Genomic DNA, 48,614 nt, shown 5'->3' on the forward strand with positions numbered 1-48,614 from the left:
GGCTGGTGATGGGGGCAATCGTCCTGGGTCTTGCGCTGACCCTTGCCCTTGTCGCCGCGCTCGATCCGCCCGCGCCCCGTGCGTCCGCCCCCGCGATCTCCGGGGCGGACGCACCCCCCGATTATGGCGACACGCTTCGTCGCTGCCGAACCGCCACCGAAGCCGATCCCGAATGCGAGGCGGCCTGGGAAGCGAAGCGGCGCCATTTCTTCCGGACCGAAAAGAGCAAGCCATGAACGACACCGGCGTCATCGATAATTTCCTGTCGGTCTTCTCGACCTATATCGACAGCGGGTTCGGTCTGCTCGGCGGCGAGGTCGGCTTCCTGTCCTCGACGCTGATCGTGATCGACATAACGATCGCGGCGCTCTTCTGGGCATGGGGCACCGACGAGGATGTGCTGCAGCGGCTGGTGAAGAAGACGCTCTATATCGGCGTCTTCGCCTTCATCATCGGCAATTTCCAGGCGCTGGCCACGATATTGCTCGAGAGCTTCGCCGGGCTGGGCCTGAAAGCGGCAGGAAGCGCGATGGCGATCGGCGATTTCATGCGCCCCGGCATGATCGCGTCCACCGGCCTCGATGCCGCCGAGCCCTTGCTCGACGCGACCGCCGATCTTGTCGGCCCGGTGGGGCTCTTCACCAACTTCGTCCAGATCCTGATCCTGCTGATCGCCTGGGTGATCGTCGTGATCGCCTTCTTCATTCTCGCGGTGCAGGTCTTCGTCACGATCCTGGAGTTTAAATTGGTGACGCTCGCGGGCTTCGTCCTGCTGCCCTTCGCCTTCTTCGGACGTACCGCCTTCATGGCCGAGCGCGTCCTCGGCCATATCATCTCCTCGGGCATCAAGCTGCTCGTGCTCGCGGTCATCACCGGCATCGGCACGACCCTCTTCCAGCGCTTCATGGACGCGGGGCTCGGGACCGAACCCGACATCCGCGAGGTGATGGCGATCGCCCTCGGCGCCTTGACCCTGCTCGGTCTCGGCATCTTCGGTCCGAGCGTCGCCAACGGCATCGTGGCGGGCGGCCCGCAGCTCGGCGCAGGCGCCGCCGCAGGCACGACCCTCGCGGCCGGCGCCACGATCGCCGCCGGGGCCGCCGGCGCGACGCTGGCGGCGGGCGCGGCGAGCAGCGCCGTCGGTCGCACCGCGCTCGGCGCCTCGCGCGCGTCCGGCAGCGCTTCGGCATCCTATGCCCGGGGCGCGGCCGGGAAGAGCGGGATGCGGGCGTTCGGTGCGGGGCTCGCCAATGTGGCGCGTGACACGGCGCGCGGCGCGGGTTCGCCGCTCCGCGCCGCGGCTGACCGCCTGCGTCAAAGCTATGCCGCGGGGCAGGCGGGCAAGTCCGTGGCCGGCGCTGCCACCGCGAGCGACGGCGCGGCGTCGCCCCCGACCTGGGCGGCCGCCATGAAGCGACGTCAGGCCGTCACCTCGGGCGCCACCATCGCCTCGCAGACCCTCAAGGCCGGCGACAGCCATGGCGCCGGCTCCGCTCCCGACATCAGCCAGAAGGATTGAACCCATGTTTCGACGCCCGTCCCAACATTATGGCAAGTCCCCGGTCCCGGTTACGCCCTACCAGCGCGCGGCGCAGGTCTGGGACGACCGCATCGGCTCGGCCCGCACCCAGGCGAAAAGCTGGCGCCTCGCCTTCTTCGGCTGTCTCGCGCTTTCGGGCGGACTCGCCTCGGCGCTCGTGTGGCAGTCGCTCCGCGGCACGATCACCCCTTGGGTCGTCGAGGTCGACAAGCTCGGCGAGGCAAGATCGGTGGCGCCCGCCGATGCCGACTTTTCGCCGACCGACCCGCAGATCGCATTCCATCTCGCGCGCTTCATCGAGCATGTCCGCTCGATCCCGGCCGATCCGGTGGTGCTCCGAAAGGACTGGCTCAGCGCCTATGACTTCACCACGCCCAAGGGCGCGCAGGCGCTGAGCGATCACGCCCGCGCGAACGATCCCTTTGCCGAAGTCGGCAAGATGCAGGTCGCCGTCGATGTATCGAGCGTCATCCGCGCATCGCGCGACAGCTTTCGCATCGCCTGGACCGAGCGCCGCTATCAGGATGGCAGCCTGGTCGAGACGTCGCGCTGGTCGGCGATCCTGACCACCTCGATCCAGCCGCCCCGCACTCCCGACGCCCTGCGCCGGAACCCGCTCGGCGTTTTTGTCACCGCTATTTCTTGGTCGAAGGAGCTCAGCCAATGATCCGCCTTACCCTTCTTCTCGGCGCTGCCGCGCTCGCGCTGCCGGCGCAGGCGGCACCCGCCGATCCGCGCACGCAGGTCGGCCGCGCGAACGACGCGGCGCGCGTCCAGCCCGAGCGCGCGACCTTCCTCAACGCCATCCAGAAATATGCCTGGGCCGATGGCGCGCTGTTCCAAGTCTACACCGCCCCCGGACAGGTCACCGACATCGCATTGCAGGAAGGCGAGGAGCTTGTCGGTCCGGGGCCTGTCGCGGCCGGCGACACCGTGCGCTGGGTGATCGGCGATACGGTGAGCGGGACGGGCGCGTCGCGCCGCGTCCATATTTTGGTGAAGCCCACGCGCCCCGACATCATGACGAATCTGGTCATCAACACCAGCCGTCGGACCTATCACATCGAGCTGCGCGCGACCCCCGCCACCTATATGGCGGCGGTCTCCTGGTCCTATCCGCAGGACGAGCTGATCGCGCTTCGCTCCGCCGAGACCGAACAGGCGCGGCTCGCTCCGGTTGCAGGCGGGATCGATTTCGCGGCGTTGAGTTTTGCGTATCGCATCTCCGGCGCGAAGGTCCCCTGGCGGCCGGTGCGCGTTTTCGACGATGGGCGCCAGCTCTTCGTCGAGTTCGGTGCTGCGATCGCAACCGCGGACATGCCCCCGCTGTTCGCGGTCGGCGAGAAAGGCGCGGCGGAGCTGCTCAACTACCGGGTCGACGGCCGTTACATGATCGTCGACCGCCTTTTCGATCGCGCTGAACTCCGGCTGGGGAGCGGGCGCGGCGCCAAGGCCGTGCGGATCGAACGCGAAACGCCGCGCGCGCGAGGCCGGTCGTGACGGCGCCCGAACAGCCGGGCACGGAAGCTGTGCCCGCCGAGGCCGAGGTTGCGCCGATCGCCCCTGCGAGCCCCGATGCGTTCCGCTTGGCGGGTGAGACTCCGCGGGTCATGCGTCTGTCACGGAAAACGCTGGCGGTTATCGGCGGGGCCGGCGGTCTTGCGATTGCGGCATCGCTCATGTGGGCGCTGCGAACGCCGGCCCCGGCCGAGCGTCGGGAGCTCTATGAAGCGAGCAACAATGCGCGGCCCGACGCGGTCCCCGGAGCACCCGCCGATTATGGCGCCGTGCCGAAGCTCGGTCCGCCGCTCCCCGGCGACCTTGGCCGGCCGATCGTTGCGGCGCAGGGGAGCGGCGAAGCCATCCCCGTCCCGCCGATCGGCGCGGAAGGGCGCAATCCTCCCGATCCGCGCGTGGCGGCCGCCGAACAGGCGCGGCAGCGGGCACTGCAGGAGCGCGAGAGCGCCCAGACGAGCCGGCTCTTTCTGGGGGGCGGAACCGCAAGTTCCGCAGCAACAGATATTGTGCCCGCCGAGGCGGCCGCGCCCGAACAGGCGGCGGAGCCTCGCACGGCCAATGAGGGGCGGCGTCAGTTTCTGGCATCGGGTTCGAAACGGCCCCTCGAAAGTGGCGAGCGGCTGATCGCCCCGAGCTCCGCGCTGATCGTCCAGGCCGGGACTGTCATTCCGGCAGCGCTCATCACGGGCATACGCTCGGACCTTCCGGGCCAGATCAGCGCGCAGGTGACGCAGAATATCTATGACAGTCCGACCGGGCGTATCCTGCTCATCCCGCAAGGGTCGCGGTTGATCGGCGAATATGACAGCGAGATCGCGGCGGGACAGAGCCGGGTGCTCCTCGCATGGGATCGCCTCATCTTGCCCGGCGGACGATCGATCCGCCTCGAACGGCAGCCCGGCGCCGACGCCGCAGGCATGTCGGGGCTGGAGGATCGGGTGAACAATCATTGGGGCCGGATGGTCCGCGCCGCGCTCGTCTCGACCCTGCTCGGGGTCGGGAGCGAGCTCAGCGTCGGCGGCGACGACGAACTCGCCCGGGCGCTCCGCTACGGGATGCAGGACAGCACGAGCCAGGCCGGGCGCCGCATCGTCGAGCGCGAACTGGCGGTGCGTCCGACGCTCACCATCCGGCCGGGTTTCGCGCTCCGCGTAGTCGTCACCCGCGACCTTATTCTCGAGCCGCAGGCGGATTGGAGATGAGTCGGCTGCGACTTGGGCCGATCGTCGAGGAGAAGCCGGTCAAGGCTACTGTCGAACTCACGGGCAAGCTTGCGCGCGATCTCGCTGACTATGCCGCGGCACATGCGAAGGAAAATGGCCTGTCGGAGCCGTTGTCGATCGAACGGCTCATACCGCCGATGCTGGAACGGTTCGTCGCGACCGATCGCGGTTTTGCGAAGGCGCGGCGTTAGGCGGTAAAGAGTATTTTGTATGCGCACACAGGGTCGATTATGATCGCCCTGTGGACGAGCATTTTGCTCCTGAGCGGCCGACCCAACCTCCGCGGCCTTGCACAACGAAGCCCGATCCCTCGGGCTTGCGGGTGCCATTCGCTGCATGCGGCGATGGCGTGGTTCGGCACGTCGAACAGATCGTATCGCACCGCGACGGCCCCTTTACCTGCCTTGGATGCAAGGAACGACTGACCCTTCGGCTCCCGAAGAAGATGCGGAAGCATTTCGCGCACCAGTCCGACAGCCGATGCTCAGGCGAGACGGCCCTGCATCTCTACGCCAAGCTGCTGCTGGCTGCTGTCCGGTGGGTCACCCTGCCAAGCCTTGTCCTCCGCGAGGAGCGATTGGAGGAGGTCGTTTTCGAAGGCGGGCAATTCGCGCTCGACGAGGTGAGGCTAGAGACATCGGAGGGCGATTTTCAGCCCGATGCCATGGTGTGGATCGGGTCCGATCGCCGCGCGGTGGAATTCAAGGTGTCGCACGCGGTCGATGAGGAGAAGCAGCAGAAGGTCGCGCGCGCAGGCTGCCCGATGATCGAGATCGATCTTTACGGAGTGCGTTGGCGCCAGCTTGATGGCGCCGAACTCGACCAGCAGATTTTGCACGACGCACCGCGGCACTGGATCCATCATCCGGATCGCGAGCGTTCCGCGCAGCGCCTGTCCGAGCGGGTCACGGCGGAAGCGACGCGCAAGGGCGAGGCGCTCCGATGGCATATCCGGGAGCGACCGCAGAAGCCTCCCGTCGATACCGAATGGGTCGCGGAGATCATGGCCGACCTGCAATATGCCGAACTGGACTATCTGTTCGGGGCCAAGAGCCGGATGGGCCATTGGTTCACGGTAAGGCCGCAGCTTTGGCAGGCGGCGCTCGTGCATGCCCTGATCTACACGCCGAGCATCAAATACTCGGCGGGATCGGACATCCATATCCATGGCGAGTGGCCGAACGAGGCCAATCTCGAGAGCGTGCTGCCGACATGGATGCTGCGCACCGACCTCAGCAATTACAAACCGAACGCGCTGGCAGCGGCCGGCTACTCGCGGGAGAGTTTCGGGTCGCCCAGCCAAGCCGTGACCGAATATCTCTTCAATCTCTTCACCGATCGGCAGGCTGTGGTGTGGGAGCGTGACGAGCAGCGCTTCTATGTCGACCCCGATCTTCATGCCCGCGTTCACAATCGCTACGACCTTGAGCGCACCGTTGCCTGCATCGCCAAGGATGCCGGCCATCCCGATCCCGATGGTTTCAGCCGGCGCTGGATGCGGCGATATAATGTCGACGGCCGAAATCCTTGGAAGGTGGCGGCGGAAGGCGGCGATGATTTTCACGCGCTGGACAAGCGGGTCCGGGCGATCTTCGACATGTCGCGCAGCTATCGCGACCTTCCCATCGTCGACGATCTTTGCGGATTGCCCTTTCAGGAGTGGCGCGACGGTATCCGACAGAAGCGCGAGGCGAAGGAAGCCGCCGAGCGCAAGCGGATCGAAGACGCAAAGGAAAGCCGGCGGCGGAACTTCGCCATTGCCGCGAAAAACGCGCTCAAGGACGAGGCCGAGACCTGGCTCGCATCGACGGTGGTCGATGGAGTGCCGATCACCGAGTGGGCGTGTGGCAGCGACGATCTCTATTGGCGAGCCTTCAGCCATATCGAGCGCGCCGAGGACGTGAGGAAGCGCCGGGTTTTGGCGGCGGAAGCGGCGGAGGAATTTCGCAAGCGGCTCACGACCGCCTCCAACAAGGCCTTCCGCGATCCCGACCGCGCGCACCTTTTTCTCAACAGTGCGCACCCGAAGCTTGCCGGTCGTCGCCCGATCGAAGCTTGTGAGACCGATGCGGATTTGAGAGTCGCTCTGGCGCTTCTCCCGAAAGTGTAGCGGAGCAGGCCGGAAGGAATTCCCGCTCGCGTGTGAAATCGCGATGTTCTAGACTTGTTCTATGGACCAGCCCGACGATTCGGCCGATCAGCTTGCGGCAACACGCGCCATCCTTCCCTCGGAATTCATGCGCCAGCTGAGACCCGACGAGTTTTCCGATAGCGGGTCCGAGCCTGCCTTCATCCTCGAAGCCTATGAGCTGGAGCAGCGCCTCGAGTATGTCACGGCGCGCAACGAGACCCATGATTTCGAGATTTTCTGTCGGAAGCTTTGCGAGCGGATCGTCTGCAAGAATCTGAAGCCTGCGACGGGCCCGGAGGGCGGCGGTGACAGCAAGGCCGACAGTGAGACCTTTGCGGTCTCCGACGAGATTACGACACTTCACTATGTCGGCGAGGCCAACTCTGGAAGCGAGCGCTGGGCGTTTGCTTTCAGCGCGAAGAAGCAGTGGCAGCAGAAGGCGCGATCGGACATCGAGGGGATCGCGGCGACTGGGCGTCCCTATACGAAGGTGTTCGTCGTCACCTCGCGTTATGGCCGCTCCAAAGATGTCGCCAAGATTCAGGATGAGCTGTCAGAGAAATTCGGCTTTCGCGTCGAGATATTCGACCGAAGCTGGATCATCGACCGGGTTCTGACGCACGGAAATCAGGATATCGCTGTCGACTATCTCGGAGTCGGTAAGCGAAACGAGAAGGCGCGTGTCGGGCCAGCCGACTACGCGCGGTCGCAGCAACTCGAAGATCTGGAGAAGGCAATCCAGGACCCTGCCGCTTATGCCGGCATCGAGGCGCAGCGCGTGACCGACGCCCTGCTCGCTGCGACGCTTTCGAAGGAGTTGGAGCGGCCGCCTTTCGAGACCCATGGGCGATTTGATCGGGCGATCCGCATCGCCGATCAACATGGTCTGCTCAGCCAGCAGATCGAAGCACGCTATCAGCGGCTTTGGACGGCCTTCTACTGGTTCGACGAGTTTGACCTCCTGGACCGCGAGTTTGACGCGTTCGCTGAACTCGCGTTTGGCTCGCCCGCGGCGCGACACGCGGAACGCCTTGCAAACCTTCTGCAATGCCTGATTACGGCGGTCGCACAGGGCTATCGTTCAGCCGAACAGGTTCGCCTCTCGGAACGCCGGTCCGCGTTGGTCGCTCGCCTCGAATTTTTTGCGGGTCAGAAGGACCGTCCCAACAATGCGCTCGAAGCGCGCACGACCTCCCTAATGCTCGAGATCACCTCCCTTGCGTTCGATCGACGCGACGAAATCTCCCCCTTTTGGCAGGAAGCCGAAGCTATCCTCGAAGCGGCGTCGGGGCTCGCTGAATATGATGCCGAGCGGCTCGCGCAGCTGATCGAGGAGGTGGGGCCGCTTGCCGGGAACGATCCGGCCTATGGTGAACTGGTCGACAAGCTCGCAGACTTCATGGGCAAGCGGGTCGGCGAAGGCGAGAGTGGACGTATTTTGCTGCGAAGGGCGCGGCGGCTCGACACAAATGCGGACCGTCTTGAGATAATTCGTCTGCTCGGACGGGCCACGCATCAACTCACCAAGCGCGAATATGCGGAAGAGCTCATCGAAGCGAGCTACATGCTCGCGGTCGCCTATCGGGGCACCGGTACGCTCTGGGCTGCGCGTGCCGCGGCGCTGTTTGCTGTCGCATCGATAATTGCAGATTCGGAGCACGATAGCCATCCATCGGTCACCCTCGTTCCCGCGTTGATGCTCCTCATCTGGATAGACATCGAGTTGCGGCTGCTGCCCGAGGCGCTCGACGCGATCCGGATGGTGAATGGTTGCCGAAAGTTGCTGCCGCTCGACGACGCTTCGAAGGTTCGCGTCGACGAGAGGTTGAAGGAATTTGATGGCGTCCTCACTTGCCAGTTTCTCAACAGCTCGGCCGATGACTTCGAGGCGATGGCGGGCCTCCCGACGGTTCTGGAACGCCTTGGTTTGCCTATGTCCTGCGGCGCGCTTCTCTACGCCTTGGGCTATGCGGAGCGCCTGGGTGAACGTCAGCCCGAGGAGGAGCCGGAAGGGGGACTTGAAGGCATGTTCGCGCGCGCGGCCAACCAGCCAGCGGGCGACCTCGGTGGTCGGCCGCTGGTTACCGGCAGCCCGCGACCGCACAGCATCGAGACCCGCGTTATCGGCATGCGCGTCGCGGTGCATCTATCGGGCAGCGACACAGCGCTGCTCGCCGGCCAAACCCTGCTGGCGGTTATCGACACGCTGTTTGCTACGGTTATCGGCCTGCGGATCGGAGCATTCGTCGAGCGCTTTGATATCGATCTCGTGGAAAGCGATGTTGCCACAGCACCGAACGTTGATTTCGATGGCAATAACATGCGCGCCAAACTTCATTGGCCTGCCGGATCGACACCCGCCGATCATCTCGGTGAGAGCGGAACCCATAGCCAATTCCTGCTTCTCTCAACGCTGATGCTCGTCGCGACCTCACTCGCCGACCGGCAAAAAATATCTCTGGAGAAGCTTTTTCGGGAAGAATCACTCCTTGAGCGCGTCAGCGCCGCAGTCGCGAGTTCGAACAGCCGCATCCGGGCGATGAACAGTCCAGCGTCGCGACTGACGGATTGGAACGAGCTATCGCTCGAGCGGTTTCCGCCGAAGGCCGACCGGCCGGTAATTGTAAGGGTGCCAGAGGCTGATCCCGAAGAAGAAACAATCAGCGAGCGATACGCGACTGGCGATCACCGCAGCGTCGAAGTGCGCTCGATCTTGGACATTCCGCAATGGGAGCAGGCCCGCTGGATCGGCGTGATGCTCGGTCTGCAGCATGATCTCCCGATCGTCGGATTGCACTTTGAGGATCGCGAGGCGGGACGCCAAATTTTCGAGCGTTGGCGCGAACGGTTCGGCGCACGAGATGCCAAAGGGGCTATCCACATCGCGATCTTGCGCGAACTACCTGGTCGGCCCCCGTCCCACTATGCGGTGCTATTGATGGCGGGAACTGAGCCAGGGGATTTCGCTGGTACGCTGGTGAGCATGCCGAGCCGCCTCAAGCTGCTCGAACCTGCCGCCGACACGAATCTGAGGTTCTTTCTCGATAACTATCCCGCGGGTGGCTCGTTCATTCTGGTTCCCACTTACGTGAAGGAGAATGGCGAGCCCGATCTGATGATGGACCTTGCCATACTAAAGCATGACCTCTCGATCCGGAGAGTTGCCGATATCGGCAAGTCCGATTTGGAAATCATCGGAGTGCAGCTTCTCGAGCAAATGGAGGCGCGCGACGGTTCGCCGCCTTGATCAGGCGGCGAACTTCATCTTTGCCGCCTTCCGCACGCCAGTCTCAAGATGTTTTGCGATCTCGTCCGAAGTGCGGCTGACCGCCAGCTTCACGGCTTCATCGATATGAACATAGTCCTGCGTCACACTTTGCGACGCGTGGCCTAGCATCGCGCGGATCGTGAGCTCGGAGAAGCCGAGTTCGCCCGCCATGCTGCCGAAGGTGTGGCGCAGCGTATGCGGCGTTACGCCCTCAATGCCGGCCGAGCGGCATAGTCGGGCCAAGCAGTCGCTGACGGCGGTAAACGGGCCTTCGCCATTCGACGCGGGAAAGACGTAGGGGCAGCCGGCTATTTCGGGTTGAGCGACGACGATCTTGATCGCCTCGGGTCCGATCGCCCGAAATTGTGCATCGCTCTTCGTGTCGGGGAACGCGACGTAGCCGCCCATGGGGTTAACCCACTGCCGCTGCAGCGCCTGCGCCTCTTCGCGCCGATAGCCGGTCAGAAGGAGCGTCCTGACAATTGCGAGCGCAACGGGGTTCTCGGAACCCAGTTCGGCCCGGCCGATCGCCCGACCCAGCAGCTCGATCTCGGCGATGCTGAGACGCCGGGTCCTTTTCTTGGTCGCGAGCTTCTTCGCGCCCTTCGTAGGATGTTCCGCAATCAGTCCCTTGTGCTTTGCATGGCCTAGGATGGCCTGGAGGGTGCCGAGGCTCCTCCCGGCAACGCCGGCACCGCCCGTCGGGCGGCCGCCGCGCCCGCCCGAAGGAGGCTTTCGGGTCTGACCGGTTGCAATGTCATTTTGCATTGCCTCGACGTCGGCGATCGTCAGCTTCCGCACGAGGCGTTTGCCCATCAGCGGGATGATATGCGTCAGGATGCGGCTCTCATCCATGTTGAGCGAGGTGTCCTTGATCGGGCGGTTCTTCCGTCCAAGAATGCGGCCGGCTCGCGCTTCGACGAGATACCATTCGCACATCTCGGCGACATTGAGATCCTTCCGGACCCGGCGCGACTCCTCTGCGGGATCTTCGCCAGAGGCGACCTTGCCCAACTGAATCTTCGCGAGCTCGCGGGCTTGCTCGACCGTCATCACGCCGAAGCGCCCGATCTTCACTCGCCGAACCCGGCCTTCCTCATTCATATACTGGATGACGAAGGTTTTCGTCCCGGTTGCGCCGACACGGACACCGAAACCTTTGATCTCGGTATCCCAAAGAAATGCCTGGCCTGTCGCTGGTGCAGCCAGCGCATCGACCGTCCGCTTATTGAGCTTCGCAAGCGCCACAAGTTCCTCCATCATATTACGCGAGGGTGGCCGATTCGAAAAGTAATGAGGACGTAATAGAAAATCACCGCTTCGCAGGGTAGGGCTAGGATAAATTATCGTAGGCCGAAGTCAACAAATGCTTGGATTTTCGTACCTTGGCGTAGAAAAAGAAGCTCTGGGGTATTTGCAGTAATTTCTTGCCAAGGTTGGGGTCGAGGGTTCGAATCCCTTCGCCCGCTCCAGAATTTTCCGACAATCGCAGCGAGACGACGGCCTCCTTCGGGCGGGTCGTTTGCTTGCGGCCGTTCCCTTCGTCTCCATCTCTTCATCGGCCGCGCATTCCATGTAGGACGCGCGCGCAGGGTCAGGCGAAGGTCAGCGAGGCGAGCGCGACGATGAAGATCAGGATCACCGCGGTGAACAGCGCGGTCAGCGCCGTGAATAGAAAGGCGCTCGACGGACGCCGCGAATAAAGCTCGCCGGAATCGCCAGCCGCGCTCGCATCGCCATCATCGGCCGCGCCGTCGCCGTGCGGCGTCTTTAGCAGCGCGGCGCTGATCGCGCTCGCCGGGACCGGCGCCAGAAACTCGCACCCGAAGAGCCGGCCGTTCTCGCGCACGACGCGCGCCGGCGCGGCGCCCAGTTCGGGCAGGACCAGCAGAAAGGTTTCGCCGAGCGCGAAGGGGGCGTCGGTCTCGATCAAAAGGCCCGTTCGCGACAGGTTCCGAATGACGACCGCGGCTTCGCTCGTCGCCGAGCGCGCCGCGACGTCGAGCCGCAAGGTGCGCCGCGGCATTCGTCGGCGGTCGGTCGCCTCGACGGGTTCCGCGATATGGGCCAGCAACGATCTCACCGGCGTCTCCTTTGACGACCAGCCATCGCGCGGCAAGTTTAATATTGCCTTGCCGTCGCCGGGCGCCGCACCGGATGCGTAAAAATACCCGGCAGCGATGTCGTCGGCACCGTGCGCGCGCACTTAACAATTAAACGGATTCTGCCCCCATCGGCGGGGAGTTATGCGATGAACCGTTGCATCCTGTGGACCGAATCGGGACGGAATCGGGTGGAGGGCGGACAGGTTGCCGCTTTGAAATGTCATACTATCTTATTGAATAGTAACGTTCTTATGCGGATCAATCCCGCTCCAGAGCAGCAAGATTAAGTCCGAGACCGTGTTTTCTAAAAAATTGTTAACGCGCTTGCGGAGTCTCGAGAATCCATGCTCTCCTGATGGGTGGGGAAGGTCCGAGTCGCTCGGACAGTGGGTCGCACTGACATTGGTGGATTTTGCTTTGCTGCATTCGCGGCGGGGTGAAGTGCGTGCGAGGAAAATAGCCATGGATTCTTTCGACAATCCGGCCCGCAACGGAATCACGGGGCCTCAAGGCGGAGGCGGGGAGGGCGCATCGGCGGACCGGTCGAACCAGGCCGTAGCGGATAGCCAATTCCTGGCCGCTGCCGCACAGGTCACCGCGGCCGCATCGGCGCTGCCGCTGGCGATCCAGGCGATCCTCCTTCCCGACGCGAGCGGGCGCGTCGTCCTGCCCGCCGGCGCGTCGATCGACGACATCAGCGTGTCGGGCGCCGACCTGATCGTCACGCTGCCGAACGGGCAGGTGCTGATCATTCCGAACGGCGCGGTGGATATTCCGTCGATCGTCATCGATGGCGACACCGTGCCCGCGAGCACGGTCGCGCAGCTGCTCGACAATCTGGGCGAGCTCAATCCCGAGGCCGGCACGCGCAGCTCGGGCGGCAATTTCGCCGACCCCGAAGGCCCGATCCAGGACGCCTATGCGCTCGGCGACCTCCTGCCCTACACCGAACTCGCCTTTCCGCAGCCCGAAGACCGCGAGCTGATCCCCGACCTTCCCGACGACGAGCCCGAAGTGGTCATCGTCACGCCCGACCAGCCCGCCGGGGCCGTGGCCGCCACGGCGAGCGTCGACGAGGCGGGGCTTCCGGCGCGCGGCGAGGAACCCGCGGGTAGCGACAGCGAGGCGAACAGCGAAACCACCACCGGATCGATCGTCTATGACGCCGCCGACGGCGTGGGCGCGATCACGATCAACGGCACCGCGATTACCGCGGTCGGCCAGGTCATCGCGACCCCGCTCGGCCAGCTGACGATCACCAGCCTGGCGCCGGGCAATGTCGGATACAGCTATACGCTCGCCGACAACAGCGATGCGAATGCCGACCCGACCGATATCTTCACCGTCGTCGTCACCGACCGCGACGGCGACACCGCGACCGCGACGCTGACGATCGACGTCGTCGACGACGTCCCGACCGCGCGCGCCGATAGCGACGCGGTCGCGGCGGGCAGCTTCGCGCCCGAGACGGGCAATGTGCTGACCGGCGCGGGGACGAGCAGCGGCGCAGCGGGCGCCGACACGCCGGGCGCCGACGATGCGGTGCTGACGGGCATCCGCGGCGCCGACGGCGAGGGCGGCTTCGCGGCGCCGGGGACGGTTCAGGGCCAATATGGCGCGCTGACGATCGCTGCCGACGGCAGTTATACCTACGTCCGCGATCCCGGCACGCCCGGCGGCGTCGACGATGTTTTCTCCTATCAGATTACCGACGGCGACGGCGATACATCGACGGCGACCCTGACCATCCGTATCGCCGATGCGCCGACCGTCATCACCTTCGTCCCGGGCGAAGGTGATGACGGGACCATCGTATACGAAGCCGACCTGCCGGGCCGCGACGGCGAGACCCCGGGTTCGGCCTTCGGGGGCGGTGAAGGTGGTGGCGCTTCGACCAGCGGCACCATCACCTTCACTGCGGTCGACGGCGTCGGCAGCGTGTCGATCCGCGGCATGGCCGTGACGCCGGGATCGCTGCCGCAGACGATTGCGAGCGACGCGACCGGAACGCTCGTCGTCACCGGCTACAATTTCGATCCCGCGACCGGCGAAGGGTCGGTCACCTATGTCTATAATCTTATCGACAACACGCTCGACGGCGACGGCACGACGGTCAGCTTCGACCTCGTCATCACCGATGCCGACGGCGACGCGGCGTCGGATACGCTCGACATATCGATCGTCGACGACGCGCCGGCCGCGCGCGCCGACAGCGACAGCGTGACCGAAGACGGTCCGGCGACCGCCGACGGCAATGTTTTGACGGGCTTGGGTGGCGGCGACGCCAATGCGACCGACGGCGTCGTCGACACTCAAGGCGCCGACGGCGCGGTCGTGACCGGGCTGGCGGGCGGCAGCGTCGGCGAACCGCTCGCCGGCGCCTATGGGGTGCTGACGCTGAACGGCGACGGCAGCTACAGCTATGTGCTCGATAACGCATCGCAGCCGGTGCAGGGGCTTTCGGCGGGCGAGGTGCTGACCGAGACCTTCACCTACACGATCACCGACGGCGACGGCGACACCTCGACGACGACGCTGACTATCACGATCAACGGCACCGACGACGGCGTGACGGTGGACGGCCTCGACGCCGAGGGCGCCGAGCTCACCGTCGACGAGGATGATCTTGCGGACGGGTCGTCACCCGACGCCGCCGCGCTGACGCAGGACGGCAGCTTCAGCGTCTCGACCCCCGACGGGCTCGGGAATGTGAGCGTCGGCGGGGTGCAGGTCGTGACCAACGGCGTCTTCACCCCCGGCACCGCGACCAGTCCGCTTGGGACCATCAACATCACCGGATTCACGCCCGTCACCGGCGCCGACGGCTCGGTGATCGGCGGCAGTTTCACTTATGAATATGTCCTTGCCGACAACACGCTGACCCACGCGAACGCCGGCGAGGACGACGTCACCGACAGCTTTGCCGTCACCGTCACCGACAGCGACGGATCGAGCGCGAACGCCAGCCTCGACGTGCGCATCATCGACGATGTCCCCGACGCGGCCGACGACGGCGCCGGCGCGGCCGAAGACACGCCGGTCGTCATCGACGTGCTGGCGAACGACGTTCGCGGCGCCGACGGCGTCGATCCCGCGACGGGCGTCGCGCTCGCGACCGCGCCGGCGAAAGGGACGGTCGTCTACAATGGCGACGGCACCTTCACCTATACCCCGACGGCGGGGCAGGAGGGCGAGGACAGCTTCACCTACACGATCACCGACGGCGACGGCGATACGTCGACCGCGACGGTGACGGTGACGCTCGCGAAGGATTCGATCCCGACGATCGATCTGGGCGCCGACAACAACGTCGACGAGGCGGGGCTGCCGAACGGCTCAAGCTTCGCCTCGAACAGCGAGACGGCGACGGGCAGCTTCACGCTGACCACGGGCAACGACAGCGTCGCATCGCTCGTGATCAACGGCGTCGATGTGACCGCCGGCGGCACCGTGACGACGCCTGTCGGCGTGCTGACCGTGACGGTCGGCGGCGGCGCCTACAGCTACAGCTATACGCTCACCACCAACACGTCGGGGGACGACAGCTTCGACAGCTTCACCGCGGTGGTGACCGACAGCGACGGCGACACCGCGACCGACACGCTGGTGATCGATATCGTCGATGACGTGCCGACGGCGCGCCCCGACACCGACAGCGTGACCGAGGACGGGCCGCTGACCGCCGACGGCAATGTGCTGACCGGCAGCGGCGGCGGGGACGCGAACGGCACCGACGGCGTCCTCGATACGCAGGGCGCCGACGGCGCGAGCGTGACCGCGGTCGGCTTCGGCGGGACGGCAGGCAGCGTCGGCGCGGGGCTGGCGGGCGCTTATGGCACGCTGACGCTGAACAGCGACGGCAGCTACAGCTATGTCCTGAACAATGCGGCGCAGCCGGTGCAGGGCCTGTCGGCGGGCGAGACGCTGACCGAAGTCTTCGCCTATACGATCACCGACGGCGACGGCGATCCCGCGACGACGACGCTGACGATCACGATCGATGGCGCCGACGACGGCGTGACGATCGAGGGGCTCGATGCCGAGGGCGCCGAGCTGTTCGTCGACGAGGATGATCTGCCGGTGCGCGCCGGCGAAGCGCCGGGGTCGGATACGACCCCCGACGGCGTGACCGACGGCGACAGCTTCACCATATCGACCCCCGACGGCATGGGCAGCGTCGTGCTCGACAGCTTCAACGGCGTGCCGCTCGGCGCGCCGCTGACGCTCGTCACCGCCGACGGCAGCTTTACGCCGCAATCGGTCGCGACCGCCTATGGCACGCTCTCGGTCACCGGCTTCACGCCGGTCATCGGCGCCGACGGTTCGGTGATCGGCGGCAGCTTCACCTACAGCTATACGCTGACCGACAACCGCACCGACCACCCCGCCGCCGGACAGGACGACCGCACCGACAGCGTCGGCGTCACCGTCACCGATGCCGACGGCTCGACCGCCAGCGCGGCGATCGACATCCGCATCACCGACGACGTGCCCGACGCGATCGACGACGGTACGACGCAGACGCTGGAAAATGCGCCGGTCACGATCGATGTGCTCGCCAACGACGTCGAGGGCGCCGACAGCGTGCAGCCGGGGGCGGTCGAGCTGGTGGCCGGATCGCTGACCGGCACAGGCACGCTCGTCAACAATGGCGACGGCAGCTTCACCTATACCCCCGCGGCGCAGGAAAGCGGCACCGTCAGCTTCCAGTATCGCATCACCGACGGCGACGGCGACACCGACGTCGCCACTGCGACGATCACGCTCGTCGCCGATTCGGCGCCGCAGATCCGCAATGCCGATGATGTGACGGTCGACGAGGACGGGCTTTCGGGCGCCAATGCCGACAATGGCCTCGCCGGCGAAGTGACCTCGACCGGCAGCGCGAGCGCGGCCGGGACGATCACCGTCGATTTCGGCAGCGACGTGCCGGCGGCGCTCGCCGGTTCGCTTGTCCTCAACGACAGCGGCGCGCTCGACACGCAGCTTACCGTCGGCGCCGTTCCGGTGACCTTCGCCAAGGACGGCGACGATCTCGTCGGCTCGGTCGGCGGCGCCGAGGTGATCCGCATCGCGCTGACGAGCGCGGTTGCCGGCCCAGGCGCGACCGAAGTCACCTATGGCTATACGGTCACATTGTCGCAGGCGGTCGATCAGGCGCTGCCCGGCATCGAGGACAGCGATCTGCTCGCGGGCATCGGCTTCACCGTCACCGACAGCGACGGCACCCAGTCGTCGGGCGCGTTCGACGTCACGATCGTCGACGATCTGCCGACGCTCAACGTCTCCGACACGCCGGTGAGCGTCGTCGAAGGCGCGACCGTGAACGGCACATGGACGCTCGATCAGGGCGCCGACGCAGTCGCGTCGGTGTTCGTCAGCTTCGGCAGCGGCAGCGCCACGCTGTCGCTGACGCCGGGGAGCAGCGTGTCGATCGCGCAGCCGACGGGCACGCTGACGGTGGGCGCAGACGGCAGCTTCAGCTTCGCGGCGGCGAACGATCAGGATGACGCCGCGAATCCGTCCGCGACCTTTACCCTGTCGGCGGTCGATCGCGATGGCGATCCGACGTCGGACAGCCTGACGATCGCGATCGCCGACGGCGCAGGCCCGGTGAACGCGACGCCGGTCACGCTGACCGTGAACGAGGCGGCGATCGACGGCATCGGCAGCAATCCGGCAAGCCCGGACGAGACCGACAGCGGCATCCTTGCCTTCACCGCGGGGTCGGACACGCTCTCGGGCTTCGCCTTTACCGGCGTCGCGGGCCTTGTCGCCAATCTCGACGGCGCCGGCACCGACATCTTCTGGTCGATGGCGCCCGACGGGCAGACGATCACCGGCTCGCTGACGCTGGGCGGGCCCGCCGCGATTACGATCAGCCTGACCGCGCCCGCGAGCATCGCGCCCGGCGCGACGGCGAATGCCAGCGTCACCGTCACCCTCGCCGACAATCTGCCGCACGCGATCGCCAATGCCGCGCAGACGCAGGCGCTGGGAACGGTCACCGTGCAGGCGACCGATACCGACGGCGACCCCGCAACCGGCGTCGTCACCGTGCAGGTCATCGACGATATTCCGGCGGCGAACCCCGATGTCGACAGCGTGACCGAGGACGGCGCGCTGATCGCGGACGGCAATGTGTTGACGGGCAGCGGCGGCGGTGACGCGAACGCCACCGATGGCGCCGCCGATACGCAGGGCGTCGACGGTGCGGCCGTCACCGCGCTCGTTGGCGGCACGGTCGGCGCGCCGCTCGTCAGCACCTATGGCACGCTGACCCTGAACGCCGACGGCAGCTATTCCTATGCGCTCGATAATGCGAACAGCGCGGTGCAGGGCCTCTCCGCCGGTCAGACGCTGACCGAGACCTTCACCTACACGATCACCGACAGCGACGGCGATCCCGCGACGACGACGCTGACGATCACGATCAACGGCGCCAACGACGGCGTGACGATCAATGGCCTTGCGGTCCCCGGCGGCGAGGAGGTCGTGAACGAAGACGATCTTCCCGACGGATCGTCGCCCGATGCCGCGGCGCTGACCCAGACGGGCGACTTCACCGTCACCGCGCCCGACGGTCTCGACGACGTCACCATCGGCACCGCGCAGGTGATGACGAACGGCGTCTTCACGCCCGGCCTGACGACGACGAGTGCGTTCGGCACGGTGACGATCACCGGCTTTACCCCCGTCACCGCGAGCGACGGTTCGGTGATCGGCGGCACCTTCACTTACGAATATGTGCTCGATGACAATACGCTGACCCATCCGGCGGCGGGCGAGGACAATGTGATCGACAGTTTTGCGGTCACCGTCACCGACAGCGACGGGTCGGTTGGAAATGCCAGCCTCGACGTCCGGGTCATCGATGACGTGCCGGCGGCTTCGCCCGAGCCGAACCAGAATGTCGCCGAGGGCGCGACCGTCACCGGCACGCTCGATTTCGTCGAGGGCGCCGACGGCGCGAGCGTCACGGCGATCAACGGCACGACGCTGATATTCGGCGGCGACGGTTTCTCGCAGGCCATCGACATCGGCGACGGCACGATCAAGGTAAAGACCGACGGCAGCTACAGCTTCACCGCCGATGCCGCGGTGCCGGGGACGGGGAGCGCCTCGGCGACCTATACGGTCACCGACGGCGATAACGACACCGCGACGGCGGCGATCAGCTTCACGATCACCGATGCCAATGTCCCGACCGCGGGCGAGACGCAGGCGTCGGTCGACGACGACGCGCTCGCCGGCGGCAATCCGGCGAGCACCGCGGGCGACCTGCCCGATCCGAACAGCGATGGCGACAATGATCAGGCGACCTTCAGCGGCCTGCTGAACCTCGATTTCGGGGGCGACGGCGCGGGTTCGGTCGATTTCGCCGCGATGGACGGGCTGTTCGTCAATGTCGGTCAGGAATCGGTCCAGCTCGCCTGGAACGCGGGCACCGGCACGCTGACCGGCACGGGTCCGCGCGGCCCCCTGTTTACCGTCGAAGTGACCGACAGCGCGGCGGGCGCCTATAAGGTGACATTGCTCGACAATGTCCTGCACGCCGCCGGCGGCGACGAGAATGACGCCACCGCGACGCTGACCTTCACCGTTACCGACAGCGACGGGTCGCCCGCGAACGGCACGCTCGAAATTACCTTCGACGACGATGCGCCGACGGTGACCGCAGGCGGCGCGCAGCCGGTCCTGACGGTCGATGAAACCGCGCTCGGCATCGATGCACAGGCCAGCTTCGCTTCGGTGTTCACGCCGGTGTTCGGCGCCGACGGCGCCGCGGCGGCGAATGCGACGACCTATGCGCTCGGCATCAACGCCGGGGCGACGGGGCTGGTCGACACCGCCACCAACGAAGCCGTCGTCCTCAGCGTCGTCGGCGGCGTGGTCGAGGGGCGGACCGCGACGTCGGACGCGCTTGTCTTCACGCTCAGCGTCGCGGCGAACGGGACGGTCACGCTCGACCAGATCCGCGCCGTGGTCCATACGCCCGACAGCGGGGCCGATCAGCCGACGGGTCTGGTCGCCGACAACCTGATCACCCTGACCGCGACGGTCACCGACGGCGACGGCGACACGGCGGCGGCAACGGCGAATATCGGCCAGAACCTCGTCTTCCGGGACGACGCGCCGGTGGCGGAGGACGACAGCGCGGGACTGACCGAAGGCGGTCCGAGCTTCGTCACCTTCGATGTCGACACCAACGACAACAACGGCGCCGACGGCTTCGGCAGCCGCAGCTTCACCAGCCTGACCAGCAGCTACGGCACGATCACGATCAATGGCGATGGGACGCAGACCTATACGCTCACGCCCGCCGGACAGGCCGCCATCGATGCGCTGGCGCCCGGGGCGACGCTGACCGATGTCTTCACCTATACGCTGACCGACAAGGACGGCGATAGCGATCCCGCGACGCTGACGGTGACGCTGACCGGCACCGACGACGGGGTGACGATCACCAATCTGACGCCCAAGCTGGATGGCGGCGACGCGACGGTGGACGAGGACGACCTGCCCGCCGGGTCGGACACGACCAAGGAATCGCTGACCACGACGGGCAGCTTCAATATCTCGGCGCCCGACGGCGTCGCGGATCTGTCGATCCACGGCGTGCAGGTGATCAACAACGGCGTCTTCACGCCCGCGGCGATCCCGACGCCGCTCGGCAATATGCTGAACATCACGGCCTATAATGCCGCGACCGGCGAGGTCAGCTACAGCTATACGCTGAACGCGGCCGAAACGCATGCGAGCGTCCAGGGCGAGAACAGCCTGTTCGAGGATTTCACCGTCGAACTTACCGACACCGACGGCGACAATGTCGACAGCCTCCTGTCGATCGCGATCATCGACGACGTGCCGACCGCGCGCCCCGACACCGATGCGGTGGCCGAGGATGCCGGCGACGCGACGGGCAATGTCATCACCGGCGTCGGAACCGCCAACGCGCCGGGCAGCGCCGACACCGCTGGCGCCGATGGCGCTACGGTAACCGGCGTCGCGGCGGGGACGTCGGCGACGGCGGTCGCAGGCAATGTCGGTGCTGCGGTGGGCGGCAGCTACGGCTCGCTGACGCTGAACGCGGGCGGCGGCTACACCTATGCGCTGAACAACGGCAATGCGGCGGTGCAGGCGCTCGGTGTCGGAGAGACGCTGACCGAGACCTTCACCTACACGATCACCGACGGCGACGGCGACACTTCGACGACGACGCTGACGATCACGATCAACGGCACGAACGACCTGCCGACGATCGGATCGGCGACGACCGCGGTGTCGGACGAAGGTCTGGCGGGCGGTTTTCCCGATAGCGCCGGGACCGTCGACACGACCGACCTCACGCTCCGCACCGGCACGATCGCGGTCGGCGACCCCGATGGCGATCCGCTGACGCTGTCGCTCGGCGCGCCCGCGACGGCGCTGTTCTCGGGCGGCCAGCCGATCGTGTGGGACACGACCAACCCGCAGCTCCTGCTCGGCAAGGTCGGGACCGAAACGATCATCAGCGTCGCGATCGACAATGGCGGCAATTACACCGTGACGCTGTCGGGGCCGATCGACCACCCCGACACGACGCAGGAGGATGCACTGTCGCTCGTCGTGCCCGTCAGCGCCTACGACGGCACGACGACGGTCACCAATGCGAGTGCGCTGACGATCGGTCTCGAGGATGATTCGCCGGTTGCCATCGCGCCGCTGGCCGCCGCGCTGATCAACGCGCCCGGCTCGTCGGTCTATCAGTCGCTCGACAGCGACGGCGACGTCGACAATAATTACGGCGGCGATGGCCCCGGAAGCGTGATCTTCACCGCCGCGACGATCGCCGCGCTCCAGGGCCAGAATCTGACCTCGGGCGGCCAGGCGCTGACCTATGTCATTTCGGCAAACGGCACCGTGCTGACCGCCGAAAAGCCGAACGGCGACGACGTCTTCATCATCCGCCTGCAACCCGCGGGCCATGCCGACCAGTATCAGGTCGAGATGGTGCAGAAGCTCGATTCGACCGCGACGGTCGATTTCAACAGCGGCGGCTATGACTTCGTCGGCGGCAACACCGCGTGGGTCGGTTTCGTGAAGGCGGGCGACAACAACAGCCAGGACATATTGATCACGCCGATGAAGAATAATGCCGACGGCGGCACCGTCAACGCGAACAACACCGAAACCGGCGTCGACAACAATAATGTCGGGCCGACCGAGGCAGTGCGCGTCGATTTCGTTATCGACCTCACCGGCTCGCCCGGCAACGGGCAGGACTATGGGGTTCTGGCGAACCAGAACCACGCCTTTGATTCGCACTATACCGCGAACGGCGCGTCGGCGCTGTTCACCAATATCAACAGCAGCAGCAGCGTCCGGCTGGTCGCGCGCGACGATGTCGATACCGACAATGATATCGGGGACGGCATCAAGGATACGATCACCAAGGTCGCGATCAGCTATAACAATGCGACGCTCTCGGTGACCGCCAACGGCACCTATAATGTCGGCGGGCAGAACTTCACCGTCACCTTCAGCAACGGCGAGGCGACCGTCGCCGGGGTTGTTTCGAACGCGGTGGTCGCGGGCTTCACCGCCGACGGCTACAACAGCATCGAATTCCACCACGCGGGCGGCGACACCTTCAAGATCGGCGACTTCGGCGCGGTCGTGCAGACCGAAAATCCGGTGAATTTCAATGTGCCCGTGGCCATCGTCGATGGCGACGGCGACACCGCGCCGGGCTCGCTGGCGATCACCACCGCGTCGCCGCTCCTCGTCGTCGGATCGGCCACCGGCGACGTCGGCGGCGAGCCGACCGACCATGTCGTCGCCAACCCGCAGGGCCTGCCCGACGGGGCGATCCAGGGCGGCGCCTTCGACGACACGCTCGTCGGCGACCCCGGCTCGGTGACGATCACCGAGGGGCAGCAGGCGAATGTCGTGCTCGTGCTCGACAGCTCGGGCAGCATGACGACCCAGATCGCCTTCGGGGGCGGTACGATTTCGCGGATGCAGGCGCTCAAGAACGGCGTCAACGCGCTGATCGACAGCCTGTCGCAATCGGGCGCGCTTGACGTCCGGATCACCGTGATCGATTTCGATGGCGACGGCGACAATCTGGGGACCTTCGACCTGATCGTGAACGGCGTCGTCCAGGCGGCGCAGGTCACGGCCGCGAAGGCGGCCGTCAACGGGATGACCGCCTCGGGCAGCACCAATTATGAGGACGGGCTGCAGGATGCGCTGAGCTGGATCAACGGCGGTAACGGCATTGCCGGCGCCGACGTCAACAAGGTCGTATTCGTGTCCGACGGCAACCCGACCGTCTGGAACACTGGCGGCAACGGCGACGACAGCGACGCCACCAATGTCCAGAATTCGATGAACCAGGTGCTGGGCTCGGACGGCACGAACGAACCGCAGCAGATCCTCGCGACGGGCTATTCGATCGATTCGGTGGGGATCAACGTCAACGCGAGCCTGCTGGCGCGGCTCAGCGACGTCGAGGACGGCAATGCTTCGGGCGGAACCGGCAGCGCGACCAACGCGACGTCGGCCGAACAGCTCGCGGCGGTGCTGCAGGTGCTCGGCGGCTCGACCGACCTCGCCGCGGCGGGAGCCGATACGATCACCGGCGGCGAGGGTGCCGACGTCATTTTCGGCGACGTGCTTTATACCGACGCTCTCGCGGCGCAGCTTGGCGTCAACCTGTCGCCGGGATCGGGCTGGGCGGTGTTCCAGACGCTCGAAGGCCGGGTGAACGCCGAATCGATCGATCCCGCCGGCAATGGCGCCGACTGGAATCGTCAGGACACGATCGCCTATATCCGCGCCAACTACACCGCGCTGGCGCAGGAAAGCGGCCGGACGGGCGGCAACGACACGATCAATGCCGGCGGCGGGAACGACGTCATTCTTGGTCAGGAAGGCAATGACACGATCAACGCCGGGGGTGGCGACGACCTGATCCAGGGCGGCACGGGCCGCGATGTCATGACCGGCGGGACCGGGGGCGACACCTACCTCTTCAACGCTGGCGACAGTCGCCCGACGCTGGGCGGCACCGGCAATGGCGGGACGATCACGGGGCACGACGTGATTACCGATTTCAATCTCGCGGCCGATATTTTGAACCTGCCCGGAACCCCGGTCCCCGACGGGAATGGCGCGGTGAACGGAACAAACTCGGTTCTGACGATCAGCGGACAAGCGATCCGCTCGCATTCGGTCGCCGATGGCGTGATGACGTTCGACGACAATGATAGCTTCGCGAACGCGCTCACCCTGTCGAGCGATGCCCACGTCGCGGCGGCGGTCGACTATCTGCAACGCAACGACCTCGGCCCCGCGGGGACGACCGTCGCTTTCGTCGCGGGCACGCGGACCTTCGTCTATCAGCAGGTCGGAACCAGTCCGAACCCCGCCAACGACATTCTCGTCGAGCTGCAGGGCGTCACGATCACCAATTTGAACACGCTGATCGGCACGCGCGTCACCCCGGTGACGCTCGATCTCGGCGGCGACGGGCTCGATTTCGTGTCGTCGTCGGCGGGCGCCGCCTTCGACCATGACGGCGACGGCGTGCGCGAGGCGACCTCGTGGGCGGGTCGCGGCGACGGCATCCTCGTCCGCGACGCCAACGGCGACGGCATCGCCAATGACGGCGGCGAGATCAGCTTTTCGGTCGCCGGCTCGACCGATCTCGAAGGGCTGCGCCTGCAATATGACAGCAATGGCGACGGCAAGCTCAGCGCCGCCGACGCCGAATTCGCCAGCTTCGGCGTGTGGCAGGATGCGAACGGCGACGGCGTCACCGACGCGGGCGAGTTCCGCTCGCTCGCCGACCTCGGCATCGCCAGCATCGCGCTGACCTCCGACGGCAAAGCCTATGTCGCGGGCGACGGCGAGGTGATCGTCCATGGCGAGGCGAGCTTCACGCGCACCGACGGCAGCACCGCCGCGGTCGGCGACGTTTCGTTCATCGCCCCGCGCGCCGCGAACGACATCGAACGCACGGCGGGCAATCAGGCGCTGGCCGGCTCGCTGGTCGCCGCGTCGTTGATCGCCATCGCGCATGACGTGCGGCCGGACGGCCCGGCGACGGGCAAGAGCGTGAGCGAAAATGTCGTCACCATCGAAGCGGCCTATGAAAGCGGCGTCGCGGCGGCCGAAAACGTCCATGCGGTCGCGACGCACATCGTGGCCGAAACCGCACACGAACGGGTAGAGGAGGCTCGGCCCGTGCCGCCCGCCGCCACCCACGACGACGCGGCGCCCGCTTCGATCGATACGGATCGCGGCGACTGGCGCACCGATGCGGCCGGCGATGCGGACGCCGATCGCGGCGCGGATGCGCTGTTCGACCAGGTCGCGGACCATGCGGCGCCGGGTCAGGGCGTGATGGACGGGCTGCTCGCGCTCGCCGCGCTGCCCGCCGAAGCCGCCATCGCCGATGCGGCGGCGCACGACCCGGCGGCGACGGCGGTGCTCGCCGAGGTGATCGAGGGCAGCAATGCGATCGACCAGCTGATCGATACCGTCGCGGGCGGCGGAACCGTGCAGGAAGCGGTCGAAGCGCCCGCCTTCGATCTGGCGCAATTCCTCGACCAGCGCGTGATTCTTGAGGCGGGGATCGTCCCGCATCAGGCGATCGAGCAGGAACTTCACCAAGTGGCGGCGGCCTGACCGGCGCATTGCAGGACCAGAAAGACCTAGTGGGAGGGCGATTAGATCATGGCACATCAGGGACAATGGATGGCGGGGGCGCTGGCGGCGCTGCTACTCGCTCAGCCAAGCGGCGCGATGGCGCAGGCGCTCGCCGATCGGCCGATCGGCGAGCTCAAGACCGAGGTGCGCAGCCGCTACGACGCGGCGCTCGCGATGTCGATCGACCCCGCCGTCGCGGCGGCCGACAGCAATAGCTACGCCTGGGCGTCGGAGGCCAAGGTCCAGTGCGGCATCGCGCTCGGTTTTCTCAAATCGAACAGCAAGGACGCCGAAAGCCTGCGCCGCTGCGACTTCGCCTATGGCATGATGACGCGCCAGCCGGCGCCGCCCGCCGAAGCGGCGCTGGTGCCGCCGCCACCGCCGAGCACCGAAAATTGCCCGCCCGAGGTCGCCTCGACCTTCTATTTCGACTGGGATTCGACCACTCCGCCCGCCGACGCGGCGCAGTCGGTCGCTTTCATGGCCGAAAACCGCACGCGCTGCGGCTGGACGAATTTCACCGTCGTCGGCCACACCGACCGCTCGGGCCCCGATAGCTACAACGACGGGCTGGCGCTGCGCCGCGCGCAGGCGATCGCCGACATGATGGGCGGCGCGGGCATTCCGGCGGGCACGATCGCCGTCTCGGGAATGGGCGAGCGCCAGCCGCGCGTCCAGACCGTCGACGGCCAGCGGACGCCCGAAAACCGGCGTGTCGAAGTCGAAGTGAACGCGATGGGGGGACAGTGATGAAACCGCAACATAAGCTCGCCGGCCTTGTCTCGGCGCTCGCCATGGCCTGTTTCGCCGCATCGGCCGCGGCCGAACCGACCAGCATGCAGAATGTCATGGCGGTCGCGATCGATTCGAACCCGCAGATCCATCAGGCCGAGATGAACAAGCAGGCGATCGAGTTCGAACTCGAGCAGGCGAAGGGCCTCTATCTGCCGCGCGTCACGCTCGAATTGTCGGCGGGCGTCCGCCGGCTCGAAAATGCGACGCGCCGTGCGCTCGGCATCGCCAATGACGAGCTCTATCCGCTCGAGGCGGGGATCCGCGCCGAACAGACGCTGATCGATTTCGGCCGCCGCCGCGGCGAGAAACTGCGCCAGGCGGCGCGCGTCGACGGCGCCGCGCTGCGCGTCGTCGAACGCTCCGAATTCATCGCGCTGCAAAGCGCGCGGCAATATCTCGACGTCCTGCTCCAGCAGCGCGTCGTCGCCGCCGCCGAAGACAATATGACCTTCCACAACGGCCTCGTCGCGGACCTGTCGGGCGGGGTTAGCGCGGGCTCGATCAGCATCGCCGACCTTCAGCAGGCGCAGGAACGCGCCAAGGCGGCGAGCGTGCGCGTCAGCGAAGCGAAGGAAGCGCTGCAGAATGCGAAGATCGAGCTGCTCGCGCTGAGCGGGCTTCAGGTCGACGAGGTGCAGATGCCGCCGGCGATGGCCGAAAAACTTCCCGTCAGCCTCAGCGAAGCCGTCGGGCTCACCCGCACGCGGCATCCCAAGGTGCTCGAGGCGCAGGCCGACGTCGACGCGTCGAACGCCGAAGCCAAAAAGGCCAAGGGCGATTTCGCGCCCACGATCGGCCTCGAACTGTCGGGCCGGATCGGCGACGATATCGACGCCTTCCGCGGTGAGACGAACGACCTGCTCGGCCGCGTCGTGCTGCGCTGGGATATTTTCGACGGCGGGATCAACCGCGCCAAATATCAGGAGATGGTGCGCCGCGCGAGCGAGAGCCGCTTCCGCCTGCACGAGGCCGAGCGCAATGCCGAGGCCGATACGCGCCGCGCCTGGAACGCCCGCGAGACGCAGACTGCGGTGTTCCGCGACCTCGTCGACCAGAGCAAGGCGACCGACGAGCTGCTGCTGTCCTACCGCGACCAGTTCGGGGTCGGGCGGCGCTCGCTGCTTGATGTGCTCGACGCGCAGAACACGCGCTTCAACGTCCAGGTTCGCGCCGAAACCGCGCGCTTTTCGGAGATGTTCGCGGTCTATCAGATTCTCGCCTCGACCAACAATCTGCTCGACGCCTTCAATCTGACCGCGCCCGAATCGCGCCGCGTCTATGCCCGCGAAGAGGTCGGTTACGGCCCGCCGGCGCCCGCCGAACTCCAGCGTCGCCGCTACCCGCAATGACGTCCATGGATTGATTCCAGCTAGAAAAATTTGAAATGTTCCAGGATCAATCGACGATTGCGTATATCGGCAAGGAGGCGCCGGGCGATCCGCTGATCGCCTGCATCCTCTTCGTCGCGCAGCATTTCGGGCAGAATTTCCAGCGCGGCGCGCTCGTCGCGCTCGCCCGCGACGAACGCGGCTTCCTTCCCTTTCACCAGGCCGAAGCCGCGCTCGACCTCTGCTTCATCAACAACGAACGGCTCCATGCGCGCAAGGTACGGCATCTCGCGCGCGAACTGCCCGCGATCGTTGGCCGCACCGATGGCACATGCGCGGTGCTGCTCGAGGCGAAGGACGAGCAATATCTCGTCTGGGAACCCGGCGCCGCGCTGCCCTTCTGGGCCGACGAGGCGGCGGTCGAGGAAAGCTATGCGGGACAGGCGGTCGCGGTCGCCGCCGATCCGACCGCGATCCGCGCCGAGGAACGGCCGTGGGACGAACAGGCGAAGCGCCACTGGTTCTGGGGCGAGGTGCGGCGGATGCGCCGCTCCTTCTATCCCGTGCTCGGCGCGGCGTTGATGATCAATCTGCTCGGCTTCGCGCTGCCCTTGTTCACGATGAACGTCTATGACCGCGTCATCCCCAACAAGGCGGTGTCGAGCCTGTGGGTGCTCGCGATCGGGGCTTTCCTCGCCTTCGCGGTCGAATTCACGCTGCGCCTCGCGCGCGCGACCTTGCTCGACGATCTCGGCCGCGATCTCGACGTCAAACTGTCCGAGAAGATTTTCTCGAAGGTGCTGAACATGCCGCTCGCCGACCGGCGCGGCAGCACGGGGATGCTCGCGCGCCGCGTGTCCGAATTCGAAAGCGTGCGCGATTTCTTCGCCTCGACGACGATCGTGCTGATCGTCGACCTCGCCTTCCTCTTCCTCTTCCTGATCATGATCGCGGTGCTCGCGGGCTGGCTCGCACTCGTCCCGCTCGCGATCATTCTCGTCATGGGCGTCGCGGGCTATTTCCTCCAGCGGCGCATGATGCAGGCCTCGCTCGACAATCAGGCCGACATGAGCATCCAGCACGCGATGCTCGTCGAGGCGATCGGCGGCGCCGAAACGGTCAAGAGCTGCGCCGCCGAGGGACAGGTGCTCGGCCAGTGGCGCCGGATGGTCGACACCAGCGCGCGGACGCAGACGGCGCTGCGGCGGACGGGCGCCGCAGCGATCAACCTCGCGACACTCGGCCAGCAATTTTCCGGCCTCGCGCTCGTCGTCGGCGGTTTCTACCTGTTCGACGCGGGCAAGATTTCGATGGGCGCGATCATCGCGATCGTCATGCTCGCCGGCCGCTCGATGGCGCCCGTCGGTCAGCTCGCCTTCCTGATGACGCGCGGGCGGCAGGCGGTGACGACGATGGCGAGCATCCAGCAGATGATCGAGGCTGGCGACGAACGCCGCATGGGCAGCAGCGCGCTGAATCTCACGATCGACAAGGGCGACGTTGCGGTCGAGGGGCTGTCCTTCACCTATCCGGGCGCCGCGGCGCCGTCGCTCACCGACATCGACCTCAAGATCGATGCGGGCGAGCGGATCGCGGTCGTCGGCCGCGTCGCGTCGGGCAAGTCGACGCTCGGGCGGCTGCTCTGCGGACTCTATGCGCCCGATGCGGGCAATATCTTCATCGACGGGCTCGACAGCCGCCAGCATTCGCCGATTTACCTTCGCTCGCAATTCCGCTTCGTCGGGCAGGACGCGGTGCTGTTCAGCGGCTCGATCAAGCAGAATATGCAATATTGCGCGCCGGCAGCGACCGATGCCGAGCTGCTCGCGACGCTGCAGTCGATCGGCGCCGACCGCTTCATGGGTCGCGACGAGACCGGACTCGACCGCGGCGCGGGTGAGCGCGGCGGGCAGCTCTCGGGCGGTCAGCGCGGCTTCCTCACCATCGCCCGCGCGCTCGCCTCGCCCTCGCGGCTGCTCTTCCTCGACGAGCCGACCGGCGCGATGGACACGCAAAGCGAGCGGCTGTTCATCGAGGCGCTCGATAAGGCCGTCGCGAAATCGCAGACACTGATCATCGCGACCCACCGCGAAGCGATCCTCCGGCTGTGCGACCGCATCATCGTCATCGACGGCGGCCGCATCGTCGCCGACGGCCCGCGCGCCGAAATCCTCGCGCGATCCACCAAGGAACCGGTAGCATGATCCCCGAACTCCATATCGGCCGCGACGGCGCCGCGCGCGCCGAGGCGCCCTGGGCCGACGCCGATGCGCGGCGGCCGCCGAAGAGCCTGAAGTTCATATTGCCGGGGCTGTCGCTGTTTGCGGCGGCGATCCTCTTCGCCGCGTCGAACGACCGCCTGTCGCGCTTCGTCGAGGGCTGGAGCGCCGACCCCGCCGAAACCGCCAAGGTCGCGAAGCAAAAGGCGATCGCGAAGCTGATCACCGAAACCGAGACCGATTCGATCGTCCCCGCCGCCGAGGGCGCCGACGCCGTCGCGCGCAACGCGCTGCTTCCCGTCTCGGCGCTGCCGGTCGAAGCCGCGCGCCCCTTCCTGATGCCGACGATCTCGCTCGCCCAGTCCACCAACGCGCAGCGCTGCCTGACGCAGGCGATCTATTATGAAGCGGCGACCGAATCCGACGCGGGCAAGGCCGCGGTCGCGCAGGTTATCCTCAACCGCATGCGCCACCCCGCCTATCCCGACACCGTCTGCGGCGTCATCTATCAGGGCAGTTCGCGCCCCGGCTGCCAGTTCAGCTTCGCGTGCGACGGCTCGATGCGCCGCCCGCCGGTGCCCGCGCTGTGGCGCCGCTCGGCCGAGATCGCGCGCGCCGCTTTGTCGGGCCATGTCGAGGCGAGCGTCGGCATGGCGACGCATTATCACGCCAATTATGTCCTGCCGCGCTGGGCACCCAAACTCACCAAGATCGAACAGATCGGCGCGCATATCTTCTATCGCTGGCCGGGGTCATGGGGCAAGCCGCGCGCTTTTTCCGACGCATATTCCGGCGCCGAATATATTCCCGCCTTCAGCCAGCTTTACCAAGGCGGCGCCGCGACCGTCGAAGCTCTCGCCGGCGAAGCGATCGCGGTTCCGGGCATAGCTCCGCCGCGCGATCCGACCGACCACCGTGCCGACAATGACGTCGGCGGCCGCGTCGACGTCACCAAAGGCTGGGTGCCGAACATTCCCGACCCGACGCAGACGAAGGCGCGCTTCGACAGCCTGACTAGCCAGCAGGGCGTGCAGGCCGCGCCCGAAACCCTGCCCGGAACATAAGCATGGCGGTCGTGAAATTTTGGCAACGCCTCCGCGGCAGCGAGCAGATCATGGTCGCCGCCGCCGTCGGCCTCGTCCTCTTCCTCCTGTGGGCGAGCATCGCGCGCGTCGACGAGGTGTCGCGCGGGCAGGGGCGCGTGATCCCCTCGTCGAAGGTGCAGATCATCCAGTCGGCCGAACCCTCGACGATCCGCGAAATCCTCGTGCGCTCGGGGCAGACGGTGCAGAAGGGGCAATTGCTCGTTCGCCTCGACAACACGACGTCGCAGTCCGAACTCGGCCAGCTCGAAACCGAAAACGCGCGCCTCGCGCAGCGCGCGGCGCGTCTTGCGGGCGAGGGCGGTGCGGGGGCCGGGTGCGTGGGCGCCGATTGCGGCGACGAAGCGCGCCTCGCCGCGGTACGGCGCTCGTCGCTGCAAAGCCAGCTCGCCGCGCTCTCGGCCAGCGTCGAGCAGCGCCGCCGCGACATGGCCGAGGCGCAGGCGACCGCTTCATCGCTCGAGGCCAGCCTGCGCCTCGCGCGCGAACAGGTGGCGATGCTCGAACCGCTCGCGGCGAAGGGCGTCGTCCCGCAGACCGAGCTGCTCACTGCACAGCGCGAGGCCGTCGACATCCAGGGCCGCCTCGCCGCCGCGCGCCAGGCGATCTCGCGTTCGCAGGCCGCCGTCCGCGAAGCGGGCGCCGAGGTGCAGCGCGCGCGCTTCGACTTCCAGCAGGAGGCGCTCAACGAACGCAGCCAACTCGCGACCAAGATGGCGGTCAATGAGGAAACGATCCGCGGCGCCGAAGGCCGCCTCGCGCGCTCCGAAATCCGCTCGCCGGCGCGCGGCGTCGTCAACGACCTGCTCGTCAATACCTTGGGCGGCTACGTCAACGCGGGCGAACAGATCATGCAGATCGTGCCCTTGGGTGACAAATTGCTCATCGAAACGCGCGTCACCCCGCGCGACATCGCCTTCATCAAGGTGGGCGACCCCGCCAACGTCAAGGTCACCGCCTACGACTTCTCGATCTATGGGGGCCTCAACGGCAAGGTCGTGCGCGTGTCGGCCGACAGCATATATGACGAGGTCGAGCGGCAGGCCTATTTCACTGTCGTCGTCGAAACGACGAACGCCTATCTGACCTCGAACGGCCGGCGGCTCCCGATCACCCCCGGTATGCTATGCGATGTCGAGATTGTGACCGGAAAGAAATCGGTGCTGAGCTACTTGCTCAAACCGGTCTTGAAGGTCAGCGGATCGGCGCTTACCGAACGCTGATTGTTGAGCGCGAGCGTATAGCTTTTCTGCGACGCCGGAATCGCGGCCGGATTCGTCGACGGCGGTGTCCCGCGATAGGCGTGCACCCAGCGTCGGTTGCCGCTGAACGACAGCACCGGGCGCACCGCATTGGGCTGGCTGCCGTCATAAAGGCGGTCGGTGACATTATCGAGCACGAGCTTCCCCGCGTCGGTCTCGACGAGCAGAAAGGCATGGTCGGCGTTCGCCGCGAGGTCGCGGAGCAGCACCAGCTTCATCCGCTCGGCATCGATTCCCGCGGCGCGCAGCATCTGCATCTTCAGGATCGCGAAATCCTCGCAATCGCCCTTGCCGCGCGCGATCGTCTGTTCGGCGGTCGCCCAATAATCGCGCTGGCGGTAATTGCGGTCGTCGCCGACGTAGGCGATCGCGCGATTGACCCACTGGTTGACGCGCGCGAGCAACTCCCGCTCGTCCAGACCCCGCGACGCGTTCGCGCGGCGCAGTTCGGCCTGCATCAACGCGGCGGGAGCGGCGCGGCGAACGCGGTCCCAGCGATTGTCGAAACGCGTTTGCTTGACCGGGATCGCGCGCGTGCCGAGCTCGGCATCCGCGTCGGTCCGGGCGAAGGGCGCGGCGATCGGTGACATGCCGCAATCGGCGACGGGCGCCGCGAAAGAGACAGGCGCCCGGCTCGAGGGCTCGAGCGTCTGCCGCACGGGCATCGCTGCGGGGACCGGCGCGGTTGACGCGGCCGCCTGTTCGGCGCGGATGCGGTCGAGCGCGCTCGGCGCGCCGCCCAGCAGGGCGCGCGAAATGTCGGCCTGTGGCGCTGCAGCGGCGCCCGCGACGACGGCGCACGCAGCCTTGCCGCCCGTCACCGACTTCGCATTGACCAGCTTCGACGCGGCATGCGCGGTCGACGGCGTCAGCGCGGTCGCGGCCAGCGCCGCCGAAGCGGCGAGCCACCGCGACTCGAAAACGGGATGGGCAGACTTGCTCATGCCGCCCGCTTTGCCGGGGGGACGTGAGAATCCGCTTCATGACCATGGTAAACACAAAATTCACCATGTGGCGCTGCGCCGGGGCGATCAGCCCGCCGATTTGAGCGTGAGCGGCAGCCCGGCGGTGAGCAGGACGACCTCCTGCGCCGTCATCGCGACCGATTGGTTGAGCTGCCCCGCCGCGTCGCGGAAGCGCCGCGCGAGCGCATTGTCGGGGACGATGCCCAGCCCGACCTCGTTGGCGACGAGGATCAGCGTGCCGTCGTGCCGCGCGATCGCGTCGCATAATTGCTTCCCCGCGCGTGTTATATCGGCGTTGGCGAGCAGCAGGTTCGACACCCACAGCGTCAGGCAATCGACGAGCACGACCGCGCCGTTTCCGCTCAGCGCATCGATCGCGGCGGGCAGATCGCGTGGCGCCTCGACCGTCGACCAGCGCGCATCGCGGTCGGCCCGGTGGCGCGCGATCCGCTCGCGCATCTCGTTATCGAACGCCTCGGCGGTCGCGATGAACACCGGCTCGCCCCCCGCCGCCTCGGCGCGCGCCTGCGCATAGCGGCTCTTGCCTGAGCGCGCGCCGCCGATCACGAACAGCGACGCCCCGCTCATGCGCCGATCCCCACGATCCGCAGCATCGCCTCGATGTCGGCGTGGCGCGCGAATTCGGCGGCGACGGCGTCGAGCGCCGCGTCGACATCGGCGGCATAGTCGCGGCCGTTTCCCGTCACACCGATCCGCGCGAGTAGCGCGCGGCGCAGCGCGGGCGACGCGAACAGCCCGTGCAGATAGGATCCGATCACTCGTCCCGCCGGATCGACCGCGCCGTCGCTCGCGCCATCCTCAAGCGTCGCGAACGCCCGCTCCGAGCCGGGGCCACGGGTTTCGCCCATGTGCATCTCATAGCCGGTGACCGGCGCCCCCAGCGCGGTCCCGGTCACCCGCCGCAAGATTTTTGCGGGCGACAGCGTCGTTTCGACATCGAGCAGGGCCAGCCCGTCGACCTCGGCGGGCGCTCCCTCGATCCCCAACGGATCGGCGATCCTTTGGCCGAGCATCTGATAGCCGCCGCACAGCCCGACGATCGTCCCGCCGCGCCGGTGATGCGCCCGGATGTCGATGTCCCAGCCCTCGGCGCGAAGCGCGGCCATGTCGGCGATTGTCGCCTTCGACCCCGGCAATATGATCATCGCCGCCTCGGCGGGGATCGGCCGCCCCGGCGGCACCATCACCACCTCGACACCGGGCTCGAGCTTCAACGGATCGAGGTCGTCGAAGTTCGAGATACGCGGCAGAATCGGGCAGGCGATCATCCGCCGCCCGTCGCGCGGATCGGCGGGGCGTTCGAGGATCACCGCATCCTCGCTCGGCAACCGCGCGGCGGCGCTCAGCCACGGTATGACGCCCAGCCCCCGCCAGCCGCTCCGCCGCTCGATCTCGCGATAGCCGTCGTCGAACAGCGCGGGATCGCCGCGGAACTTGTTGATCAGGAAACCGCGGATCATCGCCGCATCTTCGGCCTCGATCACCGCGCGCGTGCCGACGATCGACGCGATCACCCCGCCGCGGTCGATATCGCCGATCAGCACCACGGGCACGTCGGCGGCGCGCGCGAAGCCCATGTTCGCGATGTCGCCGGTGCGCAAATTGATCTCGGCGGGCGATCCCGCGCCCTCGACGATCACGATGTCGCACTGGCCGCGCAGCCGGCCATAGCTTTCGAGCACCTCGGTCATCAGCGCGCCGCGCGCTTCGCGGAAATTGCCGCTGCCCAGCGTGCCGCGCACACGGCCATGAACGATCAGCTGCGAGGTGCGGTCGGCCTGCGGTTTCAGCAGCACCGGGTTCATGTCGCTGTGCGGTTCGACGCGACACGCCATGGCCTGGAGCGCCTGCGCGCGCCCGATCTCGCCGCCGTCGGTCGTGACCGCGGCATTGTTCGACATATTCTGCGGCTTGAAGGGGCGGACGGTCAGGCCGCGAAGGGTGAGTGCGCGGCAGAGCGCGGCGACCAGCACCGACTTGCCGACGTCGGACCCGGTGCCTTGCAGCATCAGCGCAGCCATGTCGCGCCTCCCGCGATCAACCACAGCAGCAGGCAGGCGCGCAGATAAACGGCGAGCGCACGGTCGACCGCCGCGCCGCTCGCTTCGCCTGTCCCGTCGCCGATCCATGATTTGCCCTGCATCACCCCGTCATAGGCGATCGGACCCGCGAGCCGAAGCCCCAGCGCGCCCGCCATCGCCGCCTCGGGCCAGCCCGCGTTGGGCGAGGCGTGTTTGCGCGCGTCGCGCTGCAATATGCGCCATCCGCCGCCGCCCGCGAGGCAGATCAGCACGCCCGCCAGCCGCGCCGGAATCCAGTTTGCGAGATCGTCGAGCCGCGCCGCCGCCCACCCGAACGCGCGCCAGCGCTCCTCGCGGTGGCCGATCAAACTGTCGGCGGTGTTCACTGCCTTATACGCCCACACCCCCGGCAGGCCGAGCAGCAGAAGCCAGAACAGCGGCGCGGCGACGCCGTCGCAAAAGCTTTCGGCGAGGCTCTCGATCGCGGCGCGCGACACCCCGGCTTCATCGAGCGCGGCAGTGTCGCGGCCGACGATCATGCTCACGGCGCTGCGCGCACCGATGAGGTCGCCCGCGTCGATCCGCTCGCCGACCGCGCGGACATGATCGAACAGGCTGCGCTGCGCGAGCGCGGGCCAGGCGAGGATCGCGACGCCGATCCAGCCCCAGCCGCTCAAGGTGGAAAGCAGCAGATGCTGGAGTCCGAGGCCAAGGCCGCCGGCGACGAGCAGCAGGAGGACAAGCGTTAGAACGCCCAGCGCGCGCCGCCTCGCAAAGCCAGACGCGGCCCGGTTCCACCGAGCCTCGCAGCCGGCGATGATGCGCGCGAACAGCCCCACCGGATGGCCGACGCGGCGATACAGCGCACCCGGCCAGCCGAACGCCGCGTCGAGCGCGAGCGCGGTGAGCGCGACGGGCTCAGCCATGACCAAGCGCCGCATGGAGCCGCGCCAGCGCTTCGGCATCGGCGGGCAGCCCGAGGCGCAGCCAGCGCGGCTCGTCGGCGAAGGGGCGGGTCAGGATCGCACGCCGGGCAAGCCGCTCGAACAGCGCGCGGCCGTCATCGGTTTCGATCAGGCGAAACAGCGGGCAGGCGCCCGCCGCGCGATAGCCATGCCGTGCTAACACCGCATCGAGCGCGATCGCCTCGGCGGGGAGGCGCTGCCGCGTCGCTTCGATCCAGCCAGCATCGGCATAGGCGGCGGTGCCGATCGCGATCGCCGCTTCGGATAGCGGCCATGCGCCCAGCCGCGCGCGTAGCGCAGCGACGATCGCCTGCGGCGCCAGAACGAAGCCAAGCCGCACCCCCGCGAGGCCGAAAAATTTGCCGAAGGATCGAAAGACGATCAGCTTTCGATCGTCGGCGACCGACGCTGCGACGCTCAGCGCCGGATCGGCATCGGCAAAGGCTTCGTCAACGAGCAGCCAGCCGACGCCGCGTTCGAGCCATCCGAGCAGGGCATCGGGGGCAAGGGGGCGCCCGTCGGGGTTGTTCGGATTGGCGAGGATCAGGTTTCCGGTTGCGCCCGGCGCCACATCCCAGCGGGTTTCCGCGCTGCCCGCGATCATCGCGCCATGGGTGCGATAGCCCGGCGCGATGTGGGCGGTATCGCCGCCGATCAGTGCCCCGACCAGGCGTAGTCCGATCTCGCTGCCCGGCACCGCGCAGACATGGCATGGATCGACGCCGAAATAGTCCGCTGCGACGGCTTCAAGCCGCGCGAGATGCTCGGGCTCGGGCAATCGCCGCCAGTCGAACGCCATCCCCGCGGCGCCCGGCCAGGGATGCGGGTTGATCCCCGTCGACAGGTCGATCCAGTCGCCTTCGCCGAATTCGCGCTTCGCGGCCTCGATGCCCCCGCCGTGCCAGGTCCACGGCTCACTCATGCAACATGCGCCCACAGCAGTGCGGCCGCGAGGAGCAGGCTTTCGCCGATCTCGATCCCCGCGCCATGCCCGTCGCCCGAAATCCCGCCGATCCGGCGCAGCAGCCACCAGCCCCAGACAAGGAAGATCAACGGCGCGGCGAGCAGGGAGGGCGACACCCACGCCGCCGCCAACAGCAACCCGCCCCAACCCGCGAAATCAACCGGGCGCACCGCGTTGCGGAAACGCGAGCCCAATCCGGCATGCAGGTCGGGCAGCGCGCGCGACCAGACCAGCGGTCCGATTCGCGCCGCGAAGGGAACAAGCAGGGCGGCGGCGAACGCCTCGCGTTCGAACAGCGCGTGGAGCAGCACCAGCTTGGCGATCAGTTGCAAAACGATTGCGACCACCGCGAAGCTCCCGACATGCGGATCGCCGAGTACCGCGATCAGCCGATCGCGGTCCTTGTGCGCCGCGCCGCTCGCATCGGCGATGTCGCCCAGCCCGTCGAGGTGCAGCGCGCCGGTGACCGCGACCCAGGCGATCAGCGCCGCAAGCGCGCCGGTCCACGGATCGATCCGCGCCCCCGCCCAGCCCGCGCCCGCGACGATCGCGCCGACGATCAGCCCGACCGCGGGAAACCAGCGCATCGAGGCGGCAAATTCCTCGCCCGACACCGCGACGCGCGGCGTCGGCAGGCGCGTCAGGAACTGGATCGCGACGATCAGCCCCTTCATGGCCGCAGCCCCACGATTTGCGCGCTCGGGCGTTCGCCGGGCCAGACACGCAGCGACAGCAGCGCCGCATAGGGCAGGTCGAACGCCCAGAGCCGGCGCTGGTCGAAACTGCAGAGGACATGCAAGGCCGCGCGCATCGCGCCGCCGTGCGTGACGACCAGCGCCGGCACCGGCGCGAGGTCGGCGATCGCGGCAACAATGCGTGCCACCAGCGCCGACCAGCGCTCGCCCCCCGGCGGTGGGTTCGCGTCGGGGTCATCGACGAAGCGGCCAAAGGCACCGTCGTCGACGGCGTTCACCGCCATACCGTCCCAGTCACCGAAATCGAGCTCGCGCCAGCGCCGATCGGAGGTGAGCGGCAGGTCGACCGCCGACCCGATTGCCTCTCCTGCCGCGCGGCATCGCCAAAGGTCCGAAGCGACCAGGCATTCGATGCCCAAGCCCTCCGCTTGCGCAACACACGCCGCGATTCCCGCTTCGGTCGGTGCCCCGTCGGTGCGTCCCATCAGCAGCCCCGGCGTTTCGGGCGCGCCGTGGCGCAGCAAATGGAGCGCGAAGCCGGTCACAGCGAGGCCGAGACCGCCGCCTCGGCAAAGGTCGCCATCCGGTCGTGCGCGGCGAGCGCGCTGCGCACGATATTCGCGGCGACCGCCGCGCCGCTGCCTTCGCCCAGCCGCATATCGAGCGACAGCAAAGGGTCGAGCCCGAGCAATGCCAGCAGGCGCTTGTGCCCCGGCTCCGACGAACAATGGCCCGCGATGCAATGGTTTACGATCGCGGGGTTCTCCGCCGCCAGCGGCGCGATCGCCGAAGTGCAGATAAAGCCGTCGAGCAGCACCGGCACGCCGAGCTGGCGCGCACGCACGATGGCGCCCGCGATTGCCACGATCTCGCGCCCGCCGACGCGGCGCAGCGTTTCGAACGCCGAACGCGGCGCCTCGGCGTGGAAGGCGAGCGCGCTCTCGATCACCTGAATCTTGCGCGCGACGCCGTGCCCGTCGACCCCGGTCCCCGGGCCGGCCCATCCCGCCACCTCGCCCGCGAAGCTGCGCGCGCAAAGCGCGGCGGCGGCGGTCGAATTGCCGATCCCCATCTCGCCGAGCACGAGCAGATCGAGATCGGGCTCGACCGCCGCCGCGCCGCGGTTCAGCGCGTCAAGGCATTCGTCCTCGCGCATCGCCGGTGCGACGGTGAAATCGGCGGTCGGCCGGTCGAGGTCGAGCGCGACGATGGCCAGCTCGAGCCCCGCCGCCTCCGACAAGGCGTTGATGGCCGCGCCGCCGCTGGCGAAATTGGCGACCATCTGCGCGGTGACGTTCGGCGGAAAGGCGCTGACACCGTGCACGGTGACGCCGTGATTGCCCGCGAAGATCGCGGCGCGCGCACGCTCGATCCGCGGCCGCGCCCGGCCCTGCCAGCCGGCGAAAAAGATCGCGAGATTTTCGAGCCGGCCGAGCGACCCCGCCGGCTTGGTGAGTTCGGCCTGCCGCACCCGCGCATCGGCGGCGGCACCGGCGTCGGGCTCGCCAAGGTCGGCAAGCGCGGCTTCAAAGGCCTCGACAGAAACGAAACTGGTCATTCGGCGACAAATCCTGGCGGCGGCGTGCGGGTGATAAAATGGCCTTTGACCCCCTCGGGCCACAGCGGCCAGGCGACGCGGCCATGCTCGCTCGCGGCATAGTGCACGGCATAGTCGAGGATCGCGCGCGCCGACGCCTCATCGCCGTTGAAGCGGCCGAGCACATAGCCGATCTTGTCCGGCGCGCGCAGGTGGACGGTGCAATGATCCTGGCACGCGAAAAGGCACGCCATCTCCTGCACCGCGATCGCGGCATAGCGCGGTTCGTCCCGCTGGAGCTGCTTCATCGCCTCGACCAGCCGCGCGCCGCCGCGCACGCCCGCCGCGTCGACCTGCGCCGCGCGGCTGTGGCGGCAGCTGTTGCACACCACCACCGCGGGGCCCGGATCGACGCGCGTCAGCATCAGAAACGGCCCCTTATGCCGGCGTAGATGCTGCGGCCGAGCGAGCCATAACGGAACGCCGTCATATATTCCTCGTCGAAGAGATTCTCGGCGCGCGCGAACAGCTTCACCGCATCCGACAGGGCAACTTCGGCGCGCAGATCGACGAGCGTATAGCCGCCCAGCCGCTGCGCACTGCTCGCATTGTCATAGCTTTTGCCCGACCAGCGCAGCGCCGCGCCGAGCTCGAACCCGGAACCGAAGTCATAGCTCGCCGAAGCATTGGCGCTATGTCGCGGACGGCGCGGGAGCCAATTGCCGAAATTGGCGCTGCCCTCGGAGCGATCCTCGGCGACGATCCAGCTGTAATTGCCATCGAGCGTCAGCCCGCCGAGCGTCAACGCCGCGGCGCCCTCGATACCATGCGCCTCGCTGCGCGCGACGTTGAGATAATAGCCGAAGCGCGGCACCGGCGGATTGCTGCCGGGGACAGTGCACAGCGGGTCGTCGGGGTCGGTGCAGCTGTTGAAGATAATCTGGTTCTTCGTCGTGCGGTCGAACCAGGTCGCGCCGAAGACCAGCTTGTCGCCGAACAGATGCTGCTCGACCCCCGCTTCCCAGCCGTGCGCTTCCTCGGGATCGAGCCCGACATTCCCATATTCGCTGAACAGCTGGTAGAGGCCGGGCGCCTTGAACCCCTCGCCATAGCGCGCGCGCAGCACCGTTCCGGTCGGCAGGCGCCACACGCCGCCCGCCGCGAACAAGGTCCGCCCGCCATAGCGATTATGATCGTCGTGGCGGACGCCGCCATTGAGCGTCAGCCCGTCCACCGGCTCGATGCCGAGCTGGCCATAGATGCTGGTGATTTCCGCCTTGCCGCGAACGAAATCGGGAAGCGGGACGCCAAGCGACGCCGACGGCGAACGGCTGCGGAAGTCCGAACGTTCATTCTCGACCCCGAAAATCGCGGTGATGCGGTCGGTCAAGTCGAAGCCGCCCTGATATTCCCAGCGCTTGTTCTTGCCGTCGGCCTCGAAGCTGCGCGGACGTGCGCGGTCGGGGTTGAAATTGTCGCGGTTGGTGTCGGTATAGGCAAAAGCGACACGATTGCGGAATCGCCCGTCGGCGAGGGCAAAATTGAGCCCCGCATAGCCGACGAACTCCTTGTTCTGCCCATAATCACTGCTGTCGGTGTTGAAGCCGTCGAACTCGACCCGGCCGCTCGAATAATATCCGCGCACCTCGGCGCTGACATTGTCGGCGAGCGCCAGTTCGGCGCGGCCCGAAACATTGCTGTTGCGATAGCCGTCGCGCTCGACCCCGCCGAACGCCTTGGCGTGCGACGAAATGCCGTCGGTCGCGAATCGCTGGCCGCCGAGGCGCCAGCTCAAGGGGCCGGTGCGCCCGCCGATCGCGGCGCGTGCGCTCACCGTCTCGCGCGACCCCGCCTCGAGGTCGAAGCTGCCTTCGAGTTCCTTTTCCGGCGATGCGGTGACGATATTGATCACCCCGCCGATCGCCTGGCTACCCCACAGGATCGACTGCGGCCCGCGCAGCACCTCGATCCGGTCGATGTCGCCCACGAGCAGATTGGCGAAGTTGAAACCGCCGCCGGTCGACGAGGGATCGTTGAGCTTGACCCCGTCGATCACCGTCACCGTATGTTCGGATTCGGCGCCGCGGATACGCAGCGAGGTCGAGGTGCCGTAACCGCCGTTGCGCGAGATGCTGATCCCCGGGGTGCGTAGCAGCAGTTCGGTGACGCCGATATCCTGCGCGCGGTCGATCGCGTCCTTGTCGAGCACCGCGACCGACGACGGAATCTCGTCGAGCGTTAGCGGCGCGCGCGTCGCGGTGACGGTGATGCTGTCGGCATCGGCGGCGACCGCATGCGCCGTCTCCTCGGCGGAGGCGGTGGAGGAAGCCGCGACGGCGGCGAGACAGATCGAACTTCGGTAAATCACTTTGAACATTGGACAAACCCATCGACAATGCCGCCCATGCGCGCGGCCGATCGGTCGTCCTTCGGGGACGCACGACATCGCCCGCGCACCTGCGCAGCCAGCTTTGTCGTCATGCGGGTTCACCCCCGTCCGCCCGGCACACCCTGTCCGCGCGAAAGACGACGGCGACGGGCAGGTCTCCTGGCTTGCGGGTCGGCGCCGGTCGGCCGCCTTCTCGGGACCGGGGTCCCAATGGCGTATGGCCGATGGCTCGCCGCGTACAGTTGCAGGGGCAGCCGGGGTTTTCCCGTTCCCTCTTCGTCTCCGTCGCCGGAGAACCTGTCGCTTGCCGCGGCCGTTAGCCTTATTCGGAGGCGGCGGTCAATCGCCTCTCGGATCATATTTGCTTATGATTTTTCCGTCATCCCGGCGAAGGCCGGGATCTCAAGGCCTCGTTCCAAGGCACCGGCGAGATCGTGTTTCAGAGTCACGTGCCTCTGAACACCCTTCGCCGCGAGTCATTTGCAGGCCGCCATGGGCTGAATGTCGATCGATCCTAAAACAGCCCCGGCAATTCGCGCTGCGCCGCGCTCGGGCGGTCGGGCACCAGCATTGTCGGCGGGGCCGCTACCGCGAAACGGCGGTCGCTCGACGCCGTGCGGGCGTTCGCGTCGGCGATCCGCGTCGTGCAGGCGTTGCCGGCAAGGAAGTCGATCGCGGCGCGGATCGACGCCTCGCGCGGGTCGCCGAGCGGGAAGCCCAGATCGTCGTTCGCGGCGCAGCTGTTCGCGATCTTCGGCGCCAGCCCGTCGTAATAGTCGCTCTGCCCGCTTGCATTGCCGGTGGCGAAGGCGACGACGCGCATCCGGTCGTCGCACTCGGCCTTGTCGAGCGCGATCTGGCCGACCGGCTTACCAAAGGTGTTGCTGCCGACGAGCGTCATATTGGTGCCGAGATAGGGCAGCATCGAATTGATCACCAGCTCGCTCGCCGATGCGGTCGACCCGGTGCCGATGAAGGCGATCCGCGTCGGCGCAATCGATTGCGCGCCAGGCGCGAAGCGATGCTCGTCGTCCTCGGCGGACTTGCTTGGGCGGAAACGCGTCTGCGAAAAAAGCTGGCCGGCGCGTCCAGCACCCATCAGGTCGCCCATCAGATTGGCGGTCGAAACGAGGCCGCCGCCATTATAGCGGAAATCGATGACGATGTCGGTGACGCCCTGCGCGCGGAAATCGGCGAAGGCGGCGCCGAGCTGGTTGTCGGCCGACGAAATGAAGGTGCGCAGGTTGAGATAGCCGTAGTTGCGACCGCCCTCGCTGATGATCTTGGCGCCATAGCGGTCCGAAACGGGATCGAGCGCATAGTCGGCCTTGGCGACGGTGACGTCGCGCGTGCCCGCCGCGTCGGTGATGCGCAGCACGCGGCTCACCCCGGGGTCGTTCGGGCCGAGCGCGTCTGTGAGCCCCTGGGTCCCCCCGGCGGCGACGATGCTCGCGAGGGTGCGCACATTGCCGCTGTTCGTGCCGATCCCGACGATCGCGGTGCCGCGGTCGATCCCCGCCGCAAAGGCCGGCGCGCCTTCATAGGCTTCGGCGATGACGATGCGCTGATTGACCGCGTCATACGCCATGAGCACGCCGAAACCCGCGCTCGATCCGCTCTCAAAGAAGGCATTCTCCTCGGCGATCGAGGTGATGTAGGTGAAGAAACGGTCCTTGTTCAGCGCGCGCGCCGGGGCGACCAGCGCATCGATATAGGATTGGACGTCGCTATAGGCGCCGGGATTGACGCCGCTCGCGACGTCGCCGGGGAACAGATACCATTCGTCGATCACCGCCTTGGCAAAGGACTGGCGCGAGGCGAGCGCGCAATTGGGCGTCGGGGTGGGGCTCGGCGTCGGGGTGACCGTGACCGGGCCGCTGCCCAGCGTTCCGCCGTCGCCGCCGCACGACGCCAGCATCAAAGCCGCGAGCGTTAGCGCCGCTACCGGCCGCCTCGACTTGCCCATCAATATTCTCCCCGGTTCGACCCAACGACCTTTATTCGGCGTCCGCCTCGCTCCCATCTTGCCGGCCCTTGAACCCCTGCGCGATAACATAAAGTTCGGGTGACCCCTTGCGGCTGGCGGGCGGCTTGGCGTGTTTTACCGTTGAAAAGTGTCGCTTTAGTAAAGTCAACAATTCGCGGTCGGCGCCGCCCGCGAACACTTTCGCCACGAAGGCTCCGCCGGGCAGCAAATTCTGCACCGCGAAATCGGCGGCGGTTTCCGCGAGGCCGATCGTGCGCAGATGGTCGGTCTGCGGATGGCCGACGGTATTCGCCGCCATGTCCGAAATGACGAGGTCGGGGGCGCTGCCGAGCGCCTCGATCAGCTTATCGGGCGCCGCATCGTCCATGAAATCCATCTCGAGGATTTCGACCCCCTCGATCGGTTCGCAAGCAAGCAGGTCGATCCCCGCGACGCGCGCGCGCGGGTTCGCCCCCCGCACGACCTGCGACCAGCCGCCCGGCGTGATGCCCAGATCGACGACCGCGCGCGCCTTCTTGAGGAAACCGAATTTCTCGTCGAGCTCGATCAGCTTGTACGCGGCGCGCGAGCGATAGCCTTCGGCCTGCGCGCGGCGCACATAGGGGTCGTTCAATTGCCGTTGCAGCCAGCGCGTCGACGACACGCTGCGCTTCTTCGCGGTCTTGACCCGCACATGCAGTCCGCCGCGCCCGCCACCTTTGCCGCCGCTGCCGCTCATTTGCGATACTCGCGGCGCGTGACCGGAATGTCGCGGCCCTGCATCGCCAGCGTGCGCAGGATGCCTTCGCGGATGCCGCGGTCGGCGACGCCAACGCGCGCGGCGGGCCACAGGTCGATGATGCTTTCGAGGATCGCGCAGCCCGCGACGACCAGATCGGCGCGCTCGCGCCCGATGCACGCGATCTCGGCGCGGTCGGCGATGCTCGCGTCGGCGAGGCGGCGGCTGATGTCGCGCATCGCGTCGGCGGGAACGACGAGGCCGTCGACCGCGCGGCGGTCGTAGCGCGGCAGGTTCAGGAAGACGCTGGCGAGCGTCGTCACCGTGCCGCTGGTGCCGAGCAGGCGCAGCGGCTCGCCGGCAAAACGTTCGGCGCGCGCGGCAAAGGCGGCAAAGGCCTCGCGCGTCACCTGGCGCATATGCGCGTAAGCGGCTTGGCGGCCCGCGAGGCTGTCGTCGGGCAGCGGCGCGTGTTCGGTCAGCGACACGACGCCCCACGGCACGCTGATCCAGTCGTGGATCTTGACGTCATGCTCGGCGACCTCGACGTGCATCAGCTCGGTCGACCCGCCGCCGATGTCGAAGATCAGCGCCGGGCCGTCGCCGGGTTCCATCAGATTGTGGCAACCCAATACCGCCAGCTTCGCTTCCTCGGCCGCCGAGATGATGTCGAGGACGATCCCCGTCTCGCGGCGGACGCGTTCGGCGAGTTCCGCGCCGTTGCTCGCACGGCGGCACGCCTCGGTCGCGACCGCGCGCGACAGCGAGACGTGGCGGCGGCGCAGCTTGTCGGCGCAGATCGCGAGCGCCGCGACGGTGCGGTCCATCGCCGCGTTGCTGATCCGGCCGGTGCCGTGCAGCCCCTCGCCCAGCCGCACGATGCGCGAAAAGGCGTCGATGACGACCAATTCGCCATTTTGCGGCCTCGCGATCAGCAATCTGCAATTGTTGGTGCCAAGGTCGATCGCGGCATAGCTGCGCGGCCGCGTGATCGGCAATGGGCGCGATTCGCCGCCCGCTTTTCGTCCTCTTGCCGCCGGGCCGGGCCGCGGCGGTCGCCCTGATGGCGCTGCCATTTGCCGCATGGCTATTGTACCTGTTCTGCTCACGCGCCCGCAAAACCGCGAACGTGCACTTGGCGGCGAACCTAGGCTTCCCGCGCCCGCATGGCAAGGCCCCCGCCCGGGGACGGGCCCGCAAAGAAAACCCCGCCCGGCGCGGGGCCGGACGGGGTCGAAGGGGGAGAGGAAAGTTGTTGGGGGTCGGGTCTGCCCCTTAACGGCAGCCGTCATTCCCCCTGTCGATCGCGCGGCCGGCGAGGGCGCCGACGGCGCCGCCGATGATCGTGCCGACCGTCTTGTCGCCGCGGCCCGCGATTTCATGGCCGGCGAGGCCGCCAGCGATCGCGCCGATCACGGTCCCGCCGGTTCCCTTGTCGCACTGGCGATAATGGCGGCGGTTGTCGCGGTAATAGCGGCGATCGCTCCGGTAATCGCGGCGATCGTAACGGCGATAGTCGCGGCGGTCATAGCGACGGTCGTCGCGATCATAGCCGCTGTAATAGCTCGAATAGCCGCCCTGGTCATAATAACCGTTCTGCGCCGCGGCGGGCGTTGCCAGGCCCAGCGTCGCGGTGGACATCAGGGCGGCGATCGAGAGAGTCACCATTTTTTTCATCGTATTTCTCCTTCTTTCGTCACTTGGCCCTTCGGGGCTGTGGTCGATGATCATGTTTTGCCCGATTCGCATTGAGCGAAGCCTGAACATCATTGTTGGCTGCCGTTCAGCTTCGCGCGCCGAAACGCTTTCCTTTCGCTCGGCGGCACCCTAACCCCGCCGCGATGCGCCGCCTCCTTACCGCTGCCCTGATCTTCGCCGCGCTCGGGCCGATGCCCGGAACCGTGATGCGTGCCCCGGAACCGGACCTGACCGAAAGCGCCGCCGCGCGCCCGCTCATATTCGCGCCGGAAGCGGCCGGTACGCTGCGCTTCGTGCGCGGCTGGCACCTCGTCAGCCCGCACAGCCGCTTCGGCGGCTTCTCGGCGCTCGCGCGGACGAGAACAGAGGCGGGGGCGAACCGTTTTCAACTCGCCGGCGACAATGGCTATTGGACGCGACTGACGCTCGATTCGCGCGGCGCGGTTTCGGATGTCGAAATCCGGCCGCTGCCCACTCCCGACGGGCGCCCGCCGCGCAAGTCGATGGCCGATGCCGAGGCGATGGTCGTCGACCCTGCGAGCGGCAAAAGCTGGATCGCGCTCGAAGGGATCAACGAAATCTGGCGGCTGGACGCCGACCTCGCGGCGATCGAGGCGCGCCGCAAGCTGCCCCACCCGCGCTGGCCCGCGAATCGCGGCTCCGAAGCGATGGTGCGGCTCGCCGACGGGCGCACAATCGTCCTTTCCGAAGACGCCGACGACGATCCGCGCGGACGCGAAGGACTGCTCTATGCCGACGACCCCGCCGAACCCGGCCCGGCGCCGATCCGCTTCTTCTACGCGTCGGACGGGCGCGGTCTCGTCAGCGACGCCGCGCCGCTGCCCGACGGGCGCATCCTGCTCGTCCACCGGCGGCTCGGTTTCGATCCGGTGTTCACGACGATCGTCGCGATCCTCGATCCCGCCGACATCAAGGCGGACAGCATCGTGCGATCGCGGACGATCGGCCGCGTTCCCGCACCGCTCGCCGAAAATTACGAGGGCGCAGCGGTCTCGGTCGAAGGCGGGCGCACCTTCCTCTGGCTCGTCGCCGACAATAATTTCAACGTCTGGCAGCGCAGCCTGCTCTTGCAGTTCGAGCTGGTGGACCTGCCGCCCAAAAGAACGCCGGACAGCAAAAAGGCCGCACGGTAATCCGGCGGCCTGATTGCGTTTTTGTGCCGCGAAACGGTTCCGGCCCGCTCCCCCACCCAACCTCCCGACATGGTAGCCTATGGGAGGTTGGGTGGGGGAGCGGGCCGGAACCGCACCAGATCAAAGCGCTTAAGCGGCCTTTTCGGCCAGCTTCTTCGTCACTTCCTTCTTCAGCTTGCGCGCGTTCGCCGACAGCTGGTCGTCGCCGGCCTTGAGCAGCCAGTTGTCGAGGCCGCCATTATGCTCGACCGAACGCAGCCCGTGGGTCGACACGCGCAGCTTCACGCCCTTGCCGAGCGCGTCCGACAGCAACGTCACATTCTGCAGGTTGGGCAGGAAGGTGCGCTTGGTCTTGTTGTTGGCGTGGCTGACATTGTGGCCAACCTGGCGGCCCTTGCCGGTCAGTTCGCAGATGCGCGACATCGTCTTCGTCCTTGTCCAAGAAACTGGGTCAAAAAAATTTCAGGTCGGCGTCCGGGCACTTCCCGCAAAACGGGGAGCACAAGACCGGAGTGAGCCGGGAAAGGCGCGCGCTTATCGGCTTGCCGGAGATTCGTCAAGCGAATAGGGCGGTTCCACTGCGTGGATCCGGCACCAGCCCGCTCCCCCGCCCGGCCTCCCTAGGCTACTATCGTTAGGGAGGCCGGGCGGGGGAGCGGGCTGGTGCCGGACGTTCCTGCGCAGCAGGAACAGACAATCATGGCCAATTTTCTTCTTCCCGAACCGATGCGCCGCGCGCTCGATCTCGCCCGCATTGCCGCCGAATGGGGCGAAGTGCCCGTCGGCGCGGTGGTCGTCAAGGATGGCGCGATCATCGCCGAAGGCCACAACCGCCCGCGCGAATCGCACGATCCGACCGCGCACGCCGAAATCGTCGCGATTCGCACGGCGGCGGCAAAGCTCGGCAACGAACGCCTCGACGGCTGCGACCTCTATGTCACACTCGAACCCTGCGCGATGTGCGCGGGCGCGATCGCCCACGCGCGCATCGCGCGCCTCTATTACGGCGCCGACGATCCCAAGGGCGGCGCGGTCGTCCACGGCCCGCGCACCTTCGCGCAGCCGACGATCCACCACCGGCCGGAAATTTACGACGGGATCGGCGAAGCCGAAGCGGCGGCGCTGCTCAGGAATTTCTTCGCGGCGCGGCGGTAGCGACGACAGGGACGGCTTTGGGGTGGGGAGCTGTCATCAGTTTGACCGTCATCCCGGCGAAGGCCGGGATCTCGCCGGTGCGGTAAACCGATAGGACGAGATCCCGGCCTTCGCCGGGATGACGAGGAGTGTCGCGCAGCGATGGGGAGGGGGAC

General features: G+C 67.2%; 34 protein-coding genes and 1 riboswitch. Of the genes, 16 read left to right on the forward strand and 18 right to left on the reverse strand.

All coding sequences use genetic code 11. The annotated features are described in order from the left end of the window. The 8 genes from trbK-alt to FG95_RS11730 all read left to right on the forward strand — a co-directional run. Positions 1-236: putative entry exclusion protein TrbK-alt (gene trbK-alt / locus FG95_RS11695; protein ID WP_081933118.1), on the forward strand; the 236-nt coding region annotated here is incomplete at its 5' end. Then, the gene (gene trbL / locus FG95_RS11700) at positions 233-1,519 is read left to right on the forward strand and encodes a P-type conjugative transfer protein TrbL (RefSeq protein ID WP_037556046.1); all 1,287 of its coding nucleotides are present in this window, start codon (positions 233-235) and stop codon (positions 1,517-1,519) included. The genes trbK-alt and trbL, both read left to right, overlap by 4 nt. 4 nt (positions 1,520-1,523) lie before the next feature. Next, on the forward strand, positions 1,524-2,207 hold the full coding sequence (trbF, locus tag FG95_RS11705; protein WP_037556047.1) for a conjugal transfer protein TrbF: 684 nt from the start codon (positions 1,524-1,526) through the stop codon (positions 2,205-2,207). After that, complete coding sequence (gene trbG, locus FG95_RS11710) at positions 2,204-3,040, forward strand: P-type conjugative transfer protein TrbG (protein WP_081933119.1); 837 nt, start codon at positions 2,204-2,206, stop codon at positions 3,038-3,040. Before trbF ends, trbG begins: the two co-directional genes overlap by 4 nt. Further along, positions 3,037-4,260, forward strand: coding sequence for a TrbI/VirB10 family protein (locus tag FG95_RS11715; RefSeq protein ID WP_052182310.1), 1,224 nt, complete (start codon positions 3,037-3,039; stop codon positions 4,258-4,260). Before trbG ends, FG95_RS11715 begins: the two co-directional genes overlap by 4 nt. After that, on the forward strand, positions 4,257-4,472 hold the full coding sequence (locus FG95_RS11720; protein ID WP_037556048.1) for a DUF2274 domain-containing protein: 216 nt from the start codon (positions 4,257-4,259) through the stop codon (positions 4,470-4,472). The genes FG95_RS11715 and FG95_RS11720 overlap by 4 nt, the downstream gene beginning before the upstream one ends. Before the next feature lie 50 nt (positions 4,473-4,522). Further along, positions 4,523-6,391, forward strand: coding sequence for a competence protein CoiA family protein (locus FG95_RS11725; RefSeq protein ID WP_136173118.1), 1,869 nt, complete (start codon positions 4,523-4,525; stop codon positions 6,389-6,391). 61 nt (positions 6,392-6,452) lie between these two features. Then, entirely contained in the window at positions 6,453-9,659 is a 3,207-nt protein-coding gene (locus tag FG95_RS11730) for a hypothetical protein (protein WP_052182311.1), read from the forward strand. On the opposite strand, the gene FG95_RS11735 is transcribed toward FG95_RS11730, so the two are convergent. Both FG95_RS11735 and FG95_RS19895 read right to left on the reverse strand, forming a co-directional pair. Further along, the gene (locus FG95_RS11735) at positions 9,660-10,928 is read right to left on the reverse strand and encodes a site-specific integrase (RefSeq protein ID WP_120218387.1); all 1,269 of its coding nucleotides are present in this window, start codon (positions 10,926-10,928) and stop codon (positions 9,660-9,662) included. It abuts the gene before it with no gap. Between the two features lie 346 nt (positions 10,929-11,274). After that, on the reverse strand, positions 11,275-11,763 hold the full coding sequence (locus FG95_RS19895) for a PilZ domain-containing protein (RefSeq protein WP_152567633.1): 489 nt from the start codon (positions 11,761-11,763) through the stop codon (positions 11,275-11,277). A gap of 484 nt (positions 11,764-12,247) precedes the next feature. Between FG95_RS19895 and FG95_RS11745 the strand changes: the two genes are divergently transcribed. From FG95_RS11745 to FG95_RS11770, 6 genes are read left to right on the forward strand one after another with little or no spacing between them, the layout of a single operon-like run. Next, positions 12,248-25,462 carry a VCBS domain-containing protein gene (locus FG95_RS11745; RefSeq protein WP_037556051.1) on the forward strand — a complete coding sequence of 4,405 codons (13,215 nt, stop codon included), beginning with the start codon at positions 12,248-12,250 and terminating at the stop codon, positions 25,460-25,462. 48 nt (positions 25,463-25,510) lie between these two features. Then, the gene (locus tag FG95_RS11750; protein ID WP_081933121.1) at positions 25,511-26,233 is read left to right on the forward strand and encodes an OmpA family protein; all 723 of its coding nucleotides are present in this window, start codon (positions 25,511-25,513) and stop codon (positions 26,231-26,233) included. Continuing rightward, complete coding sequence (locus tag FG95_RS11755; RefSeq protein ID WP_037556052.1) at positions 26,233-27,627, forward strand: TolC family protein; 1,395 nt, start codon at positions 26,233-26,235, stop codon at positions 27,625-27,627. Before FG95_RS11750 ends, FG95_RS11755 begins: the two co-directional genes overlap by 1 nt. A gap of 35 nt (positions 27,628-27,662) precedes the next feature. After that, the gene (locus tag FG95_RS11760) at positions 27,663-29,810 is read left to right on the forward strand and encodes a type I secretion system permease/ATPase (RefSeq protein WP_037556053.1); all 2,148 of its coding nucleotides are present in this window, start codon (positions 27,663-27,665) and stop codon (positions 29,808-29,810) included. Then, positions 29,807-30,889 (forward strand): cell wall hydrolase, encoded by a 1,083-nt coding sequence (locus tag FG95_RS19905; RefSeq protein ID WP_052182315.1) that lies wholly within the window; start codon positions 29,807-29,809, stop codon positions 30,887-30,889. The genes FG95_RS11760 and FG95_RS19905 overlap by 4 nt, the downstream gene beginning before the upstream one ends. Positions 30,890-30,891: 2 nt before the next feature. Further along, positions 30,892-32,151 carry an HlyD family type I secretion periplasmic adaptor subunit gene (locus tag FG95_RS11770; protein WP_037556054.1) on the forward strand — a complete coding sequence of 420 codons (1,260 nt, stop codon included), beginning with the start codon at positions 30,892-30,894 and terminating at the stop codon, positions 32,149-32,151. Here FG95_RS11770 and FG95_RS19910 read toward each other — a convergent pair. From FG95_RS19910 to FG95_RS11840, 14 genes are all read right to left on the reverse strand, one after another. Further along, positions 32,097-33,134, reverse strand: a complete 1,038-nt coding sequence (locus FG95_RS19910) for a transglutaminase-like cysteine peptidase (protein WP_052182316.1) — start codon at positions 33,132-33,134, stop codon at positions 32,097-32,099. The genes FG95_RS11770 and FG95_RS19910 overlap by 55 nt on opposite strands. An 87-nt stretch (positions 33,135-33,221) precedes the next feature. After that, positions 33,222-33,743: a bifunctional adenosylcobinamide kinase/adenosylcobinamide-phosphate guanylyltransferase gene (cobU, locus tag FG95_RS11780; RefSeq protein WP_037556055.1), complete on the reverse strand. Its 522-nt coding sequence runs from the start codon at positions 33,741-33,743 to the stop codon at positions 33,222-33,224. Further along, positions 33,740-35,197 carry a cobyric acid synthase gene (locus FG95_RS11785; protein ID WP_037556056.1) on the reverse strand — a complete coding sequence of 486 codons (1,458 nt, stop codon included), beginning with the start codon at positions 35,195-35,197 and terminating at the stop codon, positions 33,740-33,742. The genes cobU and FG95_RS11785 overlap by 4 nt, the downstream gene beginning before the upstream one ends. Beyond that, positions 35,185-36,123 (reverse strand): adenosylcobinamide-phosphate synthase CbiB, encoded by a 939-nt coding sequence (gene cbiB, locus FG95_RS11790; protein ID WP_037556058.1) that lies wholly within the window; start codon positions 36,121-36,123, stop codon positions 35,185-35,187. Before cbiB ends, FG95_RS11785 begins: the two co-directional genes overlap by 13 nt. Then, on the reverse strand, positions 36,116-37,084 hold the full coding sequence (locus FG95_RS11795) for a threonine-phosphate decarboxylase (protein WP_037556059.1): 969 nt from the start codon (positions 37,082-37,084) through the stop codon (positions 36,116-36,118). Before FG95_RS11795 ends, cbiB begins: the two co-directional genes overlap by 8 nt. Further along, the gene (locus FG95_RS11800) at positions 37,081-37,800 is read right to left on the reverse strand and encodes an adenosylcobinamide-GDP ribazoletransferase (protein WP_037556061.1); all 720 of its coding nucleotides are present in this window, start codon (positions 37,798-37,800) and stop codon (positions 37,081-37,083) included. Before FG95_RS11800 ends, FG95_RS11795 begins: the two co-directional genes overlap by 4 nt. Continuing rightward, positions 37,797-38,366, reverse strand: a complete 570-nt coding sequence (locus tag FG95_RS11805; RefSeq protein WP_037556063.1) for a histidine phosphatase family protein — start codon at positions 38,364-38,366, stop codon at positions 37,797-37,799. The genes FG95_RS11800 and FG95_RS11805 overlap by 4 nt, the downstream gene beginning before the upstream one ends. Next, positions 38,363-39,379: a nicotinate-nucleotide--dimethylbenzimidazole phosphoribosyltransferase gene (cobT, locus tag FG95_RS11810; RefSeq protein WP_037556065.1), complete on the reverse strand. Its 1,017-nt coding sequence runs from the start codon at positions 39,377-39,379 to the stop codon at positions 38,363-38,365. The genes FG95_RS11805 and cobT overlap by 4 nt, the downstream gene beginning before the upstream one ends. Continuing rightward, the gene (locus FG95_RS11815; protein WP_037556070.1) at positions 39,376-39,783 is read right to left on the reverse strand and encodes a DUF1636 domain-containing protein; all 408 of its coding nucleotides are present in this window, start codon (positions 39,781-39,783) and stop codon (positions 39,376-39,378) included. The genes cobT and FG95_RS11815 overlap by 4 nt, the downstream gene beginning before the upstream one ends. Continuing rightward, entirely contained in the window at positions 39,783-41,735 is a 1,953-nt protein-coding gene (locus FG95_RS11820) for a TonB-dependent receptor plug domain-containing protein (RefSeq protein ID WP_037556073.1), read from the reverse strand. The genes FG95_RS11815 and FG95_RS11820 overlap by 1 nt, the downstream gene beginning before the upstream one ends. Positions 41,736-41,879: 144 nt before the next feature. Continuing rightward, a riboswitch (cobalamin riboswitch) is annotated at positions 41,880-42,063 on the reverse strand. Between the two features lie 198 nt (positions 42,064-42,261). Beyond that, entirely contained in the window at positions 42,262-43,713 is a 1,452-nt protein-coding gene (locus FG95_RS11825; RefSeq protein ID WP_037556074.1) for a S41 family peptidase, read from the reverse strand. 31 nt (positions 43,714-43,744) lie between these two features. After that, positions 43,745-44,452, reverse strand: coding sequence for an RlmE family RNA methyltransferase (locus FG95_RS11830; RefSeq protein ID WP_037556076.1), 708 nt, complete (start codon positions 44,450-44,452; stop codon positions 43,745-43,747). Beyond that, positions 44,449-45,537 carry a Ppx/GppA phosphatase family protein gene (locus FG95_RS11835; RefSeq protein WP_037556077.1) on the reverse strand — a complete coding sequence of 363 codons (1,089 nt, stop codon included), beginning with the start codon at positions 45,535-45,537 and terminating at the stop codon, positions 44,449-44,451. The genes FG95_RS11830 and FG95_RS11835 overlap by 4 nt, the downstream gene beginning before the upstream one ends. A gap of 190 nt (positions 45,538-45,727) precedes the next feature. Beyond that, a complete protein-coding gene (locus FG95_RS11840; protein ID WP_037556078.1) occupies positions 45,728-46,129 on the reverse strand; it encodes a glycine zipper 2TM domain-containing protein in 402 nt (133 codons plus the stop codon). Positions 46,130-46,293: 164 nt separating this feature from the next. Here FG95_RS11840 and FG95_RS11845 point away from each other — a divergent pair, with 164 nt between their 5' ends. Beyond that, positions 46,294-47,304, forward strand: coding sequence for an esterase-like activity of phytase family protein (locus FG95_RS11845; RefSeq protein ID WP_037556080.1), 1,011 nt, complete (start codon positions 46,294-46,296; stop codon positions 47,302-47,304). 129 nt (positions 47,305-47,433) lie between these two features. On the opposite strand, the gene rpmB is transcribed toward FG95_RS11845, so the two are convergent. After that, positions 47,434-47,727, reverse strand: a complete 294-nt coding sequence (gene rpmB, locus FG95_RS11850) for a 50S ribosomal protein L28 (RefSeq protein WP_037556081.1) — start codon at positions 47,725-47,727, stop codon at positions 47,434-47,436. 276 nt (positions 47,728-48,003) lie between these two features. On the opposite strand from rpmB, the gene tadA reads away from it, so the two are divergent. Beyond that, positions 48,004-48,459, forward strand: coding sequence for a tRNA adenosine(34) deaminase TadA (gene tadA / locus FG95_RS11855; RefSeq protein ID WP_200880193.1), 456 nt, complete (start codon positions 48,004-48,006; stop codon positions 48,457-48,459). On the opposite strand, the gene FG95_RS21115 is transcribed toward tadA, so the two are convergent. Further along, on the reverse strand, positions 48,431-48,614 hold a 184-nt coding region (locus FG95_RS21115), incomplete at its 5' end, for a hypothetical protein (RefSeq protein ID WP_235211548.1). The two genes, tadA and FG95_RS21115, sit on opposite strands and share 29 nt — an antisense overlap.

The organism is Sphingopyxis sp. LC363, from assembly GCF_000756385.1.
Classification (GTDB): domain Bacteria; phylum Pseudomonadota; class Alphaproteobacteria; order Sphingomonadales; family Sphingomonadaceae; genus Sphingopyxis.

Bases quoted from the DNA above. Each gene is read 5' to 3' on its own strand.
- trbL (WP_037556046.1), top strand. From the start codon at position 233: ATGAACGACACCGGCGTCATCGATAATTTCCTGTCGGTCTTCTCGACC.
- trbF (WP_037556047.1), top strand. From the start codon at position 1,524: ATGTTTCGACGCCCGTCCCAACATTATGGCAAGTCCCCGGTCCCGGTT.
- trbG (WP_081933119.1), top strand. From the start codon at position 2,204: ATGATCCGCCTTACCCTTCTTCTCGGCGCTGCCGCGCTCGCGCTGCCG.
- FG95_RS11720 (WP_037556048.1), top strand. From the start codon at position 4,257: ATGAGTCGGCTGCGACTTGGGCCGATCGTCGAGGAGAAGCCGGTCAAG.
- FG95_RS11730 (WP_052182311.1), top strand. From the start codon at position 6,453: ATGGACCAGCCCGACGATTCGGCCGATCAGCTTGCGGCAACACGCGCC.
- FG95_RS11745 (WP_037556051.1), top strand. From the start codon at position 12,248: ATGGATTCTTTCGACAATCCGGCCCGCAACGGAATCACGGGGCCTCAA.
- FG95_RS11750 (WP_081933121.1), top strand. From the start codon at position 25,511: ATGGCACATCAGGGACAATGGATGGCGGGGGCGCTGGCGGCGCTGCTA.
- FG95_RS11755 (WP_037556052.1), top strand. From the start codon at position 26,233: ATGAAACCGCAACATAAGCTCGCCGGCCTTGTCTCGGCGCTCGCCATG.
- FG95_RS11760 (WP_037556053.1), top strand. From the start codon at position 27,663: ATGTTCCAGGATCAATCGACGATTGCGTATATCGGCAAGGAGGCGCCG.
- FG95_RS19905 (WP_052182315.1), top strand. From the start codon at position 29,807: ATGATCCCCGAACTCCATATCGGCCGCGACGGCGCCGCGCGCGCCGAG.
- FG95_RS11770 (WP_037556054.1), top strand. From the start codon at position 30,892: ATGGCGGTCGTGAAATTTTGGCAACGCCTCCGCGGCAGCGAGCAGATC.
- FG95_RS19910 (WP_052182316.1), bottom strand. From the start codon at position 33,134: ATGAGCAAGTCTGCCCATCCCGTTTTCGAGTCGCGGTGGCTCGCCGCT.
- cobU (WP_037556055.1), bottom strand. From the start codon at position 33,743: ATGAGCGGGGCGTCGCTGTTCGTGATCGGCGGCGCGCGCTCAGGCAAG.
- FG95_RS11785 (WP_037556056.1), bottom strand. From the start codon at position 35,197: ATGGCTGCGCTGATGCTGCAAGGCACCGGGTCCGACGTCGGCAAGTCG.
- cbiB (WP_037556058.1), bottom strand. From the start codon at position 36,123: ATGGCTGAGCCCGTCGCGCTCACCGCGCTCGCGCTCGACGCGGCGTTC.
- FG95_RS11795 (WP_037556059.1), bottom strand. From the start codon at position 37,084: ATGAGTGAGCCGTGGACCTGGCACGGCGGGGGCATCGAGGCCGCGAAG.
- FG95_RS11800 (WP_037556061.1), bottom strand. From the start codon at position 37,800: ATGAAGGGGCTGATCGTCGCGATCCAGTTCCTGACGCGCCTGCCGACG.
- cobT (WP_037556065.1), bottom strand. From the start codon at position 39,379: ATGACCAGTTTCGTTTCTGTCGAGGCCTTTGAAGCCGCGCTTGCCGAC.
- FG95_RS11815 (WP_037556070.1), bottom strand. From the start codon at position 39,783: ATGCTGACGCGCGTCGATCCGGGCCCCGCGGTGGTGGTGTGCAACAGC.
- FG95_RS11820 (WP_037556073.1), bottom strand. From the start codon at position 41,735: ATGTTCAAAGTGATTTACCGAAGTTCGATCTGTCTCGCCGCCGTCGCG.
- FG95_RS11825 (WP_037556074.1), bottom strand. From the start codon at position 43,713: ATGGGCAAGTCGAGGCGGCCGGTAGCGGCGCTAACGCTCGCGGCTTTG.
- FG95_RS11830 (WP_037556076.1), bottom strand. From the start codon at position 44,452: ATGAGCGGCAGCGGCGGCAAAGGTGGCGGGCGCGGCGGACTGCATGTG.
- FG95_RS11835 (WP_037556077.1), bottom strand. From the start codon at position 45,537: ATGCGGCAAATGGCAGCGCCATCAGGGCGACCGCCGCGGCCCGGCCCG.
- FG95_RS11840 (WP_037556078.1), bottom strand. From the start codon at position 46,129: ATGAAAAAAATGGTGACTCTCTCGATCGCCGCCCTGATGTCCACCGCG.
- FG95_RS11845 (WP_037556080.1), top strand. From the start codon at position 46,294: ATGCGCCGCCTCCTTACCGCTGCCCTGATCTTCGCCGCGCTCGGGCCG.
- rpmB (WP_037556081.1), bottom strand. From the start codon at position 47,727: ATGTCGCGCATCTGCGAACTGACCGGCAAGGGCCGCCAGGTTGGCCAC.
- tadA (WP_200880193.1), top strand. From the start codon at position 48,004: ATGGCCAATTTTCTTCTTCCCGAACCGATGCGCCGCGCGCTCGATCTC.